We start from the raw sequence: 57,671 nt of genomic DNA, 5'->3' as shown, positions 1-57,671 counted from the left end.
ATGATGGCGCGCCGGTTGTCCGGGTTGGCGGCCGCGCCGTCGAACAGCGCCCAGCTCTGCAAATCGAAGGGCACCCCACCGGCCGGGACCGGGCTGATGCCGACGAGGCGTTCCACCCGGCCGGGGGCGTCGGCGAGCACCCGCTGGGCGGCGATGCCGCCCATGGAGTGCCCGACCACGGAGAAGGTGTCCCAGCCGAGGGAGTCGGCGAGGTCCAGGGCGTCGCGGGAGATCTCGGCGATGGTGTGCTCGCCCGCGACCGCCGTGCGCGTGCCGTATCCCCGGTAGTCCAGGAATGCCCAGGTGAAACGTTCGGCGTCGATCAACTCGGGTAGCCAGCCCCAGCCCTGCGCCGACCCGAACCACCCGTGCAGCGCCAGCACCTTGTGCGGGCCGTGACCGACCGGACCGGCGTCGGACTCACCGACGCTGCTGTGGCTGATCGTCATGACGGCGGCCCCTTCCGCTGTGCGGAGCACTGCGACGAACGACCGGAACCCGGCCTGGGTGAACGCTGGCGAGGTGACAGCGACCGTAGTCTGCGGGGGGACCGAACGAAAGTGCAGTCGCGATCGTGACAGACCGGGCGTCATGGTCACCCGCTGCTGAACCCGGCCTCGGCAATATCGACTGTCGGGTTGCCTACACTCGGCGAGGAGGGTAGGCAGGAATCCCACCTACGCGATCGGGGAGAACACATGAGACCTCGAGCCCTCATCACCACGACCATCGCGCTGGGCGCGCTGGTGGCCGGGATCGCGGTTCCCGCCCAGGCGAAGCCGGCCGAGCCGCCCAAGGAGCCGGTGGCCGTCGGATACGGGGGCGCGGTGTCCACGGTGGACGCCACCGCCACGGCCGTCGGGCTGGACGTGCTGCGGCGCGGTGGCAACGCGGTCGACGCGGCGGTCGCCGCCGCCGCGACCCTCGGCGTCACCGAACCGTTCTCGGCCGGCATCGGCGGCGGTGGCTTCTTCGTCTACTACGACGCGAAGCGCGGCAAGGTGCACACCATCGACGGCCGCGAGGCGGCACCGGCGTCGATGAACGAAACCAGCTTCGTCAACCCGGCCACCGGGCAGCCGTACCGGTTCGACGAGGCCCGGATCAGCGGGCTGTCGGCCGGCGTTCCCGGCACCCTGCTGACCTGGCAGGACGCGTTGGACCGCTGGGGCACCCGGTCGCTTTCGCAGATGCTCAAGCCCGCCGCGCGGGTCGCCGAGGACGGCTTCCCCGTCGACGAGACCTTCGCCAGCCAGGTCGCCGCGAATCAGGCCGCGTTCGGGCAGTTCAGCTCGACCAGTGCGCTGTACCTGCCCGGCGGCCAGCCGCCGGCGGTCGGCAGCACGTTCCGCAACCCGGACCTCGCCGAGACGTACCGTCTGATCGCCAAGCGGGGCACCGACGTGTTCTACCGGGGCGAGGTCGGCCGCGACGTGGTCGCCACCGTGCAGCACCCGCCGGTGGCGGCGCAGCCGGTCGGGTCGTGGCCGTACCCGATCCGGCCGGCCGGGATGACCTCCGCCGACCTCGCCGCCTACCGCACCCGCTTCCCGGAGCCCACCCGGTCGGACTACCGCGGCTTCGAGGTGTACGGCATGTCCACCCCGTCGAGCGGCGGCACCGCGGTGGGGGAGGCGCTCAACATCCTCGAGCAGTTCGACCTGCGGTCGATGACCGCGACGCAGGCCATGCACCACTACCTGGAGGCCAGCGCGCTGGCGTTCGCCGACCGTAACCGCTACGTCGGCGACCACACCGGGCAGAGCGTGCTCCAGGAACTGCTCAGCGACGGGTTCGCCAAGGAACGCGCGTGCCAGATCGCTGCCTCGGCGGCGCTGCCCAAGCCGGTTGCACCCGGCGTCCCCGACGGCGCCTACGGCGGTTGCTCGGCGGCGGCGGTCGCCGACACCCGCGACGACCGTAAGAGCACCACCAACCTGACCGTGGCCGACCGGTGGGGCAACGTGGTGGAGTACACGCTGACCATCGAGGCGACCGGTGGCAACGGCATGGTGGTCCCCGGTCGGGGATTCCTGCTCAACAACGAGCTGACCGACTTCAACTTCGCGCCGACCCAGGGCACCGCGCCCGACCCGAACCTGCCCGCGCCGGGCAAGCGCCCCCGCAGCTCGATGTCGCCCACGATCGTGCTGGCCGACGGGCGGCCGTTCCTGGCTGTCGGTACGCCGGGCGGCGCGACGATCATCACCACTGTCCTGCAGATGCTGGTCAACCGGATCGACCTGGGGATGACCCTGCCGGAGGCGCTGGCGGCGCCGCGGGCGTCGCAGCGCAACGGCGCCAGCACTCAGGCGGAGCCGGCGTTCATCAGCGCGTACGCCAACGGCCTGCCCCCGGGGCACGCCTTCTCTTCCACCGAGGAGATCGGCGCCGCGACCGGTATCGAGTTCCTGACGGACGGCCGGCTGGTCGCCGCGGCCGAACCGGTACGCCGGGGCGGCGGCGCGGCAGCGGTGGTCGGCCGCTGGGCGAGCCACTGACGGTGTGCACGCCAGGACGGCTCAGGCAAACCGAGCCGTCCTGGCGTCGTCACTCGCGGGGACTCGCCTTAGCTGGCTGTTAAGTAACGGCGGAACTGGTTCTTCCGGCGGGCGGCACCGGGCAGACTGGGCCGATGCCCGCCGCCGCTCCGCCCGCTCCCCGGTTCCGCCGCCGTACCCAGACCCTCGTCGCGGTGGTCGTCTCGCTCGCCGTGGCGGTCGCGCTCGGCGCCTGGTCGCTGCATGGGCGGGTTGCCGGCGGCGGCGGTGCACCGGAGCAGGGCGATGCGGCTGCCGCCGGCACCCCGACCTGCGCCGGCCGGCCGGCGCGGGCACCCCGCGAGTTACGCGGCATGTGGATCACGACGGTCAACAACATCGACTGGCCGAGCCGACCCGGACTGCCCGCCGAAACGGTGCGGGCCGAGTTCCGAAGCTGGCTCGACCTGGCCGTGCGGCGCAACCACAACGCGGTGTTCGTGCACGTGCGGCCGAGCGGGGACGCGCTCTGGCCGTCCAGGTACGCGCCGTGGTCACAGTGGCTGACCGGGAGCCGCGACGGCCGTGACCCGGGCTGGGACCCGATGGAGTTCATGGTCGCCGAGGCGCACGCCCGCAACCTGGAGTTCCACGCCTGGTTCAACCCGTACCGGGGTGGGCAGCCGGCCACGGTCGGCGGGCCCGGCCCGCGGCTGGACCAGCTCGCGCCGGCCCATCCGCTGCGCCGACACCCCGATTGGGTGGTGACCTATCCCAGCGCTGGCCGGCCCGGCAGCCGCCTCTACTTCAACCCGGGTGTGCCGGAGGCGCGCAAGTTCGTCGAGGACTCGATGCTGGAGGCGGTGCAGCGGTACGACGTCGACGGGGTGCACTTCGACGATTTCTTCTACCCGTACCCGGAGGCCGGGCAGGACTTTCCGGACGGCGCGGCGTTCGCCCGCTACGGCCGGGGGTTCGCGGACAAGCACGACTGGCGCCGCGACAACGTGAACACGCTGGTCCGGGAGATGAGCGAGCGGATCAAGGCGATCAAGCCGTGGGTGAAGTTCGGCATCAGCCCGTTCGGTATCTGGCGTAACAAGCGCACCGACCCGGCCGGCTCGGCGACCGCCGGGTTGCAGAGCTACGACGACATCTATGCCGACACCCGACTGTGGGTACGGGAGCAGTGGCTGGACTACGTCGTGCCGCAGCTCTACTGGCACATCGGGTTCGGCAAGGCCGACTACGCCAAGCTGCTGCCGTGGTGGGCGGCAACGGTGCGGGGCACCCGGGTGCAGCTCTACATCGGCCAGGCCGACTACCGGGTGGGCGAGCGCGGCGCCTGGCGCGACCCGGCCGAGTTGGACCGCCAGCTCGCTCTCAACCGGCGGCACGGGGTGAACGGCAGTGTGCACTTCAGCGCCAAGCAGGTGCGCGCCGACAAACTCGGGGCGGTCAGCCGGTACAGCGAGGCGCACTACGCCGGCCCGGCGCTGGTGCCCACGATGGCGCAGCTACCGGCCGCGCCGCCGGCCGCGCCCGAGGTCACGGGCGTACGCCGGGCGGACGACGGGGTGGTGCTGACCTGGCGCGGGGACGGCGCGGCGAGCTTCGCCGTCTACCGGGTGGACGCCGAGGTGGCCCAACTCGTCGGCACTGCCCGTGGTGGCGGCTGGGTCGACCGCGCCGCCCCGGCCGGCCGCTCTCTGTCCTACTGCGTGTCGGGGCTGGATCGCAGCGGGAACGAGGGCCGGCTCAGCACGCCGGTGTCGGTCGCCGCGAGGTAGGGCATCAGGTGCGGCAGAATCGGGTCGGTGTGAACGGCCGGCCGGGTGGCGCGGTGGGCCGCCAGACCGGATTCAGCTGGATCGCCAGGGCGGGGGCGTGCCAGGCGTCCCCCAGTTGCTGGAGTGGGCCGAACTCGCGGCGGGGATGGTTGACGTTCGCGCCGGCGAGGAAGCTGATCAGCACGTCGTCGGCGCTCTTCCGGCCGATGATTCCCGCGTGGAAGGTCGGCACCTCGACCACCGGGATCTGGAGCTTCTGGCCGGGTGGGGCCTCGGCGGCGCTCACCGTCGGCAGGAAGGCGACGACGCGTACGCCCGGGATCGGGCACAGGATCTGGTAGCGGTAGAAGGTCGCCCCGTCCAGCAGTGAGCGGACGAACGGCTCGTCGGGTGTGCTGCCGGCCCGGTTGCCGATGGTCGTCACCTTGAACATCACCCGCAGCAGCCATCCCGCGGCCAGCCCCCAGCCGGTATTGGCCTCCGGCGGGGGATAGTAGGTCCGCCCGGCGCGGACCAGCGGGCTGAACATCGCCAGCGCCCGCACCGGAGAGTTGGGCCGGTCCCGCAGGTAGGTGCGGGCCACCATCGCCCCCTCGCTCCGCGCGATCAGCGCGATCGGCCGTCCGGTGCGCTGGTGGAGCATCTCGATCTGCGCGGCGAGCAGCTGTGAGCTGGACTCCAGCGACCGGTGGGTGGCGCTCGACCGGTACGGCCGCGGGCGGCCAGCTGAGTCCAGGCCGAGGTATGAGAACGGCTGCACGTTCGGATCCGCCGCGGATCGGCCGTCGTACGCCGAGTCGTGCCCGTCGAGCAGGATCACCGCGTAGGGCACCTGCGGCGGTAGCCGCTGGTTGAGGATCGGCGCCGTGACGGTGTTGGCCTGGTTGCGGGGCTGGGAGAGCACCTGCGACGCCAGCGGGACGGCCAGCGCCAGCACCATGACGATCGGTGCGACCGGCACCCGCGCCCAACGTATCCGCTTCTGCAGGACGGCCGCGTGCACCGTTTGCCGCCATAGCAGACCGTTGAGTGCGCCGGCGGCGATGGTGACAATGGGCGTCCACACCTCCGGGGTGCGCCACACCAGGCCGCCGAGAACGGTGATCACGACGAAGTCGAGTAGCGACCAGCCGACCAGTTCGATCGACGGCAATCCGCGCCACCACCCTGGGCCCACCGACATCCGCTGCAGGAAGGGGGCGAGCAGCAGCATCGGAATGAGGGCGGCGAACAGGAACCAGGACAGCGAGACCACCGACGCCGCGATCGCGTACGCGGCGAACGGTAGGACGAGGAACGCTCCGAACGCCGCTACCCCGACGTTGCGCAGCAGAAGCGCCCGGTACGGCGGCCGCGGCGCATGCGCCGGCCAGGCCAGGCTGACGATCGTCGCGGACAGCACTCCACGCAGCGCGATCAGACCCAGCAGGCCGGAGCCGAACATGAGCCAGGAGTTGTGGTAGACCAGCAGCCAGCGCATGTCGTGGTAGGAGTCGTACGGCCAGACCGCGGTGCTCTGCGGCGCCAGCCCCTCGGCCGGGATGAACCCGAGCAGCACCAGCACGACGACCTCAGCCAGCGGGACCGCCGCGGTGATCCCGAGCAGCGCCAGCAGCCGCCGGTGCATTGGTGGCACGGGATCCTCCTCCGGTACGTGCGGCTCTGCGTCGACTTTCCCCTGTTTGCCGGTTGCATAGGGCTGAACGATCAGATCGCTCGTCCGTCGCCCCGGCCGGCCGTTGCGGGTGCTTCCGAACGCCGCCGGCCCGTCGCCGGCCGAGAAACGGTCGGTGACGGGCCGGTGGGGATCTATGGGTGCCGCGGGAGCGCCCCGGGGCGAGGTGCGGCTACGGGGTCGCCAGTCCGAGGCTGATCGTCCTGGTCAGCGTGGCGTTGTCGTCGTCGCCGTCCAGCGACCAGACCATTGCTCCGGCCAGGCCGGCCCGGCGGATGTACCGCGTCTTCTGCAGCACGACCGCCGGATCGTCGTACGTCCAGAACGTCGTGCCGTCGAACAACCAGGCGTGCCCGGCGCGAACGTCGCGGTGAATGGTGAAGCCGTCGCCGGCCAGGGCCTTGAGCCGCCGGTAGTCCTCGTAGCCGGCCTCGAAGGTGGCCGGCGCGGGCCCGGCTGCGGGCTGGAACAGGCCGTTCCCGCCGCCGGTGACGCCGGTCCAGCCCCGGCCGTAGTACGGGATGCCGAGGACCAGCTTGTCACGTGGTGCACCGCGAGCGATCCAGGCGTCGATCGCCACCTCGGCGGAGAAGTCGGGGCTGTCGGGTGCTCCCGCCGGCACGCGCAGCGCCGACTGCTGGTTGGTCACCGCGTCCCAGGCGCCGTGGAAGTCGTATCCCTGCACGGTGGCGAAGTCCAGGTACTGGAAGATCTTGCGGCCCTCGTAGCCGGCGTCCATGGCCACCGGGTTGGCCGGCAGGAAGGCAGTCAGCTCGTAGTGCTTGCGGGTCTGCCGGCCGTACGCGTCCAGTTGCCGGCGGAACTCGCCGAGCAGCTTGGTGAAGTTCTGCCGGTCCTCCGGGCGGACCACGTTGCCCGGCTCACCCGGCCAGTTCGGCCACTCCCAGTCCAGGTCGATGCCGTCGAAGACGCCGGCGGCCGCGGCCGGGCCGCCGCTGCCACCGTCCAGGACCGGGAGGTTCCCCTTGAGGTAGAGGTCGATGCAGGAGGCGACGAACGCCCGGCGGGAGGCGTCGGTGCGGGCGGCGTTCGAGAAGTACGTCGACCAGCTCCAGCCGCCCAGCGAGATCATCACCTTCAGGTCGCGGTGCTTGGCCTTGAGCTTGGCCAGCTGGCCGAGGTTGCCGTTGAGCGGTTCGCCCCAGGCGTCGGCGACGCCGTCGACGCTCTCCTCCGCCGGGACGGGGCGCTGGTAGTCGGCCCAGGCGTCACCCTCGCCCGGCCCACCGTCCACGTAGCAGCGCCCGTCCTCGCTCACGTTGCCGAAGGCGTAGTTGACGTGGGTGAGGCGGCTCGCCGCCCCGGAGGTGTCCAGCTTCTTGACCGGGAAGGCCCGGCCGTAGATTCCCCACTGGGTGAAGTAGCCGACGCGGAGGTGGCCGGCCCGGCGGTTCGGGTTGTCCGGCGCGCTCGCGGCGGTCGCCGGGGTGGCGGTGACCAGCACGGTCGTCAGGGCGACGAGGGCGGTGAGGCGGCGGTGACGGAACGATCGCATGGGCACTCCGCGAGGGATGAGGCCAAATTAGTTAAGAGACCTTTCTGATTGACGAAGCTAAGCCGGCCACGATCGACGGTCAAGAGCCGACATGCGGGCAGATGGCCGAGGCCGCGAGCCGCTGCTGCCAGAGGTGAAGACCGGAGGCCGGCCGGAGAAGCATCGTTAAGGGTGCCCACACTGTCGGGCGCGAGTCCCGCGGTCAGAATGTGGCGATCGGGTTGACTGGGCTGCCGGACGTACCGGCGAAGCGGACCGGCGCGACTGCGAGGTGGAAGTCCCACTGGCCGAGCTCGGCAGCCGTCGTCGCGCACGCCTCCAGGTCGCAGTTGTCGAGCAGCCACAGACCCATCGCAACGAGGCTCACGGCGTGAACCGGCATCAACACGTCGTCGTACCCCGACGGCTGAACCTCCTGGGGGGTGTCAGCGCCGATCAGCGCGACCTCCCGTTCATGCAGCCACGGCAGGCAGGACGCGTGCCAGCCGGCCTGCGTGAAACCGCTGGCCGCACCGGCCTCGTGCCGGACGCGGCCATAGCCGGTCCGCAGGAGTACCGCATCGCCGGATCGCACCCGCACACCCTGGCGACGCTCCGCCTCCTCGAGATCCTCGGGAAACACACCCTGCTCCGGTTCCAGCCACGGCACATCGCGGACCCTCGCGATGTCCAGCAGGACACCACGCGTGATGATCCCGTTCGCCGCCGCCGTGACGGCCGCCCACGCCGACCCCGTTGCGGCGTCGACCAACGAGTGCGACCGCCCGTTGTACATCGTGCCGTCCCAGAAGATGTGGCACGGAGAGTCGATGTGGGTGAGGGTGTTGCCGTGGAACGTGATGCCGAGCCGCTCGGACGAAAAGCCCCAGCGCCGGTCGGCGTGGAAGGCGGGCACCGGCATGTTCTCGGCACCCGGCATGTCGGCGGCGCACGGGCACGTCGTCGTCGACCGCTCCATCTCTTCCGGTACGGCAACCTCCCATGCGCACGACACGCTCCTGCCGTGGCGCACGGCCCGCGCCGCCGCCAGCCGAACGTCGTCGGTGATGTGGTTCAGCGTGCCGAGCTCGTCGTCGTCGCCCCACCGTCCCCAGTTCGACAGCGTGTTGAAGTACCCGAACACGTCGTCCTGTGTGGGCAATGGTCGCCCTGCCGTCATCCCAGCATCGACTCCTCCGGTCACGCGGTTCGAGGCACCGCAGGCAGGGTATCCCGCCCTCTCCTCTGACATGCCAAGGCCCGCTGAACTGGCATGACACGAGATCAGCCGGGCAGCAGTCGGCCGATCAGGAGGTACGGTACGGCGCACATCTGTTGTGCTGTGGCACCTGTAGCCGTTGATATTGCGTGGAACGCTGTCAGGCGGCGCCGGCCGGGGCCGGCTCGACGATGACCACCTGGATGCCCTTGTCGCGGAACTTGGCCACCTCGTCGTCGGGCGCGGAGTCGTCTGTCACGAGGGTCCATCGGGGTGGCATGACCGCCCACGCGTGGAAGGGCGCCTGGCCCAGTTTGGCCCCGTGCACCAGGACGTAGACATGATCGGCGCGGCTCATCATGAGCTCCTTCAGCCGCGTCTGTTCGAGGTCCTTCTCGTTGATGCCCCGGTCGGCGCGTACGCCGTCGGCGCCCATGAAGGCGCGGTCGAACGACATCCGCTCCAGCGCCGACTCGGTGACCGGTCCGACGAAGCTCTGGCTCAGCGTCCGCAGTCGGCCCCCGAGGAGGACGACCTCGAGGTGCTCCGCCTCGGCCAGGACCTCCAGCGCGGTCAGGCCGATGGTGGAGACGGACAGGTTGGTGAACCCGGTGAGGATCTGGGCCAGGGCGGCCGTCGTCGACCCGGCGTCGAGCAGGACGCTCTCGCCGGGGACGATCTGCTCGGCCGCCCAGGCCGCGATCGCCCGTTTGGCGGCGTACGCCTCGCCGAGGCGCTGACGTAGTGAGGCCTCCGGGTGCGGCTCCAGGCTGAGGGCGCCGCCGTAGGTGCGGGCGAGTTTGCCCTGGGTGGTGAGCAGCGCGAGATCGCGCCGGATCGTGGAGGGGGTCACGCCCAGCTTGGCGGAGAGCTCCTCCACACTGGCCAGTCCGTTGGAAGCGGCCATCTGCACGATCTGGTCGCGTCGTTGCGACGATCTCTGCCTGCTCATGTCATGCGCACCTTATCCGAGGAGTCAACCGGCGACCGGCTGCGGCGCCATCTCGACGGCGAGCCGCAACGCCTCGATCATGGATCGGTGGTCGGCGATCCCCTTGCCGGCGATGTCGAACGCGGTGCCGTGGTCGACCGAGGTGCGGATGACGGGCAGGCCGACGGTGATGTTCACGCCCGCCTCCAGGCCCAGTACCTTCACCGGGCCGTGGCCCTGGTCGTGGTACATCGCCACCACCAGGTCGTGATCACCGCGTCCGGCGAGGAAGAAGAGCGTGTCCGCGGGCAGCGGGCCCTGCACGTCGATCCCGTCGGTCCGGCAGGCCTGGACGGCGGGGACGATCTTCGACTCCTCCTCGCCCCGGCCGAACAGGCCGTTCTCGCCGGCGTGCGGGTTGATGCCGCAGACTCCGATGCGGGGTGCGGGCACACCCGCGTCCACCATGGCCTGGTGACCACGCCGGATGGTCCGCTCCACCAACCCTGGCTCGATGCGCTCCACGGCGTCGATGAGGCCGATGTGGGTGGTCACGTGGATGACCTTCACCTTCGGCGTCGACAGCATCATCGACACCTCGGCGGTCCCGGTGAGCTGGGCGAGCAGTTCGGTGTGGCCGGGGAAGACGTGCCCGCCCGCGTGCAGCGCCTCCTTGTTCAGCGGGGCCGTGCAGATGGCCTGCACCTCGCCCGCCATCGCCAGCTCGCTCGCCACCCGCACGTAGTGGTACGCGGCGTCGCCGGCCACCGGCGACATCCGGCCGAACGGCAGGTCGGCCGGCAGCAGTCCCAGGTCGATGACGTTGATCCGGCCGGGGGTGAACTCGGCGTCGGTCACTCCGGTCACGGGGGCGATCTCCGGATCGAGCCCGACGATGCCGGCGGCCTGCCGTAGGCGGGCCGCGTCGCCGATGACGACGCACCGGGCTGTCGCCGAGACCTGGGGGTCGAGCAGCGCCCGCACGATGATCTCGGGGCCGATTCCGGCGCCGTCGCCCATGGTGACGGCGATGTAGGGACTGCTGGCCATCTCGGCTCCTTCAGGTCACGTGCTCGGACAGCACGATGCGGACGAGGTCGGTGAGGGAGGTGGGGCCGCCGAAGCTGCCCGGGCGGGTCACCACGACGCGCCCCGTGTCGGTATGCGAGAGCACGGCGCCTTCCCGCTCGGCGACGGGTCGCAGGCGCGCGACGCCGAGCCGGTCGAGGACCGCGCGGGCGGTCTCGCCGCCGGTGAGCACGAGGGCGCGTCCGTCCATGGTCGACGGTGCCACGGCCTCGGCGAGGGCGGTCGCCAGGCGCGTCGCGAGGTGGGGACGGATCTCGGCGCGGCCGTCGATGGTGACCGCCGCGCAGCGCGCGCCGTCCAGGCGGGCGGTCACCTGGTGGGCCGCGGCGGCCGGGTCGCTCAGCAGGGCCTCGGGGTCGAGGCGCAGCACGACGTCGGCCCGGCGGGCCAGCGCGGCGAGCTGAGTTCGAATGGTGGGGGCGGCGGTCCCGGCGACGACCAGCACCGCGCCGGCGGCCGGCAGAGCGTCGGTGGGGTCAGCGGCGGGGTCGGGATCCGGTGCCATGCCGCGGGCTGCCGCGGCGGCGAGCCCGGCGGAGCCGACCAGCAACGGCCGTTCGGTGGCCAGGCGCGCCGCGGCGCAGACGGTGTCGAGGTCGGCGTCGGTCGCGGCGTCGCAGACCGGTACGAGCCCGGCCGCGATCGCCGCCGCCAGGGAGCGGGCCAGGTTCTGGGGGCCGCCGCGTACGACGGTGAGGGGCACCGTGCGGGTCGGCAGGGGCGCGAGCGCCGCGGCGAGGTCGCGCGGGGCGGGTCGTTCTTCGGCGTGCCAGAGGCCGGTTTCGTGCAGCGGGACGCCGCGGACGTGCAGCACGCCGTCGACCACGATCCGCCCGGCGCCGGGAAGTGCGGTGGCGACGACCGGGGTGGCACCGAGGGCGGCGTGCAGGGCCGCCACCTCGGCGGCGAGGTTGCCGCGGAGCAGGGAGTCCACCTTCTTCAGGACGGTTCCGCCCGGCTGCCCGGTGAGCAGTGACTTGATCCGGTCGGCTGCGTCGGTCGGGTGCAGGGCCCGGGTGGCGGTGTCGACCGCCACGACGCGCGGCGGGGTGACGGTGTCCGCTGGCCCGCAGGGTGGAGGTTCGTGGCCGAGGAGCACCGAGATGCGCGTTGTGCGCAACAGGAAGGTGGCGGCGGCTTCGGCGGCTCCACTCAGGTCGTCGGCCACGACGGTCAGCTCCGGCATTCCCTCACCTCCCCTTGAATGCGCCTGCGAACTGCTCTTTCGATCCAGAGTCGCGGCATCCCGCGCGTGGGCTCGGCCGGGGGACCGGCCGCCGGCTCGGATGCATTCAGCGACGCGAAAGACGCTAGCGGCATTGCGCAGAACGCGCAACTGTGCCATCGTGGCCCCACCACCAGTGGCGTCCGTCACAACGGACATATGTTGCCAACCACCACAAGGAGGAATTCATGTCCGACAAGGTCGGGATGAGCGGCGCCACCGGCGCCGGCCCCGGTCGGGGGATCTCCCGCCGGGCGCTCCTGCAGTTCGCCGGCCTCGTGGGCGCGGGCACCGTCGTCGGCTCGGCGCTGAGCGCCTGCGCGGGGCCGCAGGGCGCCGGCGGCGCCACCGGGTCCGGGGGCGGCGGCAAGCTCAGCATCGTGCTCAACCGCAACCTGGTGAGCCTCGACAACAAGCTCAACCAGTACGACGCCGCGGTCACCGTCCAACGCGCCGTCCGGCAGGCCCTGACCCGGATCGGTCAGAACCTCAAGCCCGAGCTGGTGCTGGCCCAGTCGTTCGAGCTCACCGCACCCACCACGTGGACCGTCAAGCTCCGCGACGACATCCACTACTCGGACAAGTCGCCGGTCACCGTCGAGGACGTCGAGACCGCGCTCAAGTACTACTTCCAGGTGAAGGCGAGCTTCGTCGCCGCCCAGTTCCCCGAGCAGCCCGTGTTCGCGAAGATCGACGACCGCACCTTCACGCTCACCACCAGCAAGCCGCTGGTGACGCTCGACTCCCTGATGTCGAACATCCTCATCACGCCGGCCAAGGCCAACAAGCCGGAGGAGCTGCGCGAAGGCATCGGCACCGGCCCCTTCAAGGTCGCCTCCGCCGACTCCGGCACCGGCACCTACCGCCTCGTCCGCAACGAGAACTACTGGGGCGAGAAGGCACTCCTCGACGAGGTGAACATCTCCTACCAGGAGGAGGAGGGCGGGCGGGTCATCGCGATCACCTCCGGCCAGGCCGACGTCATCGACACCATCACCCCCGAGTCGGCGGCGGCACTGAAGAAGAACAACGACATCGAGCTCATCCAGGAGCCGGGCACCCGCCTGATCCACCTCTTCTACAACTTCCGCAAGCCGGCCGGCCACCCGCTGACCAACCCCAAGGTCCGGGAGGCGCTCAGCCACGCCGTCGACCACGACTCGCTGATCTCCAGCCTGATGAACGGGGTGGTCAGCTCCGCCGAAGGCGTGGTGCCCAAGACCCTCGCCGGTTTCGTCCGCACCGGCCAGTACACCTTCGACCCGGCAAAGGCCAAGCAGATGCTGGCCGCCGAGGGTGTGTCGAAGCTCGACCTCACCTTCATCTGGGAGGAGTCCGAGTTCGCCGGCGCCGCCCGGGTGATGGAGGCGCTGGTCAGCATGCTCGGCGACGTCGGTGTGACGGTGAAGCTGAAGGAGATTCCCAAGGGTGGTGAGATCAACGCATGGCGCCGCGGTGAGTCCGGCGACTGGGACGTCCTCGGCAACGGCTACGGCAACCAGACCGGCCTGGCCATCACCAACCTGCAGGGCCAGTACGGCGGCACCGCCGAGAAGGAGAAGACCCGCGACAGCTACCACGGCTTCGTCTTCCCGGAGATCAGCGGCCTGATCGACCAGGCCGGCTCGGAGCCCGACGCCGCCAAGCGGGACGCGCTGCTCAAGCAGGCCCAGGAGAAGATCTGGGCGCTCTGGCCGGCCATGTGGGCCTGGACCCCGGACAACGTCCTGGCCAAGCGCAAGCGGGTCACCAGCCTCGAGCTTTCCCCCGCCAACTCCTACGACCTGTCCAAGGTCCGGGTGTCAGGCTGAGCAGCGCCATGCCCCGCTACCTCCTCAAGCGCCTCCTCCAGACGGTGCTCACCGCGTGGTTCACCGTCACCGTCGTCTTCGTCCTGCTGCGCATGGCACCCGGCGACCCGGCGGTGAACTACGCGCCACCCAACCCGTCCAGCGAGCAACTGGCGGCCGTACGGCACGAGTTCGGGCTCGACCAGCCCGTCCTCGGGCAGTACCTGACCTACCTGCAGCACCTGCTGCGCGGGGACATCGGCGAGTCGTTCCAGTTCCGCCAGTCCGCGTTGCAGGTGGTGCTGGACCGCCTGCCCTACACCGTCACGCTCGCCGTCGCGGCCATCGCCGTGACCGCCCTGCTGGCCATCCCGCTCGGGGTGTGGATGGCCCGCCGGGGCAACACCGCCGGGGAACTCGGCGCCAACATCGCGACCATCGCCGGGCAGTCGATGCCGGACTTCTGGATCGGCTTCGTGCTGCTGATCGTCTTCGCGGTGAACCTGCAGTGGTTCCCGCCGTCCGGGTTCACCTCGATGAGCTCGATCGTGCTGCCCTGCCTGACCATCGTCATCCTGCAGGTGGCCCTCATCTCGCGGCTCGTCCGGCGCGAGATGGTGACCAACCTCAACGCCCCGTACGTCACCATCGCCCGGTCCCGCGGCGTCTCCGAGCGCCGCCTGACCTGGCGGTACGCCTTCGCCAACTCGTCCATCCCGGTGGTCACGGCGCTGGGCACCCGCTTCGCCGCCATGCTCAACGGCGTGGTGATCGTCGAGGTCGTCTTCAAGTGGCCCGGGGTCGGCGAGCTGGTGGTGGACGCCCTGGAACGGCGGGACTTCCCGCTGATCCAGGCGACGGTGCTGGTGACGGTGGTGCTCGCCCTGCTGGTCCAACTCCTGGTGGACATGCTCTACCCCCTCATGGATCCCCGCGTCCGGCTTCAGGAGGCCCGCCGATGAGCGAACTCGCCTCTCCCACCCGTACCGCCGTGCCGCCCAAGGTGCTACGCCGGTCGGCGGCGGCGCGCAAGGCCCGTTACAGCACGATCAAGATGTGGGTCGGCGCGCTGTGCACGGGGGTCGTCGTGGTCCCGGTGGCCCTCGCCCGCGTCCTGCCGCTGCCCGACCCGGTGCACGGCGTGCTCCGGGAGACCTCGCTGCCGCCGCTGAGCCCCGGGCACCTGCTCGGCACCGACCCCAACGGCCGCGACCTGCTCTCGCGCATCCTGCACGGCGGGCAGACCTCGCTGCTTATCGGGCTGCTGGCGATCCTGCTGTCCGGGCTGATCGGCATCGTGGCCGGCGCCGCCGCCGGCTACTTCGGCGGGTGGGTGGACACCGTCATCTCGCGCCTGCTCGAGGCGCAGATGTCCCTGCCGCTGCTGCTGATGCTGCTGCTCGTCGTGGCGCTGTTCGGCCCGTCGATCCTCGTCATCACCCTGGTGATCGCCGTCGCGCAGTGGCCCGAACCGGCCCGGCTGACCCGGGCGCTCGTGCTGGTCGAACGGGGGAAACCGTACGTGGCCGCCGCCCGGGTCCTCGGGCTCGGCCGGCTGCGCATCATCGCCCGGCACATCATCCCGAACATCCTGTCCCAGACCCTGGTCGTGGTGCTCCTGCTGCTCGCCCAGGCGGTGCTGCTGGAGAGCGCGCTGAGCTTCCTCGGCGCCGGCGTGCAGCGCCCCTACCCGACCTGGGGCGGCATCATCTCCGACGGCCGTGAACTCTTCGTGACCGGCGCGTGGTGGCTGGTGACCATCCCCGGCGTCGCGATCGCCCTGCTCGTGCTCGGCGTCAATCTACTCGGGGACGGACTGCGCGACCGGGTGCGGCGCGCGAAGGCGGTGACCTCCTGATGGCCGTGCTCACTGTGCGGGACCTGACCGTCGACCTGATGACGGGGCTCGGCGCGCTGCGCGCGGTCGACGGGGTCAGCTTCAGCATCGATCCCGGCGAGACGGTGACGATCATCGGCGAGTCCGGCTCCGGCAAGTCGACCACGGCGATGGCCCTGCTCCGGCTGCTGCCGGACGACCTCGCCGTGGTCGGCGGCCACGCGGAGATCGCCGGGCGGGACGTGATCGGCAGCCGGCGGCACGTCGCCGCCCTGCGTGGCCGGACGGTGGCGCTGATCCCGCAGGACCCGATGACGGCGCTCAACCCGATCGCCACCATCGGCCGGCAGATGACCGAGGCGATCCGGCTGTCGCACCGCGGCGTCTCGAAGTCGCAGGCCCGCGAGCGGGTCCTCGACCTGCTGCGGGCGGTCCACCTCAGCCAGCCGGAGCGGCGGCTGAAGTCCTACCCGCACCAGCTCTCCGGCGGGATGCTCCAGCGGGTCCTGATCGCCATGGCGCTGTCGGCCGAGGCCGACCTCATCGTCGCCGACGAGCCCACCTCGGCGCTGGACGTGACGGTGCAGGCCGGCATCCTGGACCTGCTGCTGGAGATTCAGGAACGCACCGGCGCCGCGATGCTGCTCATCACCCACGACCTCGGGGTCGCCCGGCTGATGAGCGACCGGGTGCACGTGATGCAGTCCGGCCGGTTCGTGGAGAGCGGCGCCGTGGAGGACGTGATCGACCGGCCCCAGCACCCGTACACCAGGAAGCTGCTGGCGGCGTTGCCGAAGCTCGGGTCGTGGGACGACCCGGGAACGCCGGCCGTGCGGCAGCCGCAGGTGACGAAGGAAGGTGTGTCATGAACCAGCCCCTGCTCGACGTCCGTGGGCTTGTGGTGGAGTACGGCCTGGGCCCGGGGCTGCACCGCGCGGTCGACGACGTCTCCTTCCGGATCCCCCGCGGTGGCTCGCTGGCCGTGGTGGGCGAGTCCGGCTCGGGCAAGTCGACCATCGCCCGGGCCCTGGTCCGGCTGGTCAAGCCGGCCGCCGGGTCGATCACCTTCGACGGCGTCGACCTGGCCGGCCTCACCGAGCGGCAACTGCGACCGCTGCGGCACCGTATCCAGATGGTCTTCCAGGACCCGTACGGTTCGCTCGACCCGCACCTGGACGCTCAGCAGATCGTGGCGGAGCCGATCGCCGTACGCGGCGAGCGGTCGCGCAGCGTCCGGGAGCGGCGGGCGGCCGAGCTGCTCGACCGGGTCGGCCTGCCCCGCTCGGCGCTGCACCGCAGGCCGCACGAGTTCTCCGGCGGCCAGCGCCAGCGAATCGGCATCGCCCGGGCGCTGGCGTCCGAGCCCGACCTGCTGGTCTGCGACGAGGCGACCAGCGCCCTCGACGTCTCCGTGCAGGCGCAGGTCCTCGACATTCTCGGCACGCTGCGGCGGGAGCAGGGCCTGACGTTCCTGTTCATCTCGCACAACCTGGGAGTGGTGCGGGCGGTGAGCGACGAGGTGCTGGTGCTGCGCACCGGCCGGGTCGTCGAACAGGGCCCGACGGAGGAGGTCCTGCAGCGGCCCCGGGACGAGTACACCCGGCGGCTGCGCCGCAGCGTCCTGGAGCCGGCGCTGATCACCGGCCGCAAACCCCGCGAAATCGTCCGGCAGGTCGCGGCGGCCAGGGCGGCGGAGAGCGCGGTGGCATCATGAGGCACACCCCGCTGACCGGGCTGCGCCGCCCGCTGCCCGAACTCGTGCTGGGCACCATGACCTTCGGCGACACCGCCGACCTGGACACCGCCCGTGCCATGGTCGACGTGGCCCTGGACCACGGCCTGACCTCCTTCGACACCGCCAACGGCTACGCCGGCGGGCGCAGCGAGCAGATGCTCGGCGAGATCCTGCGGGGCCGCTGGGACCAGGTCACCGTGGCCACCAAGGCCGGCATCTACCCGGGGGACGCCGGCGGCCACCCGCTGCTGTCCCGCAAGGGCGTCCGGGCCTCCCTCGAGGCCAGCCTGCGCCGGCTCGGCACCGACCGGGTCGACCTGTTCTACCTGCATCAGCCGGACCGGTCGGTGCCGCTGGAGGAGACCGCCGAGGCGCTCGCCGACCTGGTCCGCGACGGACTGGCCGGGGCGATCGGGGTGTCGAACTACGCGGCGTGGCAGATCAGCGACGTCGCGGCGGCGTGCGCGGCCGCCGGCGCGCCGCGGCCCGTCGTGGCGCAGCAGCTGTACAACCTGGTGGCCCGTCGCATCGAGGACGAGTACGTCGAGTACGCGCGGACCCACGAACTGGCCACGGTCGTCTACAACCCGCTCGGCGGTGGCCTGCTGACCGGCCGGCACTCGTTCGACACGGCGCCGGTCGAGGGCCGATTCGGCAGCTCCGCGCTGTCGGGCATGTACCGCGACCGGTACTGGAACCGGCCGATCTTCGAGGCGGTGGAGGGGCTGTCGCACATCGCCGACGACGCCGGGATACCGCTGCCCGAGCTGTCGCTGCGCTGGCTGCTGTCCCGGGAGGTGGTGACGTCGGTCCTGCTCGGCGGGTCCAAGCCGCAGCAGCTGCGCGACAACATCCAGGCAGCGGCCCGCGGGCCGCTGCCGCGCGACGTGCTCGACGCCTGCGACGAGGTCGGCCGCGTCCTCGCCGGCCCGATGCCCGCCTACAACCGCTGACCCACCCAGGAAGGACCATCGTGACCACCGAGCAACCGCCAGCCGCCCGGCCCACCGCCCGCGCCTTCACCGACCGGCTCCGCCGCCGCGAGCGCGCGCTGGGCTACTGGGTGATCATGGACTCGCCGGTGTCCACCGAGCGTATCGCCCGGCTGGGCTACGACTACGTCTGCATCGACGCCCAGCACGGACTGGTCGAGTACGGCGGGATCCTGCGCGGCCTGACCGCGATCGACGCCGGTGGCGGCTCGGTGGGAATGGTGCGGGTCGGGGCGAACGACCCGTTCCACATCGGCCAGGCCCTCGACGCCGGCGCCGCCGGGGTGATCGTGCCGCTGGTCAACTCGGCGGACGACGCGGCGCGCGCGGTGGCCGCGGCGACGTACCCGCCGCGCGGCGTCCGGTCGTACGGGCCGATGCGCTCGGCGCTGCGGGTGGGCCCGGTGCCGGCGGAGGCCGACGCGTCGGTTGCCTGCCTGGCCATGATCGAGACCCCCGAGGGGTTGGACAACGTCGAGAAGATCTGCGCCGTGCCGGGTCTCACCGGCGTGTACGTCGGCCCCTCGGACCTGTGCCTGGCGGTCGGCGGGGCGTACCCGGGCGACCCGGCGGTGGCGGAGGTGTTCGAGGCGGCGCTGCGGCGGATCAGCCGGGCCGCCGCCGAGGCGGGCGTGGCGGCGGGGATCCACACCCCGGCCGGTGCGGACGCCGCCCGCCGACTGGCGGAGGGCTTCACGTTCGCGACGGTCTCCTCGGACCTCGTACACCTGGAACGCGCGGCGGCCGACCACCTGAGGGCCGCCGGTGGTGCGGGATGAGCCGCCCCGCCGCACCGGCCACGGACGGGCTGGTGCGGGCCCGACCGGACGGCTTCGGTGAGGCGTACCTGCCCACCCGGACGGTGCAGTCCCACGCGGCCAACCTGGCGGTGCTGCCCGACGGCGACCTGGGCTGTGTGTGGTTCGGCGGTACGCAGGAGGGAGTGGCCGACATCTGTGTCTGGTTCTCCCGCCTGCCGGCCGGCACCGACCGGTGGCGCGACCCGGTGCGACTCAGCGACGACGCCACCCGCTCCGAGCAGAATCCGGTGCTGTTCACCGCGCCCACCGGCGAGCTGTGGCTGCTGCACACCGCGCAGCACGCCGGGGACCAGGACACCGCGGTGGTCCGGGCTCGCGTGTCCGTCGACTCGGGCCGCACCTGGGGGCCGGTGCGGGACCTGCTGTCGTCCCCGCACGGCGGCGTCTTCGTGCGGCAGCCCCCGGTCGTCCTGCCGTCGGGGCGGTGGCTGCTGCCGACGTTCGCCTGCCCGAGGGTGGCCGGTCGGGCGTGGAGCGGGGAACACGACACGAGCAGCGTCTGGTTCTCCGACGACCGCGGTGGCAGCTGGCAGGAGGCGCCGGTGCCGGCATCGACCGGGCGGGTCCACATGAACATCGTGCCGCGCCCCGGCGGGGGCCTGACCGCCTACTTCCGCAGCCGCTGGGCCGACCACGTGTACCGCAGCGGCTCACCGGACGGGATCACCTGGCAGCCGCCGCACCCCGTCGGGTTGCCGAACAACAACTCCTCGATCCAGGCGGTCGCGCTGCCCGGCGGCCTGACCGCCCTGGCGTTCAACGACAGCAGCCGCCGCGACGCGGTGGCCCGCCGGGTCTCGCTGTACGACGAGATCGACGGAGCGGGAATCGTCGAGGATGCCGTCCCGCAGGTGCGGGCGGTCGAGGACGGTGACGGTGACCGGACCGCCTTCTGGGGCGCACCCCGGGCACCGCTGGTCCTCGCCGTCTCCGCCGACGACGGCTCGACCTGGCCGCGGCGCTGGCTGCTGGCCGACGGTGACGGGTACGCCCTGTCGAACAACTCCCGCGACGGGATCAACCGGGAGCTGAGCTACCCGTCGCTGATGGTGGACAGCGCGGGGGACCTGCACGTCGCGTTCACCCACCACCGGCGGGCGATCCGTTACCTGCGCGTCCCCGCCCAGATGTTGCGGACTGAAGCGGTCGGGAAACGCGACTAGGTGGAAGTCGACGGCCGGCTCCCGGCCGGTTTCGTGCCTGTTTCACCGCCGGTGCCGGCATCGGCGGACCCCGTCGAGTCGGTTCGGGTACGTATCTTTTGCCGCGGCCCGGGGTGTAGTGGGTTCGCTGCTGGCTACTGATGCCGCATGGGGGAGCCCGACGGGGTGAACGGCGCCGACGGTCGGCCGGACAGCCGGAGTTCCGGCGGCGGAGCCGGCGGGCCGGCAGCACCCGGCGGGATCGCGCGCAGGCGCCTCCGCCGGGCGGTGACGTCGCTGGCTGATCCCGAGCGGAGCGCGCCGAGAGCCGGGGTGCGCGCCGCGATCGTGCTGCCGGGTCTGTTCGCGGTCGGACAGTACGTGGTGCGCAACCAGTCGTTCGCCACGTTCACCATCTTCGGCGGCTTCGCTCTGCTGATCATGAGTGACTTCGGTGGCACCCGCCGGGAACGGACCCGCTCCTACCTGCTCGCCACCGCGGCGGGAGCGGTCCTGGTGGTGCTCGGCACGGTGGTGTCCCGCTCGGCGGTCGCCATCCCGGCCGTGATGTTCCTGCTGGCATTCGTCACCACCTTCCTCGCCGCGGTGGTGGGCGGCCACGTCAGCACGGCCCGGCTGGGCCTGCTGCTCTCCTTCGTCCTGGCCGTCACGCTGCCCCCCGCCGCGGGGCAGCTTCCGATGCGGGTGGCCGGATGGCTGTTCGCCGGCCTCGCCGCGACCCTCGCCGGCCTGCTGCTGCCCCGCGCCGGGCCGGTGGCGCTGACCCGTGCCGCCGGCGCGGCCTGCCGCGCGGCAGCCGACCTGATCGATGCGATGGCGCGCACTCCGGACGATCCGGGTCTCAGCCGGCTCCGGCAGGCGGCGGCGGAGGCGGTCGACACGGCTCGCCGCCGGTACGCCGGCACGGCGAGCCGGTCGATCGGCTCGCGGCATCGACTGCGCGGGTACGCCGAACTCATCGGCGATCTGCAGTTGATCGTGGGCGTCGCCGGTCATCCGCTGTACCGGCCCGAACACCTCGCCCGGCGGGGCACCGGAACCGAGGGTGAGTTGGTGGCGGCGATGTCGGGCGTCCTGCGGGCCAGCGCCGCCACGCTGGCGGGCCGGGCGGGCGGGCCGGACGTCCGTGCGGTCGACGAGCGGCGGTGGGCGCACCGGCGCGCGCTGGAGCGGTGGGTGCGGCGGTCGCTGGGCCCATCAACAGCCGGTGAGCAGATCCTCGCCGCGTTGAACGTCGACCACACGCTGCGCGTGCTGGCATACCTGGCGACAGCGGTGGCGGCCAACGCAACGGCGGCGGCGGGCCAGGACACCGGCGCCCGGAGCAGTGGACGAGGCCGGGAGGTCCTGGGCGACCAGCAGGTCCGCCATCGGCGGCTGCGGTGGCTGGCGTCCTCCGCGGCGCCGGGCTCGATCGCGTTGCAGGACAGCCTGCGGGCCGCGGTCGGCCTGGCGGTGTCGGTGTGGCTCGCCGTTCGGCTGGGCCTGCCACACGCGTTCTGGGTGGTGCTGGGTACGTTGCAGGTGCTGCGGACCAACGCCCTGGGAACCGCCCGCTCGGTGCTTCGTGCCATCGCCGGCAACGTGGTGGGTGTCGCCGTCGGTTCGGCCGTGGTCATCGCGACCGCCGGGCACCCGGCGTGGCTGTGGGCGGTGCTGCCGGCCGCGGTGTTCCTGTCCGCGTACACCTCCGGCTCCCAGCGGTTCCTGCTCAGCCAGGCCGCGTTCACGGTCGACCTGATGATCATTTTCAACCTGCTCGCCCCGGTGGGATGGCGCTTGGGCCTGATCCGGCTGGAGGACGTCGCCGTCGGGGTCGCCGTCAGCGTCGCGCTCAGCCTGCTGCTGTGGCCGCACGGGACGCGCCGGCAGTTCATCCGGAGTGTCGCCGCGTACCAACGGGCCGCGATCGGGCGGCTCCGGCACGCCTTCGACCGGGTGCTGGCCGTCGGCGCCGAACAGCTGCCCGCTCCGGCCCCGCCGGCGGGCGCCCGGACCCGGGCCGAGCTGGCGCTCGGCGCCTACCTGGCCGAGCGGTCGGCCGGACCGCTCGACTCCTCGACGGCTGTGGCCCTGCTGTCCGGGGCCAACTACCTGGCCATGGCGGCCAACCTGCTGGAGAACGCGGTCACCGAGTTCGGCTACCGGGCCGACGAGTGCCGGGACGCGGTCGAGCCCGTCCGAACGGCGCAGCAGGCGCTGCTGAGCGGGCTGGGGCGGCTGGCCGACCGGTTGGCCGACACGAGGTCCGGATCATCCTGGCCGGCCCTGCCGGATCTGGACGGGCCGGTGCGTACCTGCCTGCAACGGTGGCGTGACGACGAGGCGGCGGCCGGATCCGCGATGGCGCTGGTGGTCGCGACCGAATGGATCCGCAGCATCCACCAGGTCGGCGACGACCTGGCCGAACCCGTCGACCGTGCGGTCGCGGTGGCGCGCCGGCCCTGGTGGCGCTGACCGGCCGCACGAGCTGCCGCCCGCTGCCGCCGTAGCGACGGCGGATCGCGGGCGTGCGGAAGAAGGCGCTCGCCGGCAACGGCCGGATCGGCTACGCTCGCCGCTCGACACGCCCAGTCGTGACATGTTCATCCGCAGGTCACCGGCCTGTCGCCGGCTCGGTCTCCGACACGGGGACAGTGGCCGTCCGACGCCCGGCCTCCGGACACCGGCGTCGCCACCCCATCCCGTACGCACGCCGAAGGCAGGCCGCCGTGTCCGAGCCCGTCACCGACCCCGTCGCCGGTCCGCTGGCCGAGATCGTCGCCGACGTCCTGCCCGCCGACGTGCCCGAGGCCGTCATCGGCGACGTCATCGCCGAACTGCTGCCCGCCGAGGGCCCGCAGGTGCTCGCCGACGATCCGGTGCAGGCCGCCGCCGCGATCACCGAGCTGGTCGAGGCCGCGACCCGGCAGGTGTTCGCCCCCGACCCGCTGGCCGATCCGGTCGCGGCCCTCACCACGCCCGCGCCGGAGCCGACCGATCCAGCCACGTCGGCCGCCGCCCGCGCCGGCGTCGACATCCGCCCGGTCGACACGCACGTCGACGTCGCCGCCGCCGTCAGCGTCCTCGACGGGGTCTTCGCCCCGGGCGCCGGACACCACTTCTATCCACCAAGCCTGCTGCGCAACCTGCTCGCCGCCGGCGCTCCGATGCTGCTGGCCTGGGACAACGAGATCCCCGTCGGCGTGGTGCTCGCGTTGCCGGGGTGGACCGCCAACGGCCAGCCGCTGGTGCAGTCCGGCCCGATGGCGGTGTTGCCCACCGCCCGCGGCCGCGGCGTGTCGGTCGCGCTGAAGCTCGCCCAGCGGGCCTGGGCGATCGACCGGGGCGTCACCGAGATCCGCTGGACGTTCGACGCCATGGCCGCGGTCAACGCCAACCTCAACCTGCGCCGGCTCGGCGCGACCGTGGAGGCGTTCCTGCCCGGCTACGAGGGTCTCCGCGACGCCGACAGCCACACCCCACTGCCCTACGACCGGTTGCTCGTCGCCTGGCACCTCACCGGCACGCCCGCCGTACCCGCCGACGGCGCCGCCACACCGGTGTGGGCGGTCGCCGCCGCCCCGGACGGGCTGCCGGTGCTCGACCCGGCCTGGGCCGCCGCTCCCGCCGCGCTGGTCGCGGTGCCGGCCGACATCTCCGCGCTGCGCCGCGACGACCCGGCCGCGGCCAGCGCCTGGCAGCACGCCGTCGGCGCTGTGCTGCAGGAGGCGCTTGCGGCCGGCTGGCAGGCCGGCTGGGATCCCCGCGGCGCCTACCGGCTCACCCCGCCGCGCACCCGCTGACCGCGCGACCGGACGAAGATCACGCCGGTTGCGGGACGCGGCACCACGCCCCGAAGTGGTTGAGTGGGCCGGTGCCGCGTCCGTCATCTGTGACACCAAACCTGTCCGGGATGGGAGCGTGATGTTCGCTCCGCTGCGGTTCGCCGCGTTCCGCTACCTCGCGACCGGCCGCCTGGTGAACATGCTGGGCAACGGGGTTGCTCCCATCGCGCTGGCCTTCGCCGTGCTCGATCTGACCGGCTCGGTGCGCGACCTGGGCCTGGTGGTTGGCGCACGGTCGCTGCTGAACGTGCTGTTCGTGCTCTTCGGCGGGGTGGTAGCCGACCGGATTCCGCGCCGGGTGGTGCTGGTCGGCTCCAATCTGCTCGGCGCGTCGACCCAGGCGGCGGTGGCCGCTCTGGTGCTCACCGGTACGGCGACGATCCCGCTGTTGCTGGCGCTCAGCGCGGCCAACGGCGTCGTGAGCGCGCTGGCCCAGCCGGCCTCGGCCGCCGCGACGCCGCAGACCGTGCCGCCGGACATGATCCAGCCGGCCAACGCGATCATCCGGCTCGGCATGAACGCGGGCATGATCGGAGGCGCCGCGCTCGGCGGGCTCCTGGTGGCCGCCGTCGGCCCCGGCTGGGGCCTCGCCATCGACGCGCTCACCTTCGCCATCGCGGCCGTCGCCTTCACCGGAGTCCGGGTCGCCGCCCCGAGGGCACGGACCAGTGGCACGAGCATCGTCGCCGACCTCCGTGAGGGATGGACCGAGTTCACCGCGCGGACCTGGGTCTGGGTGGTGGTGCTCGGCTTCATGATCCTCAATGCGGCCCTCGCCGGCGGCGTGAACGTGCTGGGCCCGGCCGTCGCCGATGCGACGATCGGCCGCAGCGCCTGGGGGGTGGTGCTGGCCGCGGAGACCGCCGGAATGGTCGTCGGCGGGCTGGTCGCCCTGCGGATCCGGGTACGCCGGCTGCTGCTGCTCGGGGTGGCCTGCATGTTCGCCGAGTCGTTCCTGCTGTTGGCGCTGGCCCTGGCGCCGACCGTCGCCGTGCTGCTGGCCGCCGGCGTGGCCGTCGGCATCGCCGTGGAACAGTTCGCGGTCGCCTGGGACACCTCGATCGCGCAGCACATCCCCGCCGAACGGCTGGCCCGCGTCTACTCGTACGACATGTTGGGCTCCTTCGTCGCCATCCCACTCGGCCAGGTGGCGGTCGGACCGATCGCCGCGGTGATCGGCCCCCGCGACACGCTGCTGATCCTCGCGGCGTTGGTGGTGCTCGCCGTACTCGGCATGTTGGCCAGCCGGGACGTCCGTCGGCTGCCGGCGGCGGCCCCCGCCCGGGCGGCCGACGCAGGGTCGGCCGAGCACGTTCCCCCCGGGCCGGGGGACGGCCCGGTCACGGCACCTGCCGGACCGGCCGTCCCCACCTGAGCCACATCCGTCGGGAGCAACGATCGGCGCGGGGAACGAGGACTACGGATGCAGGTCGGTCCGCGCTTGGCCGGTGGACGGGTCGTAGGGGTACGACAGGTGCTGGTGGATCATCAACCAGGCGCCGTCTCGCCGTTCGAAGATCCGGGTTCCGCGCGACCAACTGTCGGCGGTCTGGCCGTCGGTCGGCGTCACCCGGACCTGGTTGAGACCCCAGGCGACCGCCAGATCGCCGTTGACCAGGATCTTCAGGTCGGGCACCTGCCAGGTGACGCTGCCGTCGCCGGCGGCGTCGAGGCCGGCCTTGCAGACCTCGCGTACCGCCTGCACGCCGACGTGCTGCAGCGGATGGTCGTGTTCGTAGGAGATGACGTCGTCGGCGATGCCCGCCATCAGGCCGTCGAGGTCCTTCGCGGCGGTGCGGTCGAACCACCGCTGGTGCAGCCGGCGCAGGTCCTGCTCGGCGGCGTCGTCGCGCCGGTCGGGGTGGACGTCAGCGGGGGCCGGGTCGGTGAGTGGGAAGGAGTGGTGCTCGTGGGCGACGACCCACCGGCCGTCCTGCTTGCGGAGGCCTAGCGTCAGCCGGAGCCGGTTGTCGGGATCGTGGGCGAACTCGTCCGGGGTGCCGCAGCGCAGCAGCGCGTACGCGAAGGCAACCTCGTCGCCGGCGGTGATGTCCAGCGACTCGATCTCGAACGAGGCGCCCTGGGCCTGCCACTGGAAGAACGGCGGCCAGGTTTCCCGGTAGGCGTCCAGGCCGCGGACGCCCTGCTGCGGTGGCGGCACGTCGAACATCACGATGTCCTTGGCGTGGTCGGCAAGGACGGCGTTGAGGTCACCGCGGTGGACCGCGTCGGCCCAGCGCTCGATCAGGGTGCGGATCTGTTCCTCGTCGGTAGGCATGCTCCGTGGGGCCCTCTCGGTTTGGTGTGTCCGTCAGGACTACAACCCGAGCCGGCCCGGAAACTCATCGCGCGCCGTCAGACTTTCTCGGCCAACTGTGCCGGCAGGCCGAAGGTGGGAAAGTGGGCGTCCAGGAACGAGACCACCTCGGCCACCCGGCCACCACGCAGCGTGAGCAGGTCCAGGCCGGCCGGGACGTACGCGAGGCGCTCGTCGTCCCATCGGTAGGTGCCGAACGCGAGCTGCCCGTTGGCCCGCACCGGCCGGAAGCGCCAGCGATGCTGGAGCACCGCCTCGACCAGGAACTCGCGGACGGCGTCCCGGCCCTCGTACCAGGTGCTCAGCGGTGGCATCGAGTACCGTGCGTCCTCGGTCAGCATCGCCACGATGGCGTCGACGTCGCCGGCCTCCCACGCGGTCAGATACCGCTTGACCACCTCCCGCTGCGTCGCGTCGCCCAGCGCGTCCAGGCTCTGTCGCTGACTGGTCTGCGGCAGCAGGTCGGCGAGCACCTTCCGGGCTCGCTGCAGGGCGCTGTTGACCGCGGCGACCGTGGTGTCCAACAGCTCGGCCGCCTCGGCGGCGGAGTAACCGAGCACCTCGCGGAGCAGCAGGACGGCTCGCTGCCGAGGCGACAGGTGCTGCAGGGCGGCGACGAACGCCAGCTCGACGCTCTCCCGCGCGAGCACGCGGTCCTCCGGGCTCAGCCGTGCGGTCCAGCCCATCAGCTGATCCGGGTACGGTTCCAGCCACGCCCGTTCCGCCAGCGGCGCACCCTCGGAGCTCAGATCCGCGGGCAGCTCCCGCCGCCCCCTGCGCTCGACGAGCGTCAACGACCGGTTCGTCGCGATCTTGTACAGCCATGGCCGGATCGATCCGTGGTGCTCGAACCGCTGCAGGCTGCGCCAAGCCCGGTCCAGCGCGTCCTGGACGGCATCCTCCGCGTCATGAACCGAACCGAGCATCCGGTAACAGTGCGCCCGCAACTCGTCGCGCATCGGCCCGACGAGCCGGCCGAAGGCATCCCCGTCGCCGGCACGCGCTGCGGTGAGCAACTCCGTCACCGACGGCTCTCCGCCCTGCTCGGTCCGCACGTGCCAGCTCCGTCCTGATGCGCCACCGGCACCCACGCTAGTGCGGCGTGTCCGCCCACGGGTGCGCCGGTGCCGGGCGCGGGCTCAGCGGTGCTGTCGGATCCGGTCCCAGGTGCTCGGCGGCTCCAGCCCGGCTCCGGTGCGCAGCGGGGTGGCGATCGGGGTACCCGCGCCGGCGACCGCGGTGACCCGGCCGTGTTCGGTCTCGGCCGGCAGCCGTGCCGGCACGGCCGGGATGTCGACGTCCAGCCGTACCCGCATGCCGGGCCAGCCCACCACGGTCAGGTCCTGCACGGCGGTGAGCGTCGTGCCGCCGTCGAGCGGGCCGCGGACGGTGGCGACCTGATCGCCGGCCCGGATGACGGGGTGTACCGCGATCGCCGTGGCGGCGGTGCGGACCAGCGGTCGGGTCGCCCGGAACACCCGGTCCAGTTGCTCGGGGGTGTGGGCGCCGGGCTGCCCGAGGACGGCGCCCACGATGGTGAAGTTCCGGCCGCCCACCTTGACGACGGCGGCGAAGACCAGGCAGCCGCCGGCCTGGTCGGTGGAGCCGGTCTTGATCCCCACGACGCCGTCCTTGCCGACCAGGGAGTTGTAGTTGCGTACGGTGCCGGCGACCGGCAGGGTGGCGGTCTTCTGCGCCACGATCTCCGCGAACGCCGGCAGTTCCATCGCCTTGCGGGCCAGGATCACCTGGTCGACGGCGGTGCTGACGGTGCCCGGGTCGTACCCGGACGGGTCGGTGTAGTGGGTGCCGGTCATGCCGAGCGCCGCGGCGGTGTCGTTCATCTTGGCGACGAATGCCTGGATGCTGCCGGCGTCCCAGGCGGCGAGGATCCGCGCCATGTTGTTCGCCGAGGGGAGCAGCAGCGCCTGCAGCGCCTGGCGTTCGGTGAAGACCGCGCCCGCGACGACCGGCACGAGGGACTCGCCGCGCGCCTGCTCCTTCGGGTACGCGGCGGCCTGCTGCGCGGTGACGGTGAGCGTCGGGCCCTGCTCGCCCCGGTCGAGGGGGTGTTCGGTCAGGATGACGTAGGCCGTCATCACCTTGGTCACGCTCGCGATCGGCACCGGCTTGCGCCCGCCTGAGGTGCCGAGCGAGCCGACCCCCTCGACCGAGAGGGCCGCCTGCCCGGTCTTCGGCCATGGCACCTTCGGTGCCTTGCCGGGGATGGTGGTCGACGCGGGCAGGGTCCGGGTGATCGTCGGGGCGGGCAGTGGGCGGCGCAGCGGCGAGACCGCGACCAGCGCGGTGGCGGCGAGGAGCAGGGCCAGCAGGCCGCTGATCAGCAACCGGTGACCGCGTCGGCGCCCCTGGTTCGCCGGTTGGGGCGGGACCGCTTTGATCACCTGGGTCGTCGCGGAGTCGAGCATCTGGTTATGTCCCCCCGGGTGGCAGGCCGGCGTGTGCCACGGCGCGCTGATGTCGGTGTCGCTGCTGTCGGCGCACGATCAAGTTCGGTCGGGCAGCCGCTGCAGACGGATCGTTCCTCGGTGCGGACCCGTCGGCAAGGGGCGCATCCGTTACCCATGCGAATCGCACAGCTTCTTCACACCCGGCCGGTTAGCTCCTGATCACCACGACAGGAATCACGCCGATGGAGATCGCCCGATGTATGAATACGACGGCCGGACGGGGTACGAGCCGATCAGCGACGTCGACCGCAAGGAGTTCCACGAGCAGGGCTTTCTGCTGCTGCGTGGCGTGCTGACCGAGGAACACCGGGCGGCACTTGAGCAGGCGGTGGACCGGATCCACGGGCGGGCGACCGCCACCGGCAACACCGGCCCGGACGGTTCCCTGCACCTGCTGGGTTTCCTCGAGCGCGACCACCTTTTCGGTGACCTGCTCACTCATCCCGTGACGTTTCCCTATGTGTGGGGGTTGCTCGGCTGGAACATCTATACGCATCACCACCATCTGGACGTGACACCGCCGGCGCGGGAGCCGGAGCGCCCGTACTGGGGGTGGCACCAGGACGGTTATCGGCAGAATTCCGACCCGGAGACGCTGGATCCGGCGGTGCCCCGGCCGATGTTCTCGCTCAAGGTGGCCTACGTGCTGTCCGACCTCACCGAGACGGGTCGCGGCGCCACGAAGATCATCCCAGGCAGCCAGGTGCGGAACAGCCTGCCTCGACCCGACGACGTGTCGGCGCACCATCCGGATCCCGCGGGCACGGTGGAGATCACCGCCGAGCCGGGCGACGCGTTCGTCTTCGACCGCCGGCTCTGGCACTCCCGATCGACGAACCGCTCTGCGATCACCCGCAAGATGCTCTTCGTCGGCTACACGTACCGCTGGATCCGGCCGCTCGACGACCTGCACGTCGACCGGGAGGGGCCGTGGTGGGCGGCCCGTACGCCGGTGCAACGCCAGTTGCTGGGCGACGGGAAGCACACGGCCAACTACTGGGGCATCAACTGGGACGGGCACGTGGACGACGACATCCCCCTGCGCCAGGAACTCAAGCATCGCGGGCTGCTCGACCGGAGGATCCCCTGGCTCCGCTGAAGCCGCCGGCATGGCTACCCTCTGCGACGAGGGCCGCGCGTCGGACCTCACGAACCACCCCGGACATCGTCACCGTCAGTGACGACAAGGTGGCCGGCTCGCCGTGACGTGCCGGCCACCCCCGGGCCCGATCAGGATGGAGCGACATGGGCGGACGGATTCTGGTCGCCGAGGACGATCCCAAGCAGGCCAACCTGATTCAGCTCTACCTCGAGCGCGAGGGACACACCGTGCTGGTGGTCAGCGACGGGCGCAGCGCGCTCGACCAGGCCCGGAGCCGCCGTCCAGACCTGGTGGTCCTCGACGTGATGATGCCGGTCATCGACGGACTCGACGTGTGCCGGATCCTACGCGCCGAATCGGACGTGGCCATCCTGTTGCTGACCGCCCGTACCACGGAGGACGACGTCCTGCTCGGCCTCGACATCGGCGCCGACGACTACATCACCAAGCCGTACAGCCCGCGCGAGCTCACCGCCCGGGTGCGGGCCCTGCTCCGGCGGGCCGGTGTCGTCACCGCGGGAACCCAGGCGGTGCTGCAGGTGGGCGACCTGGAGGTCGACCCGGGCCGATTCGAGGTACGGGTGGCGGGTCGGCCGGTCACGCTGACCGCCAAGGAGTTCGGCATTCTCGAGGTGCTCGCTGGAGAGCCGGGACGAGCGTTCACCCGGACCCAGATCATCGATCGAGCGTTCGGCTTCGACCATTTCGTGCTGGAGCGTACGGTCGACGCGCACGTGATGAACCTTCGCCGCAAGATCGAGACCGATCCCGCGGCACCACGCTACGTGCAGACCGTCTTCGGCCGCGGCTACCGGCTCGCGGCTCCCCGGCCGGGGTCGGCCGACCTCGGCGGCTCGTCGGTTCGGCAGTCGGCGGGTCGCCGGCCGTGAGTTTCCGGCTGCGACTACTGCTGCTGGTCGTCCTCGTCGCGGTGACCGCGACCGTGGCGACCGCCTGGCTGACCCTGCGCCAGGCGTCCCAGCAGGTTCTCGACTCGGCGGCGGCCGACCAGACACAGGTCGACCTGGTCACCGGACAGCTGACCCGGTACGGCCAGGAACACGGGACGTGGACCGGGGTGGTCGACCTGGTACGGGATCTGCGATCCAGGACCGGCCAGCGGATCCACGTGGTGACCGAGTCCGGTGAGGTGCTGGTCGACACCGACACCGAGGAAGGCCGCTCGGCCCGTCCGCTCGGCAGCAGCAGCGCCATCGTCGATCCCCGGCCGACCTTGCCGCTGACCGTCGCCGGCCCCGATGCCACGAAGACCACCGCCATGGCGATCGCCGAATACCGCCACACCGCCCGGTACGCGGCCTGCCTGACGGCCGGCGGAGTCCCGCTGGAGCGCTCGTCCGGCTACCTCGGTCTGCCGCAGTTCGCGCCCGTGTCGCCGGGGCAACCGGACCTCAGAGAGATCATGGCGAACTGCGACAGCGTCGCCGTCGCCGCTGACGACGCCGAGGCGACCGGGCAGGTGAAGGCCTGCGGCACGGCCTCCACGGACAGGACCGAGAGAATCCCCGTGCCCGCCGATGCACAGCGCCCGCCCGCCGATACAGCGACCCGCGAGGACCAGCTGCGCTGCCTCGCCGGCGCGTTCACCGAGGGGATCCGTGACGTGACGCCCGTGCCGGTCCGGATCTATTTCGGTGCCCGTGGGGAGGCAGCGCGCCCGGTGGCGACCGGTCCACTGCTCGCCGCCGCGGCCGGCGTGGCGCTCGTGGTCATCCTGGGCACCGCCGTGTTGAGCCATCGGGTGCTGCGTCCGATCCGGACCCTGACCACCGTGGCCCAGCACCTCGGCCGGGGAGACCTGAACAGCCGGGTCCCGGTGCAGGGCAACGACGAACTGGCCAACCTCGGGCGCTCGTTCAACCGGATGGCCGACTCACTGCAACGCGGTGAGGAACGACAACGGCGGCTCGTCGCCGACGTGGCTCACGAACTACGCACCCCGCTGGCCAACCTGCGCGGCTACCTCGAAGCGCTCGCCGACGGGGTGATCGCCCCCGACCCGGAACTCTTCGCCTCCCTGCACGAGGAGGCCGTGCTCCAGCAGCGGATCGTCGACGATCTGCAGGACCTGGCGCTCGCCGAGGCGGGGAGACTCACCTACCACCGGGTGGCGGTCGACGTCGCCGAACTCCTGGAGACCTGCCGGGCCACGCACCGGGCACGAGCCGAGGCCGCCGGGGTGGCCCTGAGCGTCCACGTCGCACCGGCCGCCCAGCCGGCCGCCTCGGACGCGCCGGCCGGGCCGGCGGTGGTGAACGCCGACCCGGACCGGCTGCGGCAGGTCCTCGGCAACCTGATCACGAACGCGGTGCGGGCGACCGCGTCCGGCGGCAGCGTCGCCCTGCACGCCGGCCGGACCGACGCGGTCGCCGTGATCCGGGTCATCGACACCGGCACCGGCATCGAACCCTCGGCGCTGCCGCACATCTTCGACCGGTTCTGGCGGGCCGACCCGGCCCGCGGGCGGCACACCGGTGGCGGCGGGCTCGGACTCGCGATCGCCCGGCAGATCGTCACCGACCACGCCGGCACCATCACGGTCGCCAGCCAGGTCGGCGTCGGCACGACCTTCACCATCACCCTGCCCACCCTCGTCCGATGACGTCGGCGCGGCTGTCGGCGTCCAGGCAGCCGCCGAGGCACACCCTCACGCCACCCGCCACCGCCGCACCGCTGGAGCCGAGCGGGCCGCACCCTCGTGCGCGGCACGGCCTACCGCAGGAAAGGATGTGACCATGACCGATCCCGAAGCCGCACTCCCCGGGCGCGTTGTCGTCACCGGGGCCAGCGGCAAACTCGGTCGCGCCGTGGTCGCGCACCTGCGCGCCGTGGGCGTCGACGTGCTGGCCGTGGACCGCGCCGCCGGGCGCGACCCCCGCGAGGTCGACGGCGAGTTCCTGCTCGTCGACCTCACCGACTACGGGCAGGTGGTGGAGGCTTTCACCGGCGGCGCCGACGAGCACGCCGGCAGGGTCGACGCCGTCGTGCACCTGGCAGCGGTGCCGGCCCCCGGGCTGTTGCCCAACGCGGCCACCTTCGCGAACAACTCCGCCGCGACGTACAACGTCTTCGCCGCGGCCAGGGCGGCAGGGATCAAGCGGGTGGTGTGGGCGTCGAGCGAGACCGTGCTCGGGCTGCCGTTCGACACCCCGCCGCCGTACGCGCCGCTCGACGAGGAGTGCCCGCCGCGCCCGGAGTCGACCTACTCGCTGAACAAGGCGCTCGAGGAGGAGATGGCGCGGCACTTCTGCCGATGGGACCCCGAGTTGGTCATGGTGGGCCTGCGGTTCTCCAACGTCATGGACGTCGAGGACTACGCGCAGTTCCCGTCCTTCGACGCCGACCCCCGGCTGCGCCGGTGGAACCTGTGGGGCTACATCGACGCCCGTGACGGTGCCCAGGCGGTCGAGCGGGCCCTCGCCCACGACCAGCCCGGCGCCGACGTCTTCATCATCGCCAACGCCGACACGGTCATGAGCAGATCCAGTGCCAGCTTGATGGCCGAGGTCTACCCGGGTGTGGAGGTCCGCAAGGAACTCGGCGAGCATGAGACCCTGCTCGGCATCGACAAGGCACGGCGGGTGCTGGGCTACGAGCCTCAGCACTCATGGCGCAACCACGTGGACCGCTGACCGCCGGCACCCCCGACCCCGGGCGGTGGCCGGGCAACCCGTCCACGCAGTGGCGGTCCGGGGCCGGAGCCGCGGACCGCCACCGCCTACGGCGAGCGCTAGTTGAACTGGAAGTTCGCCGAGTGGGTGGTGCCGTCGATCAGCGTGACCTCAAGGCGTCCACACGTCTTCGCCAGCGACTTGTCGGTCTTCCAGACGTACTGGTACTGCTTGGTGACCGGGTCGTAGGTCAGCGTGCTCGCGCCCGCCGTGACGGTCTGCTGGACCACCTCCTGCGCGGCCGAGGTGTTGCACGTCGTGGCGTGCAGCTCGGGGAAGCCCGACGCGAGAACGGCGAGCCCCTGATCGCCACCGAGACCGAACTTGACCGGGACGGCGCTGCCGGCCTTCACGACGTTGACCTTGTCGGCGCTGACCGGCGAACCGAAGGGCTGCCAGTCGTAGACGACCTGGTAGGTGACGCTGACCGGGGCGGCCTTGTTGCCGGCACGGTCCCGACCGCCGGAGCAGGTCGCGGTGAAGAACCCGACGCTCGGACCGCCGGTGACGGACAGGGCGGCGGGCGCAGCGACCCCGCTGTCGCTGTCGGTGGTCGAGCAGGCCGGCGTGACCGTGGTGCCGAGGGTGATCTGCTCACCCTGGCTGACCCCGGTGACCGTGACGGTGGGCGGCGTGACGTCCTCGTCCTCGGTGACCGCCTTGTAGGCGTTGACCAGGCCGTACCCGAAGAAGCCGTTGACCTTCGGGTTGTTCGGGTCGACCTTGCACCGGCCCTGCGTGTAGTCGGTGCCGGAGGTGGGGCAGGCGAGCGGAATGGCCTGCTTGCGCAGCAACTCGGCGATGTAGTCGGGGGTAGCGCCGGGGTGCTTGGAGACCAGTAGCGCAGCGACGCCGGCCACGTGCGGCGAGGCCATCGAGGTGCCGGACAGCGTGCGGTAGCTGGCCACCCCGGTCGAGGGCGAGGTGGAGTAGATGCTCGACCCGGGCGCGGCCACGTCCACGACCCCGAGCCCGAAGCTGGAGAACGACGAGCGCGCCGGCTGCGTGGTCAGGCCGGGGTACCAGGGCCCGACCGCGTTCGCCGGGGCGGTGGGCTGGGTGGTCGACGACACCGACACCACGTTGGGCAGCTCCGACGGCAGGTCGAGGCAGCTCGGGTCGAGGGTGCGCCGGATCGGGGTGGTGTCGTCCGGGCTGGTGGTGTCGACCGTCTTGTTGGCGAGGTCCTGGTTCTCGTTGCCTGCCGCGGCGACGTTGAGGATGCCGCGATCGGTGGTGTAGTTCACGGCCCGACGGACCGCCTCGACGACCGGAGCCTGGTCGGCCTGGCTCTCACACCAGTACAGCCACGGGTCGATGTAGTAGCTGTTGTTCGTGACCTGGATGTCGTGCTCGGCCGCCCAGATGAAGCCGCAGATCGCGTACTCCGGGTAGATGAAGCCGGAGGAGTTGACGACCTTGATGGCGGCCAGCTTCACGCCGGGCGCGACGCCGACGATGCCGACGTTGTTCTTCGCCGAGGCGATCGTGCCGGCCACGTGCGTTCCGTGGTAGTCGGCGGTGAGGCTGCTGGGGCGCCACGCGCCGGGGGTGGTGTCCGGGGCGCCGGTGCCGACGCAGTTCACCGACTTTGACTGATCCACCACCGGGGCGAGGTCCTGGTGGTTGGCGTCGATCCCGTCGTCGAGAACGCCGACGGTGACGGTCGAGCTGCCGAGGTTGACCTCGTGGGCCGCCCGTGCACCGATCAGGATCATGTCGCTCTGCCGGGTCGCGTTCTCCAGGGCGTCCGGCACGTAGGCGTCGACTTCCTCCGTGTCCTCCGCCATGGCGGGCAGGGCGGCGGTCCGGGTGGCGCCCGCGGAGAGGACGGCGCCGCCGTGCGCGACCGCCTTCACCTTCTGGGCGAACGCAGGATCGGTGGAGCGGGCGATGACCACGCCGATCTGCGCATACGAGACCATCACCTGGCCGCCGGCCTCGGTGACCGCTGCGGCGGCATCCGTCGTCTGCGCCTTGCCGACGGCGTTGACGACATAGCTGAGGTTGGGACCTTCGGCTGCCGCCGCGCTCGGCGCGAGGACCGCACCGAGCGCCGCAAGGACACTGGTCGCTGTGCTGACGATGAGGGCATGTCTGCCCAACCTGGAATTCATTCCGGGCCTTCCGAAAAGAGGGTGAGGGGGTCACCCGATCTTGGGTTGAGTGATGATATGGCGAGCAATTCTCAGCGCACACTCGGCTGGATGGTTGATGGCCGTGGCCAGGTGAAACGCCTATGACCTTCGGTTAATCGGTCAGCCTGCCGGTCTGATATACCGGCATTTGGCCCTGCTGGTTTCATGCGCTTCGCATGCTGCTCGACCAGGTCGGCGACCTCGGCGGGGCCGACCGGCGTGGCGCTATTCGAGGCTGGCCAGTTCGTCCGCGGACAGGCGAAGCGCGCCGGCGGCCACGTTCTCGACCAGGTGATCCGGGTTGCCCGTTCCCGGGATGGCCAAGACGTGCGGCCCGCGACTCAGCGTCCAGGCGACCCGGACCTGGGCGGGCGTGGCGCCGTGTGCGCGTGCGACGGCGAGGACCGTGCCGTTGTCGGCGACGCCGCCGGCCTCCCGTCCCTTACCGGCGAGCGCGAAGAACGGCACGAACGCGACGCCCTGCTCGCCACACGCGCGGAGGGTTTCGTCGCTGGTGCGATTGTCGATGCCGTACGCGTTCTGCACACACACGACGGGGGCGATCGCCTGGGCCTGAGCGAGATGCTGCGGGCGGACATTGGAGATGCCCAGGTGCCGGATCAGGCCGGCGTCGCGCAGCTCGGCAAGCGCACCGAAATGTTCGGCGATCGAGTCGAGGCCGTGCTGGCGCAGGTTCACCACGTCCATCTGGTCGCGGCCGAGCTGGCGCAGGTTCTCCTCGACCTGCCCACGTAGCTGATCCGGCCGGGCCAGGGGCAGCCAATCGCCCGACGGATCCCGGCCGGGGCCGACCTTCGTGGTGATGACCAGATCGTCGGGGTACGGCGCCAGCGCCCGGTTGATCAGCTCATTGGCCGAGCGCAGCGAGGAGAAGTAGAACGCTGCGGTGTCGATGTGGTTCACCCCCAACTCGACCGCCCGGCGCAGCACACCGATGACCCGGTCGCGGTCGCTTGGCGTGCCGAGGTTGAAGGCGGCGCTGCCCGTCAGTCGCATCGCGCCGAAGCCGATCCGGTTGACGGTCAAGTCGCCGAGCGTCCACGTACCCGCCGCAGCCGCGGTGATCTTTCCAGTAGGCATCGGACGAACATAGCCATGGCCCCTGACCTGCGCAGTCGGTCGTGTGCCCGATGGTGCCACGCCAAGATCCCTGTCAGATTTCTTAGCGTCAGGGGAGCACTGCAACTGTCCCGGCGGCCCGGACAGCTGATGGCAGGCCCGCTTAGGGCCCGGCCTGGCCGGCCGCGCGCAAGGGGCACCCCGTGCCGATCCGCGCGAGTGCCTGGTACGACCTCGTCATCACGGCCGGCTTCGCGACGCCGTGGACGTATGCGCTGCTGCACGGCACGCTGTCGCAGTTGGGTAGCGCGCTCGGGATCAGCGGTCGTAGCCGTGCACGTCACCATCGCCGTTTCGCCGGCTCCCAAGGTGACCCGCAGGTGGCCCGCCTGGACCGGCCCACGGTGGAACGGAATCCGCGCCAGCTGCCGTCCGGAACTGTTTCCCGAGTCCTCCATTGGCAACTTCTGCCCGCCTGCGGACCGACGACCGCGCGGAGGAAGATCAATATTGAAACAAGTTTCAGTCTCGTAACGCATTGACCGGCGGCCAACCCTTTGGTGTCGTGAACCTCGCACCGCAAACGGTTTCACCCGCACGCGCGGAGGAGTTGCCATGCCGCTGATCAGCCGTCCCGCCATTACCCGACGAGGGCTGTTCGGCCTGGGGGCAGCCACCGCCGCCACGACACTCGCCGGCACCGCTCGGCCGGCGCCGGCGGCGGCCGTGGAGACCGCCGGGCCATCGGGGGACGCCTCCACCGAACTCCTGCAACAGTGGCGGGAGGCCCCCGGCTGCCACCCGCTGCTGCCGGACGTGTCCGCCGCCGGCTACCGGCTCGGCGAGCGCCCGCCGACGCCCCCGGTCATCGCCAAGGTCACCGACTTCGGCGCCCGCCCCGACGGGACGGACTGCACGGCGGCATTCAACGCCGCCGTACGTCACGCGGGCGAGCGCGGCGGGGGAGTCGTCCTCGTACCGCCGGGGACCTACACGCTGTCCGGGCCGGTCTGGATGCACTGGTCTTCAGTAGTGCTGCGCGGGGCGGGCCGCGACTCCACCGTGCTGCACTTCACGCGCCACCTCGAGGACGGCTACCGGCCGAACCGCCAGCCTAACGGAAACAGCCGCTGGTCCTGGACCGGCGGCCAGATCTGGTTCGTCTCGCCCGAGCGCCGCGCCCGCTGCGAGGCCGAGGACTACGCAGGAACCGAAGGGTGGCTGCTCGGTGACGTGCTCGCCGAGGTCGGCGTCGCCTCCCGTGGTCAGCGGACCCTCATGGTGTCCGGCACGAGCCGGCTGACTGCCGGGGACATGCTCGTCCTCGAGTGCCAGAACCCGGCAGACGCGAGCCTGTTGAAGCATCTCGCCGGCGACGTCCCCGGCACCCGGGACTACGACTGGCCACGCGGCGCGCCTCAACTCGTCACCGGATCCGGCGGGCAGTACGTGCAGTACGCGACCCTGCAGTGGCCGGTGCGGGTCGAAGCGGTGCTCGGCGAGCGGACCGTCCGGCTGGCCCAGCCACTCAAGTACGACCTCCGGCCCGGATGGCCGGCCCGGCTGCGCGCCATCGGCCCCACCGTCCACGACGCCGGCGTCGAGCACCTCACGATCAGGAACGAACTCGTCCCGCAGACCGCGCACAACAGGCATCCGGGCTCGAACGGGGTGTGCTTCCAGGCGGTCCATGACTGCTGGGCGCGGGATGTCCGCGTGGAGAACTGCGACCTCGGTTTCGGACTCACCTCCGCCAAGTCGATCACCATCACGGGAGTCACCGTCGGCGGACGCGCCGCCCACCACAGCTTCGCCTGCCGCATGCAGTCCAACGACAACCTCGTGGAAGACTTCGAGATCGAACGGTTCACCGTCCCCGTTCCCTCAGACGCCATCCATCACGGGCTCAACCTGGAGGGACTGTCGGCCGGAAACGTCTACCGAGGCGGCCGCATGGCCGAGGGGACCTTCGACTCCCACCGGGCAATGCCCTTCGAGAACGCCCGGACCAACATCACGCTCGAGAACAACGGGCGGGTCGGTGGCTCCGCCGCGTCGGGTCCCCTCTTCGGCGCCCGGATGACCCACTGGAACGTCCGCATCACCAACGGCCGCCAGTACGCGGTCACGATCGCCGACGTGGCGCCGCGCAGCCTCACGGTGGGCGTGCAGGGCGTCGAGTACACCAGCAGCGGGCTGACCCGCGATTTCTCCGGCGACCTGGAATCGCTGCTCGCCGCCCACGGGTCAGCACCGTCGGTCGAGGACCTGTACGTGGCGCAGCGCGGACGGCGCTAACGATCTTTGGTCGCTAGGACGCCGTCTGCTGCGCGGCGGAACTGGAACGTACGTGGGAGTCGACGCGGCTCAGTTCTGCGGCGGATGGCCGGAGAAGCCGGACAGAGGAAGGGATTTGGCCACATCCGGTCAGGTACTAGCGACTCGCTTCGATGGCTCGATACTCTGACTCGCAGGATTGCCCGACGTGTCGTCCTGCGCCATTGCGCCGGAAGCCGGGCACCGGCTAGGCGCGCACGCCCGCCCCGGGGCTGGAGAGCACTGGCGACCAACGGGGCGGCGGCCGGGCTGCCGGCACCATGCCGGGTGGTGCGCTGGGAGGGACTCGTGCCCGCGTTGTGAGGCACGAAGCCCCGCAGCTCGTCTGGGCAGCGCTCGCTCCGCTCTTGAAGGGTCTTGCCGAGTAAGGGAAACGACGACAACCAAGGAAAAGGTTTACCCACGCCTTGGTCAAGCAATCGAGGAGGCTTCCCATGCCGAGCCAACCGAGCCGCCGCACGTTTCTCCGCAGCATCGGCGCCGTGGGGCTGGCGGCCTATGCGCTGCCGTCCGGCAGCGCCGCGGCGTCCCCGTTGCCGCCGGGCAACCCGTGGGCCCGGGCCGAGTACATCAGCGGCAAGGTGCGCCGCCCCCACTTCCTCGACCGCTCGTACGACATCCGGCAGTTCGGCGCCGTTGGCGACGGCGTCACCCACTGCACCGAAGCGATCAAGCGGGCCATCCAGACCTGCCACGCCGCAGGCGGCGGCCACGTGGTCGTGCCAGCCGGTCGGTGGCTGACCGGTCCGATTCACCTGCTGAGCAACGTCAACCTGCACGTCACCGCCGACGCGGTGGTGCTGTTCAGCCGGCGCCCCGCCGACTATCTGCCCGCCGTGCTGACCCGGTTCGAGGGGGTCGAACTCTACAACTACTCGCCGCTGATCTACGCGTACGAGCAGGAGAACATCGCTGTCACCGGCTCCGGCGTCCTCGATGGCCAGGCCGACATGGAGAACTGGTGGCCCTGGTGCGGTGCGGCCAAGTTCGGCTGGAAGCCGGGTGACCCGCGGCAGACCGAGGCCAGGAATGCGCTGTTCGCGCAGGCCGAGCAGGGAGTTCCCGTCGAGCAACGGGTGTTCGGCGACGGCGGCTACCTGCGGCCGTCCTTCGTCGAGCCTTACCGCTGCCGCAACGTCCTCATCGAGGGAATCACCATCGTCGGGTCACCGATGTGGGAGATACATCCGGTGCTGTCCGAGAACGTGCTCGTGCAGGGTGTAACCGTCAACTCGCACGGGCCGAACAACGACGGCTGCAACCCGGAGTCCAGCCGCATGGTCGTCATCCGTGACTGCACGTTCGACACGGGAGACGACTGCATCGCGATCAAGTCGGGACGGAACGCCGACGGTCGCCGCGTCAACGTGCCGAGCGAGGACATCCTCATCGAGGGCTGCACGATGCGCGACGGCCATGGCGGCGTGACGATCGGCAGCGAAATGTCCGGCGGTGCCCGCAACGTTTTCGTGCGGGACTGTGAGATGTCCAGCCCCAACCTCAACATCGCGCTGCGGTTCAAGACCAACAGCGTTCGCGGTGGCTTCATCGAGGCCTTTCATGCCCGCGACCTGACCATCGGGGAGGTCGGCGGGTCCGTGATTGACATCAACTTCTTCTATGAGGAGGGTCCGGGCCATGGCTTCAACCCGATCGTCGGCGACATCGACGTCCGCAACGTCATGGTGGGGAGCGCGACCCGGGCGCTGAACCTCCGCGGCTACGCGGACGACCACGTCAGGGGGATAACCCTGACCGACATCGACTTCGGCGCCACCAGCCAGCCCAACGTCGTCGAATACGTCGATGACCTCGTCCTCAAGAACGTCCGCCAGAACGGCGTGGAGCTGGTGATCTGAGCCTGGCCCGGAACCGAGCCGAAGAGTGTCCCGGCGGTGTTCGGTCCCACGGTGCTCTGGAAAGGCCGGAGATCGTCGTGCTCGCCGGGCCGGTTGGTGCCCGGCACAGCGAGGTGGCCGCGCCGACTGGATGACGCGGGACGAACGCGCCGGCCATCAGTTCGGCTGCTCCTCGAAACATGAACGGTAACGACACGCACACCGGAGGTCATACCGATGAAGAGGCGAGGTAGGAGACGGGTCATGCTTGTCGCGGTGGCCGCGCTGGTGGTCGCAAGCGCACCACGCGTGGCATGGGCAGATCCCGTCGAATCTCGGCGAGCACGGCGGAACGGCGTTCCACCGGGACCGTCGTTGTCGCCAAACAGAACAAATCCGGCATGATAAAAACTGTCGGGACCTCGACCATCACTGTCAGGAACGGCGTGACCGTTCAACAACTCAAGGCGCAGATCGTCGCCAAGGACACGTCGAGACAAAGCCACATCGTGGTGAACAAAGATCATCAGGAGAAGCGGTCGGGCGTCATCGCCGACGGCGATCAGTTCCAGGTTACCGCCGAGAACGGCGAGGACCGATTCGCTTATCGGTTGGCAATCTACGATCCGGTCGCCAAGAAAAGAGACGGCGCGTACTGGAACGAGGACCAGTACAACGAGATAGACCAGACGGTCAACGCCAACACGCCGACCTTCAAAGACAACTATTGCGACATCACCGACCCGAAGTATGCCGGCCTGGTGCGACGCGTCACCGAGACATTCTACGTCGGAAATCAGGCCGACAACCCGGCGAACAAGACGTCACCGTTGGTCGCAAGCTCGCAGGAGGTGTGGTACTACACCGAGGCGATTCATGCCGCGATCAGAGACTGTCACGAGAGCGGCGGTGGTATCGTCGTCATCCCCGCCGTGGGTTCACGCAACGCCAACGGCGCCTACTACTCGGGGGCGATAACCCTCCTGAGCAATGTCAACCTGCGGATTGAGACCGGTGCCGTGGTCAAGTTCATGCGGAACAAGACCAACAAGTACTACCCGGTCGTCCTGAGCAGTTATGAGGGGACCGACTTCTACAACTTCTCTCCGCTGATCTACGCGCTCAACCAGACGAACATCGCGGTCACTGGCGGCGGGACCCTCGACGGCCAGGAGGACATGTGGAACTGGCGACCGTGGAAGAAGGGCTACTGGGGTGAGCCGTCGGTGGAGAACAAGAGCCTCGACGCTCCGTACGGTGAAAACGGCATCCTCAACCAGATGAACTTCGAGGACGTGCCGATCACGAAGCGGATATTCACCGACGACGGGCATATGCCCAGCGCGATCCCGGTGATCGACGGGGACACGGTAAAACACGTTCCGCCGCCAGCGGACGCGGTGGCCATGAAGTCCACCTTCCGGCCGCATTTCATCGAAACGAACCATTCTCGCAACGTCCTCATCGAGGGCGTGAAGATCAGGAATACGCCGTTCTGGATCGTCCACCCGCTCAACTCCGAGAACGTACTCATCAGAGACCTCGACATCTACAGCGACAAGACCAAAGACTTCGAGGCCACCGGCTGGAACAACGACGACGGAACCAACCCGGAGTCCTCCAAGAACGTCGTCATGGAGAGGAACCGGGTTACGGTCAGCGATGACGGTGCCGCGATCAAGGCCGGCCGAAACGTCAATGGCAGGCTGCACCGGCAACCAAGCGAGAACATCATCGTCCGGGACTCGCTGTACAACAACGACAACATCGGCACCTACTCCGCCGCGATCTCGATGGGCAGCGAGATGTCGGGAGGAATCCGGAACGTGTTCATCGAACACAACGAGTTCGGTGGACCTGGGCTGGCGATGATCCTGAAGATCAAGACGAACTCGTACCGGGGTGGATTCGTCGAGAAGATCTACCTCCGGCACAATCTGCTGAAGATGGCGCGGTCCGCGATGGTCCAACTCGACAGCAACTACTCCGAAACTGTGTCGTTCCCCAACGCCGACATCTTCAACCCGACGGTCCGCAACATCTACCTGGACGACGTCAACACCGCGCCGACGATGACTCCGGGCAGAACCACGTTCCAGTTCTCCAGCGCAGCCTCGCGTTCACCGGTGGAGAACGTCTACTATCGGAATTCGACCTTCCACACGAGCAACACACTGCAGGCCGCATTCAACTCGAACAAGAACATAAGAAACCTGGTTGTCGAGAATGTAACCTACCTCGACCCGTCGACCGGAGCGGAGACGGTTTACAACACGACACCGCTGAACGTCCTGGACGAGGCGGTAGCTCACGCAGGCGATGAGACCGTGCAACTGACGCCGGTGAGCGTCGGCAACCCGAATGTGATCAACAAGGTCTCCGGACACAGCTTCACGATCACCGGCCAGGTCGACCTGTCCAAATACCCCGGCTTTGTAATCGGTGGCACGGCCCGCATCTTCGTGGACAGGAGTGGCACGGCGATTCCGGTGACCGTGAACGCGGACGGCTCCTTCACGAGTGGCACGATCACGCTGAACGACGACCAGTACTGGTACACCGATCGTCACTATGTCGCGCTGAACCTGTTCAACGGAATCAACATCAACACGATCGTCTACCACGTGGCCGCGGACGCATGAATCTCTTGAAGTCCCTGACCATTCTCGCCGGGTGGCCGCACCGACGGCCACCCGGGAGACGGTCTCGCGCCCCTATTCGTGCGGCCAGGCGACGCCTCGTCCTCGACGGTCGATCCCGCAGATGCTGCGTCGGCGGTTCGGCGACCTGACCACCGCCCACGTCGCCGACGGCTGCCTGCAAGCCGGCGTCCCGGTGCAGTGCGGGCCGCCCGGGACGCGGCCGGTGGTAACCGGCGGACGGGCCGTCGCGGGGTGGGTGCTGCCGACCCGCCACGTCGGCAGCGTCGACCACTTTCTCGAGGCCGTCAACCGGGCCGCGTGGGCGACGTGCTGGTGGTGGACATCAGCCGGCGTACGGGCGAGGCCTGCGTCGGCGACCTGATGGGCCTGGAGGCGCAGGCCGTCGGCCTGGCCGGCCTGGTGGTCGGGGCCTGCACCGGGACACCGTCGACATCCGGGCGGTCCGGCTGCTGGTGTTCAGCCTCGGCGCCATCCCGACCGGCCCACTGCGCCTCGACCCCGGCCCCCGGACGCGCTGACCTCGGCTCGGGTGGGCTGTGGACGGTCGATGCCGGCGACGTTGCGCTGGTCGACGAGGACGGCGCGCTGTTGTGCCGGGTGGACCGGGTGGGGGAGGTGTTCGACCTCGCGGAGTCGATCAGGGACGCGGAGCGACGGCAAGCCGACCGGAGTGAGCCGGGGAGCTGCGCGCTCAGATTGGCCTCGGGGCACATCTGGCCGCCCGCGCCGAGAATTCAGCGCCGACCTTGCGGAACACCTGCGGGCAGTGGGGCGGGGCGATCGAGGAGTGAACTTGGGGACGGGTGACCGGCGAAGCCGGCCACCCGCCCCCGTTCGTCCGTCACAACGCCGGGGCAAGCCCCTCCCACCGAACCACCCAGCCCTCCGGGAACCCGGGTGCGGTGCCGTCGGCGCCGGCCGCACCGCCCGGCACGTCTGGGGAGTCACCCCAGCCCGCGCACATCATCGCAACGGCGTAGAGCAGCCCGCCCGCGGCCGGGAAGTATGGCGAAGGGACCCCCTTCTTGCCACTGGCCGGCAGCCCAGTGTCGGTGAAGCCGAGTCGCTCGTGCAGCAGGAAGTCCACCGCCCGTACAGGGTCCCCCAGGCGGGCGGCGTTCATCGCCAGCAGCGGGAAGTCCCAGCTGTACAGGTCGGTCACCGGCCACGTCTCGTACACCTTGGCGGTGGTCGCCCGCATGGTCTCGACGTCCACGCCGTCGCCGGGCAGCATGCCGTACGGGGCGACCGGGTCGGGGTGGTTGGTGTTGAACCGGGTCCACATGTCCGGCACACCCTCGTAGAGCACGTACCGGCCGTCCTGCACGGGCAGCGGCGCCAGCCGGGTGAGCACGTCGTCCCACCGCGCGTCGCGGCCCAAACCGAGGCGTTCGCGCCACTGCTGGGCGATCCGCAGCCCGAACCGCCAGTACGACAACTCGAAGGTCGGGTTCGTGGTGGCCCCGGCGGGGTTGCGCTCGTTGGCGCACATCAGCGGCGGCCCTAGAACATAACGGCCGGTGCCGTCATCGTGGGCGAACGACGCCATGAACTCGGCGCTCTCGAAGATCACCGTCTGCCACTTGAGCAGCGTCCGGCGGGTCGGGTGGGCCTGGTAGTCGAGTTCGGCCAAGAAGATTGGGTGCGGCTGCTGCCAGAGCAGCAGGGCGGTCGGCACGTTCGGCGACTCGCGTCCGGTCGCGTCACCGACCGCGGTGGTCATCTTCGGCCACCGGGCGCCCCGGAAACCCTGCTCGGCGGCGAGCTGCCGGGCGCGCGGCAGGAACCGGGAGTAGATGTCGGTGCTGCGGTCCAGCAGCGGCCACCGGTCCCAGAGCGCGTAGTGCGCGGCGTGCCACCAGTACATTTCCATGTGGAACTTGCCGTACCAGCCGTTGTTCACCAGGCCCGACTCCTGCGGCGGCTCATTGCCCGCCTCGTTGACGGCCAGGTGGTACTGGCTGAGCACGATCCGCCGCTCCAGTTCCCGCCACCGGGGATCGCTGCTGCCGGACAGGTCGACCGCCCCTCCCGTGTGCCAGAAGCGGGGCCACCAGGACGCGCTCTGCGCCGACACCTCGGCGGCTGGTGGGGCCGCCCGGTCCACCTCCGGTGCGAAGTGGCAGGTGAGGTCGAGCCGCTCGGAGCGCCCGCCGGTGATCCGGTAGCGGTGCCGCGCCGGGTCCTCCCGGGTCACCGTCGCGCCGGCGGTGAAGGCGAGTGCGACCTGGTACTCGGTCTCGTCCAGGACGTGCATGATCACCGCGCCGGCGGCGCCGCGGGAGGACAGGGTGGTGGTGTGTGCCTGCGGCCGGTCCCAGAAGCCGACGTACGGGGCGGAGAACTTGTCCTGCCCGGCGGCGGTCGCGTAGGGAAAGTCGAGGAATACCGTGAGCCGGCCGAGCGCCACCAGGGGCGAGGTGATCCGGACGCCGACCGCGTCGATGCCGGGGTGGCAGGAGGTCTCCACGGTGACCGGATGCCCGTCCAGCCGGAAGCTGCTGTGCAGCAGCCCGGTCCAGGTGTCCAGCCGCTGCACCGTGTCGGTGAGGTCGGCCTCGGTGGCCTCGGTGCCGTCGGCCCTCAGCAGGTGCAGGCCGATCCGGCCGAGGTTGATCCGGTGCGGGTTGCCGCGCAGCCAGTTGTGCAGCTCCGGCTCGTTCTTGTCGCCGGTCCAGTAGTAGACCGGCCGGCCGTAGGTGTCCCAGACCGTGCCCTTGTAGTCGGCGACGGTCTTCCCCGGCGGCAGGGCGTCGCTGTGCCAGCCCCAGTCGGACAGGGTGGAGAACGGGACGAACGTCTGCAGGCCGGTGACGTCGGCGCCGAAGGCGAACCGGCCGTTGCCCACCTGGACGGGCAGTTCCCGGTCGCTGGTGTACCGGACGATCGGGTGGCGGGAGACCACCGCCCGCCGGTCGATGCGCGGTCCGGGCTGCGGGGGCGCCTGCGCCGCTGCGGCCTCTGCGGCGAGGACCTGGGCCATCAACGGAGCGGCGGCGAGCGCGCCGGCTCCCCGCAGGACAGTGCGTCGGCTGATTCTGGGTTCTTCGGTCATTTGCGCCTCTCCTCGGGCGGGACGATGCCTCGTGGTTCGGGCGAACGTGAATCGATTCAAGGACCCGGGTCACGCTACAAAGGCACCGGCGGCGACTACAACCCTTGCCGGCGAACTCGGCCGGATCCGGCCACCCGCCCCCGGCCACGCAGCGGGCTTCGCGAGCATGCTCGCGGGGCCCGCGGGCACGGTTACCAGGAGGCCGGCTCGCCCTTCTGGTACAGCCACGTCGAAGAAGGCGTCGAGGTTTTCCGGTGGTGTTGGTGGTCTGCAGGCGCTCGTCGCGTTCGCTGCGGCCGCGCCGCTCAGGCGCGGCGTTCCGCTGGGCCGGACGACTCGCGAAGCACCAGCTCGGTAGGCAGACGGATCGCCTCGCCCTCGCCCTGTCGTGCGGCGAACTGCTCGATCACGAGCTCTACCGCGAGCCGACCGGCGTGCGACCCGGGTCCAGCCAGGGTGGTCAACGAGGGATGGACGAAGTCGGCGGCGAAGATGTCGTCGAATCCGATCACGCTGATGTCGGCCGGGACTCGAACACCGCGCTGGGCGAGGCGTCGGATGATGCCGATCGCCAGGAGGTCGTTGTGAGCTACGACCGCCGTCACATCGGTGCGTAGTGCTCCGTCGGCGGCGGCCCCGCCGTTGGCGACGTTGGGGGTGTACGGACCGATCCGGTGTGCCGTCAGACCGTGCGCTTCGGCCCCGGCGCTCAGTGCCGCCCAGCGCGCCGCACCCATCCAGGAGCTGGGTGGCCCGGCGCAGTAGGTGAGGCTCTGGTGCCCGAGCGAGGCCAGGTGTTCCAGGATCTGCTGACAGCCCGCGGCGGTGTCGAACGTGACGCTGGTCAACCCGGGCAGCTCTCGATTGAACAGGACGATCCGGTGCAGTTTGGCGAGGTCGCGCAGGACCTCGTCGCGGAGTCGGCTGGAGGCCAGCAGGAACCCGTCCACGCCAGCGGCCAGGTCGCGAATCTGGTTCTCCTCGATGCGCCGGGATTCCTCGGCGTTGACGATCACGAGAGTGACGTCGGACGCCTTCGCGCGCTGCTCCGCGCCGCGGATCAGCTCGAAGAAGTGGGGATTGGTGATGTCGGACAGCACCATGGCGATGGTGCGGTGGCGTGGACCCGGAAGGGCGCGGTTCTGCGGTCTGTGCTGGTAGCCCAGCTGTGCGGCGGCAGCGACTATCCGCTGTCGCGTCGCTTCGTTGACCCGGCCGGGCTTGTTGAACGCCCGGGAGACCGTCGATGCGGCCACGCCGGCAGCTTGCGCGACATCGAAGATGGTGGGCTCCACGAACGCATCTAGTCACGACAATGGCAATTCTGGCAATACCTTGCAGAAGTTGTCGCCTGGTTCCTAGGTTGCGACCGTGCCGGCCGCACGGTGACCGTGGCGGACGAGAGGAGCGAGGGATGTCGCAGCCCGGGCTAAGAGGTCGAGGTGTGCAACCCGACAAGCGCAGTTTCGCGGGTCGGGCCAGGCGATGGTCCGCGGCTGTCGTGACCGGCGTTGTGCTGGCCGCGTCCCTGACGTCGGTGGAGGTGACGCCGGCGCACGCGTCGTCGGGTGACTTCACCATCTTCAACGGTCACACGACCTCGCCGATCCTGATCGACCCGTCCTACGGCGGCGATCACGCCGATCGGGACTACACGCAGGTGCGCCGCGCCGTTCAGGACCTGCGGCAGGACGTCGCCATGGTGACCGGGGCGATCGATCCCGGTGAGGTGCAGAGCCTGTTTGTCGACGACGAGTCGGCCAAGGAAGCGCGGTTGGCGAAGGCCGACCAGAGCAAGCTGCCGGCCCTGCTGACCCACGCCGCGGGCCAGCAGAACGCGATCATCGTCGGCCAGATCGGCCAGAGCCGGCTGATCGACGAGATCGTCGCAGCCGGCAGGTTCGACGAGGCCGCCGGGATCAAGGGCAAGTGGGAGGCGTACGCGACCAAGACCATCAAGAACCCGATGCCCGGGGTCGACAACGCACTGGTGATCGCCGGCAGCGATGCCCGCGGGACGATCTACGGGATCTACTCGATCTCTGAGGAGATCGGCGTCTCACCGTGGTACTGGTACAGCGACGTGCCGGTCAAGCAGCGCGACGACATCGACGTTAAAGGCAAGACCCGGGTCGACGACGGGCCGGACGTCAAGTACCGCGGATTCTTCATTAACGATGAGGAACGCACCATCGCGTGGGCGAAGAGGAAGTTCCCCACCGGCAACGGCACGCCTGATGTCAACTTCTACCGGCACGTCTTCGAGCTGATGCTGCGGCTGAGGCTGAATACGCTGTGGCCGGCGATGCACCTGGCCTCAAGGGCGTTCAACGCGGTCACCGACACCGGGACGTACGACACGGGGACACCGATCAACGCTCGCGAGGCGGCAGCGTTCGGCGTGGTCGCGTCCTCGTCTCACGCCGAGCTGATGCTGCGCAACAACGAGGGCGAGTGGCGACAGTGGTACGACCGCAACAAGGACGCGCTCCACATCAAGGGCGCGGACGCCGTGGCGGCCTTCGACTACTCGATCAACAAGCCCGCGATCCTGGAGTACTGGCGCCAGCGGGTGGTCGCCAACGCCGACTTCGAGAACATTCTTGCCCTGGGTATCCGCGGCGTGCACGACAGCGATCCGGTGTTCACACCCGGTAACCAGTACGGGTTCAAGGACAAGGTCGAGATGGAGGCCGACGTCATTCGCGAGCAGCGCGAGCTGATCGCAGCGGTCTACGGCAGCGCCGACGCTGTGCCGCAGGTGTTCATCCCGTACAAGGAGATGAACGACCTCTACAACGCCGGGCTGAAAGACCACATCCCCGCCGACGTGACCCTGATGTGGGCCGAGGACAACCAGGGCTATCTGCGCCAGGTGCCCACGCGGACCGAAGCCGCCCGGTCCGGCGGGAACGGCGTCTACTACCACATCTCCTACTGGGGCGAGCCGAAGAGCTACCTGTGGCTGAACTCGACGCCGATGTCCCTGATGGTGCAGCAGCTGCGTCGGGCGTGGAACTCCGGTGCGGGGCGTTACTGGATCCTCAACGTCGGGGACATCAAGCCCGGCGAGATCAAGCTCGACCTGTTCGCCAAGCTCGCGTGGGACGTCGAGGGCTATGACGACACGAACATCGGGAGCAGGTTCCTCACCGAGCACGTGCAGCGAGACTTCCGGCTGAGGGGCAACAACGCCGCCGTGGTCGCCGACGCACTGAAAAGGTTCGACGCGCTCGAGAACACCAAGCGCGCCGAGTTCTGGGGGGAGATCAACTCCTCCAACGCGAACTCAGGAAGGATCCACGCCGGTCAGGTCTTCCCGTTCAGCGCCACCTCTGACGGGGATGAACTCCAGCGCTACATCAACGAGTCCAACGAGCTGGTGAGGATTCTTGAGGGCGTGTCCGCGAAGCTCGACCCGCGCTATCGCTCCGCGTTCTATCAGCAGGTGCTCCACCGGGTCCGGTCCTACCGCAACATGGCGGAGCAGATCGGCTTCTACTGGAAGAACCAGCTCGCTGCCGCCCAAGGCCGCTACGCCAGCGCGGGCAGCTACGAGCTGCTCTCGAAGCAGGCCCGTGAGCGCATCCTCGCCGACGAGGACTACTGGAACACGATCAGCGACGGCAAGTGGGACCACGCCATCGGCCACAGCCATCCCGAAGGTTTCCCGAACGAGGGCGCCGTCATGCTCACCAACGACCGGTATGCCCGGGTGGCCGCACCGACCGATGCGGTGGGCGCCGCCGCCGAGGGGAGCAAGGAGCCCGGGCACGGCACGCTGACGTTCAACTCGGCGGCACCCGACGACAAGCGGTTCTTCGACGTGTTCTCCCGGGACGACGTCGCCACGCCGCAGGAGTGGATCGCCGAGGCGGGCGCTGCGTGGATCACCCTTTCTCAGCGCTCGGGCACGACCGCGACAGAGCACCGAGTCACGGTGACGGTCGCCAAGGACCACCCGGCCACGACGGGAACGATCCGGGTCTTCAACGCCGTCGACGGCGCCAAGGCCGGCGACCCGGTCGCGACGTTCACGGTCGACGCGAAGCGGGCCGCCGTGGACCTGCGCCGGATCGCCGAGCCGGCGCACCTGGAGGCCAACGGATACGTGGCCCTCGAGGCCGAGCACTTCTCCGAGAACGTGCCCGGTGCCGACGGGAGCCGGTGGGCACCCCTTGAAGGCGTGGGCCAGCGCGGGGCATCGATGGGCAGCTTCCCGGAGATCGCGCCCCGGGTCGACTCCGCCTTCGAGACGACCGCCCGCCTGAGATACCGGGTCCACTTCACCTCCACCGGGAGGTTCACCGGGACCTTCTACCGAATTCCGACGCTGAACGAAGGCACCGAGGACAACGGCACGCCGCGCACCGCGCGCACGGCCGTCGGGCTCGACGACCAGGTCCCCAGCCTGCTGCGCGGCAACTCCGTCGCCGGTACGAGCACCAGCCCCTGGGGATTCAACATCATGCACGGGATCGAACCCCTGACCTTCACCGTCGAGGTGACCACGCCGGGCTGGCACGACCTCATGGTCTACCGCTCGGACACCGCGATCCTCTTCGACCGGATCATCATCGAGACTCGCGACGGCGCGGTCGGTGACGGCCTGGTCGGCCCGCCCGAGAGCCCGAACAACATCGCCGCACCCCAGACAGCGGCCGTGGCGGCACTTCCCGGCGTGATGCCGCAGCTTCGCCGGCTGCCTGCGATCGAGACGTCGGTGGGCCGGACGAGCAGGGTCGAGGGTGTGGCGGGCGTGGTGGCCGCGGAGTCGGACAACGAGACCGCGGTGTCGGTCGCGATCAAGGACGGCGCGGTGAGCATCACCGGACGCAGGGCCGGGCGAACCGAGGTCTCCATCACCGCCGGTGGCGGTGAGGCCTGGGTGCTGGCCGTCACGGTGCGGCGGGCGGACGGTGCGCCGGTCGGCCCGTACCTGGAGCAGGACGGCCTGGTCGTCCTTGATCCGGCGGACGCGCTGGAGAAGAGCGCTTCCGCTCGTGCGACCGACAGCAACAACGGGACGCACGGGTGGGCGTTGGCTCGGAACGGCCTGCAGGTCGTCCCCCCTGCCGATGCCAGCGCGAAGGCGCAGTGGCTGGCCACCTCCGCGGCCCAGGCCGAGGCGCTGTTCAAGGCCGGCCCGACGCAGAAGGTCAACGGAAGTTCCGCGGCAGGAGCACCCCCGCGGCTCGACTTCACCGTCGACATCCAGACCGGCGGCACCTACTACCTGTTCGTCAACTCGAGCCACCCCAACGCCGACGCCGACTCCTACCACCTGGTCGTCGACGGGCAGTGGCGGTACCAGTCGGGCAAGAGCGCACCGGAGACCGGGTTCGAGACCTGGTACGGCAGCACGAGCGCCACGGGTGCCGCGCTGGCGCTCAAGCCCGGCGAACACACGATCACGCTCGCGCCTCGCGAGGCCGGGATCGTGCTCAACCAGATCGCCCTGACCACGAACAGCACGCCGGGCTTCTCCGGGTTCCTCACACCCAGCGGCCGGGGCCACCGGCTGCCGGTGATCCAGGCATCGGTGGGCCGGACGAGCACGGTCCAGGGCGTGGCGGCCGCGGTGGCCGCGACATCGGACAACGAGACCGCCGTCACGGTCGCCGTACAGGACAGCGAGGCCAGGATCACCGGGCACAGGGCTGGAACGGCCAAGGTCTCCATCACCGACGGCCGTGGCGAGACCTGGGTGGTGCCTGTCACGGTGAGCAGAGGCGAAGATGCGCCGGCCGGTGCCTACCTGGAGCACGACGGCCTGGTCGTCATCGATCCGGCGGACGCGCTGGAGAAGAGCGCTTCCGCTCGTGCGACCGACAGCAACAACGGGACGCACGGGTGGGCGTTGGCTCGGAACGGCCTGCAGGTCGTCCCCCCTGCCGATGCCAGCGCGAAGGCGCAGTGGCTGGCCACCTCCGCGGCCCAGGCCGAGGCGCTGTTCAAGGCCGGCCCGACGCAGAAGGTCAACGGAAGTTCCGCGGCAGGAGCACCCCCGCGGCTCGACTTCACCGTCGACATCCAGACCGGCGGCACCTACTACCTGTTCGTCAACTCGAGCCACCCCAACGCCGACGCCGACTCCTACCACCTGGTCGTCGACGGGCAATGGCGATACCAGTCGAACAAGTCCGGGCCGGAAACCGGGTTCGAGACCTGGTACGGCAGCACGAGCGTCGCTGCGGCCGCATTGGCACTCAAGCCGGGCGAGCACACGATCACGCTGGCACCTCGTGAAGCCGGGCTGGTGCTCAACCAGATCGCCCTGACCACGAACGACACACCCAGCCTCACCGGCTTCCAGGCCCCCAGCGGCCGGAGAACGAGCGCTTCATGACGCTCTGACATCCGGCAGAGCGTCATTCGATCCTGACCCCGCTACCAACTGAGACGGCCGGACCTTCCAGGTCCGGCCGTCTCGTCATGTGCGGACGTCCCGCCTCAGCCCACGCCGCAGTTGTTGTTGCGCGCCGGCTGCGTCAGCTTCTCCTGGCTGCCGAACTTCGCGTAGACCCGCAGGTAGCACGGCAGATCGACGTCGCCGTAGTAGCTCGTGACCGCATTGTCGTAGTGAGTCGTGCCGCTCTGCGCGACCTGCCAGGTGCCGCTGTCGCCCGACTGGATCTCCCAGTAGACGTCGCCGGAGCAGCCCTCCAAGCCCTGCGCCCAGGAGATGATGTTGGCCCCGTTGTAGATCTCGGACTGCACCAGGGTGCAGGTCGTCGCCTGTGCCGGAGCGGCGCCGACGAACAGCCCGGCCGTCAGCAGTGCCCCCGCGCCGAGCGCTGACATCAGCTTGCGCATGGTCCCATACCTCCCAGGTGGACGGTGGATCTTTCATCGGAGGGTATCTGTTTCCGAAAACAAGCTTCAAGACCGAGCGGCAAATCCGGCGGAAACCTTCACACTGTGGTGTCGGTCCGTCCGTGCTCGCCGGCCCGTCAGTTCCAGCGGATCTGGATCTGTGACCGCCATTGGTCGACGACGTTGGATCGGCCCTGCGTGGCGATCTCGTCGGTCCGATTCCAGAGGCTCAGATACACCTGCATCGCGGTGCCGGAGAACACGACGTCCGGCCGCCGTCCTCGCCGGGAGTGGTCACGATCGGCCCGTCACTGATCCGTACCGTCCACGCATGACCGGTGTCGTCGGTCCTGACCAACACTCTGTACGGCTCGGCCGACTGCAGCCGACCCTTCCCTCGCGTGATGAAGCCGGACAGAAGTTGATTGATTCCGCCGGCAGCCAGCGTCGGATCGATGTCCACGTCCACCGCTCTCGGCCACCGCCCATGGACGGCCGAGATCGCGTCAACACTGTGGATGGTCGTCTCATGGGCCTGGCGCCGCGCCCAGAACCGGCGGGCGGAGCGTCCCTGGGGAACACCATCGCCGGGGCGTCGTCCGCCGTCGTGCATAAGGTGTCGACCAAGGCGACGAGTCCGTCGGAGTACCAGCGGACCAGATCGGCGGCGGTCCTGCCCTCGGCTTATGACGCGGACGTGTCGTGGCCGGTGTCGCCGCGCAGGTTAGCGCCGCCCACCGGTATCTGACATCGGGGCTGAGTGACCAATTAACTGGGTGACGTCCGAGGCGGCCAACCAAGGCCCCGGGACTCGAGGAGCGGATCGCCGGGGCGCTGAACTGCTCGGTCAGCCAGGTGCGCGCGGCACGCGGCCTGCTCTCGGACCGTCCTCCCTCGCCGGCCACCGCGATGTAGCAGGCCCGGGGCGAGCCGTGCCGCGGCCAGCCGGCTGGCTTGTGACAGCTGTGCCGAAGGTTGACGGCGGAGAGGGGAGGCCTCTCCGCCGTCGTCCGGGTGGGCTCGGTCAGGGGCAGTCGATCGGCGGGTAGGGCACCTGCCGCCGCTGGTAGGACGGCTGGCCGCTCGCGGCGGCGACCGAAGCATCCACGGTCACCTTCCCGGCGGGAAGCGATACCGACCCGGTGGGAAAGGTTTCGGAGACCCGCGTACCGGGTGGCACATCGCGGAACTCCTTGCGACCCCATGGAGTGGTGATGCGAACACCGGCTGCCAGCAGCTCCCGGTTCGTCACGTCGACCGCGACGGCGCCACCGGACGGAAGGCACACCGTACGCGCCTGTGTCGACAGGTCCACCTCGTCACCGCCGGGAGGCATGAGCCGCAGGGCGTGGAACAGGCTCGGATCCTTCGCTTCGGCGACACCCTTGCCCCAGGTGCTCCAGCCGCGGCGACCCGACCCGTCGTTGTCGTTGATCGCGATGGTGGCGGCCATGATGCGACTGGCCGGGTCGACCCCGAGCGCCGCCCACGTCGCTGCCAGCTCGTAGGTCGTCGTCTTCGTCTTCTCGTCCCGCTTCACCATGGTCGCGATGCCGTCCGTCCCGCCACTGACGGGTAGCCATCGGGTGAGGTCGACCGGTCCCGCGTCGGTCAGGGCGGTGCCGACCTCGCCGACGGGGCGGCCACTTTCGCCCGGCCAGCCGGGGGACGACCCGAGTTGGAGACTGTCGCCCTGCCAGATGGCCGCATCCCTCGCGGGCTGTGCCTGGACGTCGTCGACGATCTGGGCGGTGAGGTAGAGCCGGCTGTCGTCGTGTGTGATCCACAGGCTTCCGCTGAGGTCGTGCGGGCCCTTCCATCCGGTGATCACCTGTTCGTCCTTGCCCAGCGTCTGGGCCGGGAGCTTCTCCACGGCGCGGTCCACCACGCCGTCGATCTTCACCGGCTGGTACGGGACGTCCACCGCCACCGAACTCGCCGCCACGACGACGCCGCTCGCGGTATCGGTCGCCGGTCCGGAGACGGTCGCCGACCACGCACCGAAGGCGGTGAGCGGAACATCCTGTACGGCCGTGGCTCCGCCCGCCACCTGCGCATCGGCCAGCGCTGTTCCCCTCGAACCGCCGACAGTCCAGGTGACACCGTCGAGGCGTACCGCATGCGTGCTGCGATTGAGAACCTTGAGCCGCAGCACGTCCGTGCCGGCAGCGCTCAGCGAGTGCTCACCCGTCAGCTGCAATGCGGGAACGACCTGCGCGTCGGCGGTGAGGACGCCGATCGCGTGACCTCCCTCCCGTACGACCGCGGTCCAGGTGCGCTGTCCCACCTGAGCGGGCGCGAGCGCCGCCGCGACGTCCTGCGTCGCCCCGGCGGGCACGGTCGCCTGCGTGGTCAGGCCGTCGGAGACGAGCGAGAGGATGCGGGCCGCGGTCCCCGGGTTGGCGATGTGCCAGGTGGCATCCGGCGCGCTTCCACCGATGGCACCCGTGACGGCCAGCGAGAACGGCGAGGTGGTCGCCACCTGGCCCAGTGCGCCTTGCAGATAGATCGGCTCCGCACCCACGGAGACGTGCACCCGTCCGCCGGCGTCCGGCTCAAGGACAGTGGTGCCGCCGTAGAGGTTGGTGACCGTTACCGAGCCGGTCGCCTGGACGCTCCAGGTCTGCGGCGTCAGTGCCCACAGTGCCTGCATCCGCGTGTCAGCGGATTCGCCCGTACGCGGGCCGAACTCGACTCCGTAGCGGCCGGTGCCGAGTGACAGAACCGCGCGTACGGGGCGCTCCGCCGTCTGGCGAGTGAGCACGCCCTCGGCGGTGAACGCGGGCTTGGGGACGTACGCACCACGAGCGTCAACCTCGTTGCGGATCATCCCGAAGTTGTGTTCGGCATCGGCCGGGTTCGTGCCGTCGTCCTTGAAGTCGTAGACGGTGTAGCGCCCGATCCCGTCGCCGAGGCCCAGGAGTTGGGCGCGCGCGAGGTTGCGTGCCTGTACGCCGGGCGCTACGCCGGGTGGGTTCTGCGTCGTGTACCAGCCGTGCTCGGTGAACCAGATCGGCATGTCGGGGTGCCCCGCCGCGGCGAGCTTCTGCCGCAGGATCGCCACGTGGGTCCGGAACGCCTCCGGCTCGGCGGTGAAGTTGTACGGGTGGGTCGAGAACGCGTCGATGTGGTCGAGGCCGCCGGCGGCGATGAAGCCGTCGAGCCAGCCCTGCCAGTCGTTCATCGGCGCGAGGGCAGGCCCGGCCAGTGTCGCGTCCGGATGCGTCGCCTTCACCTTCGTGGCGGTCGCGGCGAGCAGCGCGACGTAGTTCTGCGGCGTCGCCCCCGCGGGCCCGGTCACGTCGCGGATGTTCCACTCGTTCCACACCTCGTACGCCGCGCGTGCGGTGCCGAAGTGATCGACGGAGGCCTGGGCGTATCCGGCGAAACCGGCTCGTCCCTCATCGGTCGCGGGCGCCTCGCCCTGGTGGTAGAGCGTGTTGCCGTAGTCGAGCACCTGCAGGAAGTCCACGCCGGTCGCGCGTAGCGCCGCATCGGCGTTCTCCACGCGCGAGGGGAAGGCGTAGGTGCCTTTGACCCGTTCGACCTCCGACCAGTACGCCTCGTCACGAGCGAAGCCGAGACCAGCCTTTCCGAGCAAGGGTGCGGAGGCCGTCGGCCACCTCCCACCGTAGTGCGTCGCGGCACCAACGCGCCGTTCCCGGAGCGTGGTCGCGGGCAGCACCGAGACGTCCGTGCCGCCGTTGACGGTGGTGCCGTCGGGCTGGACGGCGGCGATGTCAACCGTGTACCAGCCGGTCCCCAGGGTGCCGAGGGAGATGGTGTTCCCGAGCTGTGCCGGGGTGCCGGAGCCGGCGGCGACGACGGCCCCGTACGCGTCCCGCGCCGACCAGTTGAGCGACGTGGCGGCCGTGTCGACGCCGAACGAGACGGTGTCGCCGGTCGTGAAGGCGTTGCCGAGCGTGGTTGGCCTGATGGCGAGCGGGGGCGGCGGTCCCTGGGCGATGACGTCGTCGACGTCGAGCGTCACGGCGGGGCCAGGAGAGATGCGGAACGCGTCGATCAGCAGCGAGATCTGCGTCAGCGGCCCGTGCCACACGCCGTCATTGGCGCCGCCCCAGTGAACGTACTG

Annotated in this window: 40 protein-coding genes (2 of these 40 cut by a window edge); 24 read left to right on the top strand and 16 right to left on the bottom strand. The window is 70.5% G+C overall.

Annotated features, from left to right (window positions below; all coding sequences use genetic code 11):
* Positions 1–449: the 5' portion of an alpha/beta fold hydrolase gene (locus tag ACGF4F_RS13275; RefSeq protein ID WP_393077324.1), read on the bottom strand. Its footprint begins 331 nt before the window's first position; 449 of the gene's 780 nt are visible here — the first part of the coding sequence; the start codon lies at positions 447–449; its stop codon lies off the left edge, out of view.
* 249 nt (positions 450–698) lie between these two features.
* On the opposite strand from ACGF4F_RS13275, the gene ggt reads away from it, so the two are divergent.
* On the top strand, positions 699–2,501 hold the full coding sequence (gene ggt, locus ACGF4F_RS13270; RefSeq protein WP_357443628.1) for a gamma-glutamyltransferase: 1,803 nt from the start codon (positions 699–701) through the stop codon (positions 2,499–2,501).
* A gap of 134 nt (positions 2,502–2,635) precedes the next feature.
* On the top strand, positions 2,636–4,270 hold the full coding sequence (locus ACGF4F_RS13265; RefSeq protein ID WP_393077320.1) for a glycoside hydrolase family 10 protein: 1,635 nt from the start codon (positions 2,636–2,638) through the stop codon (positions 4,268–4,270).
* Between the two features lie 4 nt (positions 4,271–4,274).
* On the opposite strand, the gene ACGF4F_RS13260 is transcribed toward ACGF4F_RS13265, so the two are convergent.
* From ACGF4F_RS13260 to ACGF4F_RS13235, 6 genes are all read right to left on the bottom strand, one after another.
* Positions 4,275–5,906 (bottom strand): hypothetical protein, encoded by a 1,632-nt coding sequence (locus tag ACGF4F_RS13260; protein ID WP_393077317.1) that lies wholly within the window; start codon positions 5,904–5,906, stop codon positions 4,275–4,277.
* Between the two features lie 211 nt (positions 5,907–6,117).
* Entirely contained in the window at positions 6,118–7,461 is a 1,344-nt protein-coding gene (locus ACGF4F_RS13255; RefSeq protein WP_357443624.1) for a glycoside hydrolase family 18 protein, read from the bottom strand.
* 202 nt (positions 7,462–7,663) lie between these two features.
* Complete coding sequence (locus ACGF4F_RS13250) at positions 7,664–8,584, bottom strand: cyclase family protein (RefSeq protein WP_393077314.1); 921 nt, start codon at positions 8,582–8,584, stop codon at positions 7,664–7,666.
* 235 nt (positions 8,585–8,819) lie between these two features.
* Entirely contained in the window at positions 8,820–9,611 is a 792-nt protein-coding gene (locus ACGF4F_RS13245; protein ID WP_357443620.1) for a DeoR/GlpR family DNA-binding transcription regulator, read from the bottom strand.
* Between the two features lie 24 nt (positions 9,612–9,635).
* On the bottom strand, positions 9,636–10,640 hold the full coding sequence (gene pdxA / locus ACGF4F_RS13240) for a 4-hydroxythreonine-4-phosphate dehydrogenase PdxA (protein ID WP_357443618.1): 1,005 nt from the start codon (positions 10,638–10,640) through the stop codon (positions 9,636–9,638).
* 10 nt (positions 10,641–10,650) lie between these two features.
* Positions 10,651–11,865, bottom strand: a complete 1,215-nt coding sequence (locus tag ACGF4F_RS13235) for a four-carbon acid sugar kinase family protein (protein ID WP_357443616.1) — start codon at positions 11,863–11,865, stop codon at positions 10,651–10,653.
* Between the two features lie 227 nt (positions 11,866–12,092).
* On the opposite strand from ACGF4F_RS13235, the gene ACGF4F_RS13230 reads away from it, so the two are divergent.
* From ACGF4F_RS13230 to ACGF4F_RS13180, 11 genes are all read left to right on the top strand, one after another.
* Entirely contained in the window at positions 12,093–13,715 is a 1,623-nt protein-coding gene (locus ACGF4F_RS13230; RefSeq protein ID WP_393077309.1) for an ABC transporter substrate-binding protein, read from the top strand.
* Positions 13,716–13,723: 8 nt separating this feature from the next.
* Positions 13,724–14,656 carry an ABC transporter permease gene (locus ACGF4F_RS13225; protein ID WP_357443612.1) on the top strand — a complete coding sequence of 311 codons (933 nt, stop codon included), beginning with the start codon at positions 13,724–13,726 and terminating at the stop codon, positions 14,654–14,656.
* Positions 14,653–15,552 (top strand): ABC transporter permease, encoded by a 900-nt coding sequence (locus ACGF4F_RS13220; protein ID WP_393077306.1) that lies wholly within the window; start codon positions 14,653–14,655, stop codon positions 15,550–15,552. The genes ACGF4F_RS13225 and ACGF4F_RS13220 overlap by 4 nt, the downstream gene beginning before the upstream one ends.
* Positions 15,552–16,400, top strand: a complete 849-nt coding sequence (locus ACGF4F_RS13215) for an ABC transporter ATP-binding protein (protein WP_393077303.1) — start codon at positions 15,552–15,554, stop codon at positions 16,398–16,400. Before ACGF4F_RS13220 ends, ACGF4F_RS13215 begins: the two co-directional genes overlap by 1 nt.
* Entirely contained in the window at positions 16,397–17,245 is an 849-nt protein-coding gene (locus ACGF4F_RS13210; RefSeq protein ID WP_393077300.1) for an ATP-binding cassette domain-containing protein, read from the top strand. Before ACGF4F_RS13215 ends, ACGF4F_RS13210 begins: the two co-directional genes overlap by 4 nt.
* Positions 17,242–18,219, top strand: coding sequence for an aldo/keto reductase (locus ACGF4F_RS13205; RefSeq protein ID WP_393077298.1), 978 nt, complete (start codon positions 17,242–17,244; stop codon positions 18,217–18,219). The genes ACGF4F_RS13210 and ACGF4F_RS13205 overlap by 4 nt, the downstream gene beginning before the upstream one ends.
* Before the next feature lie 20 nt (positions 18,220–18,239).
* Positions 18,240–19,037, top strand: a complete 798-nt coding sequence (locus ACGF4F_RS13200; RefSeq protein WP_357443605.1) for an aldolase/citrate lyase family protein — start codon at positions 18,240–18,242, stop codon at positions 19,035–19,037.
* Positions 19,034–20,242, top strand: coding sequence for an exo-alpha-sialidase (locus ACGF4F_RS13195; protein ID WP_357443604.1), 1,209 nt, complete (start codon positions 19,034–19,036; stop codon positions 20,240–20,242). The genes ACGF4F_RS13200 and ACGF4F_RS13195 overlap by 4 nt, the downstream gene beginning before the upstream one ends.
* Positions 20,243–20,554: 312 nt before the next feature.
* The gene (locus tag ACGF4F_RS13190) at positions 20,555–22,699 is read left to right on the top strand and encodes an FUSC family protein (RefSeq protein WP_357443602.1); all 2,145 of its coding nucleotides are present in this window, start codon (positions 20,555–20,557) and stop codon (positions 22,697–22,699) included.
* 254 nt (positions 22,700–22,953) lie between these two features.
* Positions 22,954–24,027, top strand: coding sequence for a hypothetical protein (locus ACGF4F_RS13185; RefSeq protein WP_357443600.1), 1,074 nt, complete (start codon positions 22,954–22,956; stop codon positions 24,025–24,027).
* Positions 24,028–24,148: 121 nt separating this feature from the next.
* Entirely contained in the window at positions 24,149–25,444 is a 1,296-nt protein-coding gene (locus ACGF4F_RS13180; protein ID WP_357443686.1) for an MFS transporter, read from the top strand.
* A 42-nt stretch (positions 25,445–25,486) separates the two neighbouring features.
* Here the strand turns inward: ACGF4F_RS13180 and ACGF4F_RS13175 are convergent, their stop codons facing one another.
* From ACGF4F_RS13175 to ACGF4F_RS13165, 3 genes are all read right to left on the bottom strand, one after another.
* The gene (locus ACGF4F_RS13175; RefSeq protein ID WP_357443598.1) at positions 25,487–26,347 is read right to left on the bottom strand and encodes an SgcJ/EcaC family oxidoreductase; all 861 of its coding nucleotides are present in this window, start codon (positions 26,345–26,347) and stop codon (positions 25,487–25,489) included.
* A gap of 77 nt (positions 26,348–26,424) precedes the next feature.
* Entirely contained in the window at positions 26,425–27,441 is a 1,017-nt protein-coding gene (locus ACGF4F_RS13170) for a sigma-70 family RNA polymerase sigma factor (RefSeq protein ID WP_357443596.1), read from the bottom strand.
* An 84-nt stretch (positions 27,442–27,525) separates the two neighbouring features.
* On the bottom strand, positions 27,526–28,815 hold the full coding sequence (locus ACGF4F_RS13165; RefSeq protein ID WP_393077292.1) for a D-alanyl-D-alanine carboxypeptidase family protein: 1,290 nt from the start codon (positions 28,813–28,815) through the stop codon (positions 27,526–27,528).
* 238 nt (positions 28,816–29,053) lie between these two features.
* Here ACGF4F_RS13165 and ACGF4F_RS13160 point away from each other — a divergent pair, with 238 nt between their 5' ends.
* The 4 genes from ACGF4F_RS13160 (at position 29,054) to ACGF4F_RS13145 (ending at position 33,612) form a co-directional block, all read left to right on the top strand.
* Positions 29,054–29,956, top strand: coding sequence for a phytanoyl-CoA dioxygenase family protein (locus tag ACGF4F_RS13160; protein WP_357443592.1), 903 nt, complete (start codon positions 29,054–29,056; stop codon positions 29,954–29,956).
* Positions 29,957–30,102: 146 nt separating this feature from the next.
* Entirely contained in the window at positions 30,103–30,849 is a 747-nt protein-coding gene (locus ACGF4F_RS13155) for a response regulator transcription factor (protein ID WP_357443590.1), read from the top strand.
* Positions 30,846–32,582 carry an ATP-binding protein gene (locus ACGF4F_RS13150; RefSeq protein ID WP_393077287.1) on the top strand — a complete coding sequence of 579 codons (1,737 nt, stop codon included), beginning with the start codon at positions 30,846–30,848 and terminating at the stop codon, positions 32,580–32,582. Before ACGF4F_RS13155 ends, ACGF4F_RS13150 begins: the two co-directional genes overlap by 4 nt.
* A gap of 133 nt (positions 32,583–32,715) precedes the next feature.
* Positions 32,716–33,612, top strand: a complete 897-nt coding sequence (locus ACGF4F_RS13145; RefSeq protein WP_393077284.1) for an NAD-dependent epimerase/dehydratase family protein — start codon at positions 32,716–32,718, stop codon at positions 33,610–33,612.
* 98 nt (positions 33,613–33,710) lie between these two features.
* Here the strand turns inward: ACGF4F_RS13145 and ACGF4F_RS13140 are convergent, their stop codons facing one another.
* Both ACGF4F_RS13140 and ACGF4F_RS13135 read right to left on the bottom strand, forming a co-directional pair.
* Complete coding sequence (locus tag ACGF4F_RS13140) at positions 33,711–35,756, bottom strand: S8 family serine peptidase (RefSeq protein WP_393077281.1); 2,046 nt, start codon at positions 35,754–35,756, stop codon at positions 33,711–33,713.
* Between the two features lie 258 nt (positions 35,757–36,014).
* Positions 36,015–36,890 (bottom strand): oxidoreductase, encoded by an 876-nt coding sequence (locus ACGF4F_RS13135; RefSeq protein ID WP_393077278.1) that lies wholly within the window; start codon positions 36,888–36,890, stop codon positions 36,015–36,017.
* 182 nt (positions 36,891–37,072) lie between these two features.
* On the opposite strand from ACGF4F_RS13135, the gene ACGF4F_RS13130 reads away from it, so the two are divergent.
* The 5 genes from ACGF4F_RS13130 to ACGF4F_RS13110 all read left to right on the top strand — a co-directional run bounded on the left by ACGF4F_RS13130 (position 37,073) and on the right by ACGF4F_RS13110 (position 44,068).
* On the top strand, positions 37,073–37,411 hold the full coding sequence (locus tag ACGF4F_RS13130) for a hypothetical protein (protein ID WP_393077276.1): 339 nt from the start codon (positions 37,073–37,075) through the stop codon (positions 37,409–37,411).
* A gap of 73 nt (positions 37,412–37,484) precedes the next feature.
* Entirely contained in the window at positions 37,485–39,167 is a 1,683-nt protein-coding gene (locus tag ACGF4F_RS13125; RefSeq protein WP_393077273.1) for a glycosyl hydrolase family 28-related protein, read from the top strand.
* Between the two features lie 473 nt (positions 39,168–39,640).
* On the top strand, positions 39,641–41,065 hold the full coding sequence (locus ACGF4F_RS13120; RefSeq protein ID WP_393077271.1) for a glycoside hydrolase family 28 protein: 1,425 nt from the start codon (positions 39,641–39,643) through the stop codon (positions 41,063–41,065).
* Between the two features lie 293 nt (positions 41,066–41,358).
* Positions 41,359–43,686, top strand: a complete 2,328-nt coding sequence (locus ACGF4F_RS13115; RefSeq protein WP_393077268.1) for a glycoside hydrolase family 28 protein — start codon at positions 41,359–41,361, stop codon at positions 43,684–43,686.
* Positions 43,687–43,717: 31 nt separating this feature from the next.
* Positions 43,718–44,068 carry a hypothetical protein gene (locus ACGF4F_RS13110; RefSeq protein ID WP_393077265.1) on the top strand — a complete coding sequence of 117 codons (351 nt, stop codon included), beginning with the start codon at positions 43,718–43,720 and terminating at the stop codon, positions 44,066–44,068.
* 480 nt (positions 44,069–44,548) lie between these two features.
* Here ACGF4F_RS13110 and ACGF4F_RS13105 read toward each other — a convergent pair whose 3' ends face one another.
* Both ACGF4F_RS13105 and ACGF4F_RS13100 read right to left on the bottom strand, forming a co-directional pair.
* Positions 44,549–46,762: a hypothetical protein gene (locus tag ACGF4F_RS13105; RefSeq protein WP_393077262.1), complete on the bottom strand. Its 2,214-nt coding sequence runs from the start codon at positions 46,760–46,762 to the stop codon at positions 44,549–44,551.
* 305 nt (positions 46,763–47,067) lie between these two features.
* Positions 47,068–48,057: a LacI family DNA-binding transcriptional regulator gene (locus ACGF4F_RS13100; RefSeq protein WP_357443568.1), complete on the bottom strand. Its 990-nt coding sequence runs from the start codon at positions 48,055–48,057 to the stop codon at positions 47,068–47,070.
* 206 nt (positions 48,058–48,263) lie between these two features.
* Between ACGF4F_RS13100 and ACGF4F_RS13095 the strand changes: the two genes are divergently transcribed.
* Positions 48,264–53,111 carry a glycosyl hydrolase 115 family protein gene (locus ACGF4F_RS13095; RefSeq protein WP_393077259.1) on the top strand — a complete coding sequence of 1,616 codons (4,848 nt, stop codon included), beginning with the start codon at positions 48,264–48,266 and terminating at the stop codon, positions 53,109–53,111.
* 104 nt (positions 53,112–53,215) lie between these two features.
* Here ACGF4F_RS13095 and ACGF4F_RS13090 read toward each other — a convergent pair whose 3' ends face one another.
* Positions 53,216–53,578: a hypothetical protein gene (locus ACGF4F_RS13090; RefSeq protein WP_393077256.1), complete on the bottom strand. Its 363-nt coding sequence runs from the start codon at positions 53,576–53,578 to the stop codon at positions 53,216–53,218.
* Positions 53,579–53,909: 331 nt separating this feature from the next.
* Here ACGF4F_RS13090 and ACGF4F_RS13085 point away from each other — a divergent pair, with 331 nt between their 5' ends.
* Positions 53,910–54,326: a hypothetical protein gene (locus ACGF4F_RS13085; protein ID WP_393077253.1), complete on the top strand. Its 417-nt coding sequence runs from the start codon at positions 53,910–53,912 to the stop codon at positions 54,324–54,326.
* 276 nt (positions 54,327–54,602) lie between these two features.
* Here the strand turns inward: ACGF4F_RS13085 and ACGF4F_RS13080 are convergent, their stop codons facing one another.
* Positions 54,603–57,671: the 3' portion of a hypothetical protein gene (locus ACGF4F_RS13080; RefSeq protein WP_393077250.1), read on the bottom strand. It continues 639 nt past the right edge of the window; 3,069 of the gene's 3,708 nt are visible here — the last part of the coding sequence; its start codon lies off the right edge, out of view; it ends in the stop codon at positions 54,603–54,605.

It is taken from the genome of Micromonospora sp. NPDC047740, assembly GCF_043204735.1.
In the GTDB taxonomy this organism is placed as follows: domain Bacteria; phylum Actinomycetota; class Actinomycetes; order Mycobacteriales; family Micromonosporaceae; genus Micromonospora.
Note: the sequence above shows the minus strand (reverse complement) of the source record. Positions and strands in the feature narration are given on the sequence as shown.

Excerpts from the sequence above, each read along its gene's own strand:
- ACGF4F_RS13165 (WP_393077292.1), bottom strand. The coding sequence starts at position 28,815 with ATGCTCGACTCCGCGACGACCCAGGTGATCAAAGCGGTCCCGCCCCAA.
- ACGF4F_RS13115 (WP_393077268.1), top strand. The coding sequence starts at position 41,359 with ATGGGCAGATCCCGTCGAATCTCGGCGAGCACGGCGGAACGGCGTTCC.
- ggt (WP_357443628.1), top strand. The coding sequence starts at position 699 with ATGAGACCTCGAGCCCTCATCACCACGACCATCGCGCTGGGCGCGCTG.
- pdxA (WP_357443618.1), bottom strand. The coding sequence starts at position 10,640 with ATGGCCAGCAGTCCCTACATCGCCGTCACCATGGGCGACGGCGCCGGA.
- ACGF4F_RS13255 (WP_357443624.1), bottom strand. The coding sequence starts at position 7,461 with ATGCGATCGTTCCGTCACCGCCGCCTCACCGCCCTCGTCGCCCTGACG.
- ACGF4F_RS13205 (WP_393077298.1), top strand. The coding sequence starts at position 17,242 with ATGAGGCACACCCCGCTGACCGGGCTGCGCCGCCCGCTGCCCGAACTC.
- ACGF4F_RS13220 (WP_393077306.1), top strand. The coding sequence starts at position 14,653 with ATGAGCGAACTCGCCTCTCCCACCCGTACCGCCGTGCCGCCCAAGGTG.
- ACGF4F_RS13160 (WP_357443592.1), top strand. The coding sequence starts at position 29,054 with ATGTATGAATACGACGGCCGGACGGGGTACGAGCCGATCAGCGACGTC.
- ACGF4F_RS13235 (WP_357443616.1), bottom strand. The coding sequence starts at position 11,865 with ATGCCGGAGCTGACCGTCGTGGCCGACGACCTGAGTGGAGCCGCCGAA.
- ACGF4F_RS13225 (WP_357443612.1), top strand. The coding sequence starts at position 13,724 with ATGCCCCGCTACCTCCTCAAGCGCCTCCTCCAGACGGTGCTCACCGCG.
- ACGF4F_RS13175 (WP_357443598.1), bottom strand. The coding sequence starts at position 26,347 with ATGCCTACCGACGAGGAACAGATCCGCACCCTGATCGAGCGCTGGGCC.
- ACGF4F_RS13265 (WP_393077320.1), top strand. The coding sequence starts at position 2,636 with ATGCCCGCCGCCGCTCCGCCCGCTCCCCGGTTCCGCCGCCGTACCCAG.
- ACGF4F_RS13245 (WP_357443620.1), bottom strand. The coding sequence starts at position 9,611 with ATGAGCAGGCAGAGATCGTCGCAACGACGCGACCAGATCGTGCAGATG.
- ACGF4F_RS13230 (WP_393077309.1), top strand. The coding sequence starts at position 12,093 with ATGTCCGACAAGGTCGGGATGAGCGGCGCCACCGGCGCCGGCCCCGGT.
- ACGF4F_RS13105 (WP_393077262.1), bottom strand. The coding sequence starts at position 46,762 with ATGACCGAAGAACCCAGAATCAGCCGACGCACTGTCCTGCGGGGAGCC.
- ACGF4F_RS13120 (WP_393077271.1), top strand. The coding sequence starts at position 39,641 with ATGCCGAGCCAACCGAGCCGCCGCACGTTTCTCCGCAGCATCGGCGCC.
- ACGF4F_RS13135 (WP_393077278.1), bottom strand. The coding sequence starts at position 36,890 with ATGCCTACTGGAAAGATCACCGCGGCTGCGGCGGGTACGTGGACGCTC.
- ACGF4F_RS13215 (WP_393077303.1), top strand. The coding sequence starts at position 15,552 with ATGGCCGTGCTCACTGTGCGGGACCTGACCGTCGACCTGATGACGGGG.
- ACGF4F_RS13145 (WP_393077284.1), top strand. The coding sequence starts at position 32,716 with ATGACCGATCCCGAAGCCGCACTCCCCGGGCGCGTTGTCGTCACCGGG.
- ACGF4F_RS13155 (WP_357443590.1), top strand. The coding sequence starts at position 30,103 with ATGGGCGGACGGATTCTGGTCGCCGAGGACGATCCCAAGCAGGCCAAC.
- ACGF4F_RS13125 (WP_393077273.1), top strand. The coding sequence starts at position 37,485 with ATGCCGCTGATCAGCCGTCCCGCCATTACCCGACGAGGGCTGTTCGGC.
- ACGF4F_RS13195 (WP_357443604.1), top strand. The coding sequence starts at position 19,034 with ATGAGCCGCCCCGCCGCACCGGCCACGGACGGGCTGGTGCGGGCCCGA.
- ACGF4F_RS13090 (WP_393077256.1), bottom strand. The coding sequence starts at position 53,578 with ATGCGCAAGCTGATGTCAGCGCTCGGCGCGGGGGCACTGCTGACGGCC.
- ACGF4F_RS13180 (WP_357443686.1), top strand. The coding sequence starts at position 24,149 with ATGTTCGCTCCGCTGCGGTTCGCCGCGTTCCGCTACCTCGCGACCGGC.
- ACGF4F_RS13085 (WP_393077253.1), top strand. The coding sequence starts at position 53,910 with ATGACCGGTGTCGTCGGTCCTGACCAACACTCTGTACGGCTCGGCCGA.
- ACGF4F_RS13210 (WP_393077300.1), top strand. The coding sequence starts at position 16,397 with ATGAACCAGCCCCTGCTCGACGTCCGTGGGCTTGTGGTGGAGTACGGC.